Annotated in this window: 45 protein-coding genes and 1 pseudogene (1 of these 46 cut by a window edge); 13 read left to right on the top strand and 33 right to left on the bottom strand. The window is 55.9% G+C overall.

Annotated features, from left to right (window positions below; all coding sequences use genetic code 11):
* Positions 1-594 (top strand): hypothetical protein (locus GRX01_RS17725; protein ID WP_159670893.1); only part of this gene is annotated, 594 nt, incomplete at its 5' end.
* A gap of 84 nt (positions 595-678) precedes the next feature.
* Here GRX01_RS17725 and GRX01_RS17720 read toward each other — a convergent pair.
* The 3 genes from GRX01_RS17720 to GRX01_RS17710 form a co-directional block, all read right to left on the bottom strand.
* A complete protein-coding gene (locus GRX01_RS17720; RefSeq protein ID WP_159670890.1) occupies positions 679-951 on the bottom strand; it encodes a hypothetical protein in 273 nt (90 codons plus the stop codon).
* A 157-nt stretch (positions 952-1,108) separates the two neighbouring features.
* A complete protein-coding gene (locus GRX01_RS17715) occupies positions 1,109-1,540 on the bottom strand; it encodes a TRAM domain-containing protein (RefSeq protein ID WP_159670887.1) in 432 nt (143 codons plus the stop codon).
* Positions 1,541-1,598: 58 nt separating this feature from the next.
* Positions 1,599-2,165 (bottom strand): hypothetical protein, encoded by a 567-nt coding sequence (locus GRX01_RS17710; RefSeq protein WP_233741108.1) that lies wholly within the window; start codon positions 2,163-2,165, stop codon positions 1,599-1,601.
* A 131-nt stretch (positions 2,166-2,296) separates the two neighbouring features.
* On the opposite strand from GRX01_RS17710, the gene GRX01_RS17705 reads away from it, so the two are divergent.
* Complete coding sequence (locus GRX01_RS17705) at positions 2,297-2,968, top strand: site-specific integrase (protein WP_159670881.1); 672 nt, start codon at positions 2,297-2,299, stop codon at positions 2,966-2,968.
* 49 nt (positions 2,969-3,017) lie between these two features.
* On the opposite strand, the gene GRX01_RS18970 is transcribed toward GRX01_RS17705, so the two are convergent.
* Complete coding sequence (locus GRX01_RS18970) at positions 3,018-6,671, bottom strand: Eco57I restriction-modification methylase domain-containing protein (RefSeq protein WP_201289643.1); 3,654 nt, start codon at positions 6,669-6,671, stop codon at positions 3,018-3,020.
* A gap of 162 nt (positions 6,672-6,833) precedes the next feature.
* Here GRX01_RS18970 and GRX01_RS17695 point away from each other — a divergent pair, with 162 nt between their 5' ends.
* Positions 6,834-9,140: an Eco57I restriction-modification methylase domain-containing protein gene (locus GRX01_RS17695; RefSeq protein WP_159670878.1), complete on the top strand. Its 2,307-nt coding sequence runs from the start codon at positions 6,834-6,836 to the stop codon at positions 9,138-9,140.
* 8 nt (positions 9,141-9,148) lie between these two features.
* Here the strand turns inward: GRX01_RS17695 and GRX01_RS17690 are convergent, their stop codons facing one another.
* The 3 genes from GRX01_RS17690 to GRX01_RS17685 form a co-directional block, all read right to left on the bottom strand.
* Positions 9,149-12,955 carry a helicase-related protein gene (locus GRX01_RS17690; protein ID WP_159670875.1) on the bottom strand — a complete coding sequence of 1,269 codons (3,807 nt, stop codon included), beginning with the start codon at positions 12,953-12,955 and terminating at the stop codon, positions 9,149-9,151.
* A gap of 85 nt (positions 12,956-13,040) precedes the next feature.
* Entirely contained in the window at positions 13,041-13,262 is a 222-nt protein-coding gene (locus GRX01_RS19655; RefSeq protein WP_121598788.1) for a hypothetical protein, read from the bottom strand.
* A gap of 16 nt (positions 13,263-13,278) precedes the next feature.
* A complete protein-coding gene (locus GRX01_RS17685; RefSeq protein WP_159670873.1) occupies positions 13,279-15,615 on the bottom strand; it encodes an AAA domain-containing protein in 2,337 nt (778 codons plus the stop codon).
* A 211-nt stretch (positions 15,616-15,826) separates the two neighbouring features.
* On the opposite strand from GRX01_RS17685, the gene GRX01_RS17680 reads away from it, so the two are divergent.
* Positions 15,827-16,855, top strand: a complete 1,029-nt coding sequence (locus tag GRX01_RS17680) for a Cdc6/Cdc18 family protein (protein ID WP_159670870.1) — start codon at positions 15,827-15,829, stop codon at positions 16,853-16,855.
* Positions 16,856-16,870: 15 nt separating this feature from the next.
* On the opposite strand, the gene GRX01_RS17675 is transcribed toward GRX01_RS17680, so the two are convergent.
* Entirely contained in the window at positions 16,871-17,560 is a 690-nt protein-coding gene (locus tag GRX01_RS17675) for an SOS response-associated peptidase (protein WP_159670908.1), read from the bottom strand.
* A 299-nt stretch (positions 17,561-17,859) separates the two neighbouring features.
* Here GRX01_RS17675 and GRX01_RS17670 point away from each other — a divergent pair, with 299 nt between their 5' ends.
* From GRX01_RS17670 to GRX01_RS17645, 6 genes are all read left to right on the top strand, one after another.
* A complete protein-coding gene (locus GRX01_RS17670) occupies positions 17,860-19,773 on the top strand; it encodes a DUF262 domain-containing protein (RefSeq protein WP_159670867.1) in 1,914 nt (637 codons plus the stop codon).
* Between the two features lie 281 nt (positions 19,774-20,054).
* Positions 20,055-20,999, top strand: coding sequence for a hypothetical protein (locus GRX01_RS17665; RefSeq protein WP_394351401.1), 945 nt, complete (start codon positions 20,055-20,057; stop codon positions 20,997-20,999).
* Positions 21,000-21,001: 2 nt separating this feature from the next.
* A complete protein-coding gene (locus tag GRX01_RS17660) occupies positions 21,002-21,322 on the top strand; it encodes a hypothetical protein (RefSeq protein ID WP_159670905.1) in 321 nt (106 codons plus the stop codon).
* Between the two features lie 27 nt (positions 21,323-21,349).
* Positions 21,350-21,763 carry a hypothetical protein gene (locus GRX01_RS17655; RefSeq protein ID WP_159670861.1) on the top strand — a complete coding sequence of 138 codons (414 nt, stop codon included), beginning with the start codon at positions 21,350-21,352 and terminating at the stop codon, positions 21,761-21,763.
* A complete protein-coding gene (locus GRX01_RS17650) occupies positions 21,763-22,704 on the top strand; it encodes a hypothetical protein (protein ID WP_159670858.1) in 942 nt (313 codons plus the stop codon). The genes GRX01_RS17655 and GRX01_RS17650 overlap by 1 nt, the downstream gene beginning before the upstream one ends.
* A gap of 77 nt (positions 22,705-22,781) precedes the next feature.
* Positions 22,782-24,524 (top strand): ATP-binding protein, encoded by a 1,743-nt coding sequence (locus GRX01_RS17645; RefSeq protein ID WP_159670855.1) that lies wholly within the window; start codon positions 22,782-22,784, stop codon positions 24,522-24,524.
* Here GRX01_RS17645 and GRX01_RS17640 read toward each other — a convergent pair whose 3' ends face one another.
* From GRX01_RS17640 to GRX01_RS17625, 4 genes are read right to left on the bottom strand one after another with little or no spacing between them, the layout of a single operon-like run.
* A complete protein-coding gene (locus GRX01_RS17640; protein WP_159670835.1) occupies positions 24,525-25,511 on the bottom strand; it encodes an AAA-associated domain-containing protein in 987 nt (328 codons plus the stop codon). It lies immediately after the preceding gene.
* Positions 25,511-25,912 carry a hypothetical protein gene (locus tag GRX01_RS17635; protein ID WP_159670832.1) on the bottom strand — a complete coding sequence of 134 codons (402 nt, stop codon included), beginning with the start codon at positions 25,910-25,912 and terminating at the stop codon, positions 25,511-25,513. The genes GRX01_RS17640 and GRX01_RS17635 overlap by 1 nt, the downstream gene beginning before the upstream one ends.
* Positions 25,899-26,303 (bottom strand): hypothetical protein, encoded by a 405-nt coding sequence (locus GRX01_RS17630; RefSeq protein WP_159670829.1) that lies wholly within the window; start codon positions 26,301-26,303, stop codon positions 25,899-25,901. The genes GRX01_RS17635 and GRX01_RS17630 overlap by 14 nt, the downstream gene beginning before the upstream one ends.
* Positions 26,296-26,697 (bottom strand): helix-turn-helix domain-containing protein, encoded by a 402-nt coding sequence (locus GRX01_RS17625; RefSeq protein WP_159670826.1) that lies wholly within the window; start codon positions 26,695-26,697, stop codon positions 26,296-26,298. Before GRX01_RS17625 ends, GRX01_RS17630 begins: the two co-directional genes overlap by 8 nt.
* Positions 26,698-27,165: 468 nt before the next feature.
* On the opposite strand from GRX01_RS17625, the gene GRX01_RS17620 reads away from it, so the two are divergent.
* On the top strand, positions 27,166-29,325 hold the full coding sequence (locus GRX01_RS17620) for a type B DNA-directed DNA polymerase (protein ID WP_321168193.1): 2,160 nt from the start codon (positions 27,166-27,168) through the stop codon (positions 29,323-29,325).
* Between the two features lie 1,188 nt (positions 29,326-30,513).
* A complete protein-coding gene (locus GRX01_RS17615) occupies positions 30,514-31,791 on the top strand; it encodes a Cdc6/Cdc18 family protein (protein ID WP_121571058.1) in 1,278 nt (425 codons plus the stop codon).
* Positions 31,792-31,878: 87 nt separating this feature from the next.
* On the opposite strand, the gene GRX01_RS17610 is transcribed toward GRX01_RS17615, so the two are convergent.
* Together GRX01_RS17610 and GRX01_RS17605 are read right to left on the bottom strand one after the other, a co-directional pair.
* The gene (locus tag GRX01_RS17610; protein WP_159670823.1) at positions 31,879-32,202 is read right to left on the bottom strand and encodes a hypothetical protein; all 324 of its coding nucleotides are present in this window, start codon (positions 32,200-32,202) and stop codon (positions 31,879-31,881) included.
* A 123-nt stretch (positions 32,203-32,325) separates the two neighbouring features.
* Positions 32,326-32,739 carry a MarR family transcriptional regulator gene (locus tag GRX01_RS17605; protein WP_159670820.1) on the bottom strand — a complete coding sequence of 138 codons (414 nt, stop codon included), beginning with the start codon at positions 32,737-32,739 and terminating at the stop codon, positions 32,326-32,328.
* A 128-nt stretch (positions 32,740-32,867) separates the two neighbouring features.
* Here GRX01_RS17605 and GRX01_RS17600 point away from each other — a divergent pair, with 128 nt between their 5' ends.
* Positions 32,868-33,416, top strand: coding sequence for a hypothetical protein (locus GRX01_RS17600; RefSeq protein WP_121578266.1), 549 nt, complete (start codon positions 32,868-32,870; stop codon positions 33,414-33,416).
* Positions 33,417-33,479: 63 nt separating this feature from the next.
* Here the strand turns inward: GRX01_RS17600 and GRX01_RS17595 are convergent, their stop codons facing one another.
* The 19 genes and pseudogenes from GRX01_RS17595 to GRX01_RS17510 all read right to left on the bottom strand — a co-directional run.
* Positions 33,480-34,307, bottom strand: a complete 828-nt coding sequence (locus GRX01_RS17595) for a hypothetical protein (protein ID WP_159670817.1) — start codon at positions 34,305-34,307, stop codon at positions 33,480-33,482.
* 87 nt (positions 34,308-34,394) lie between these two features.
* Complete coding sequence (locus GRX01_RS17590; protein WP_159670814.1) at positions 34,395-35,327, bottom strand: ImmA/IrrE family metallo-endopeptidase; 933 nt, start codon at positions 35,325-35,327, stop codon at positions 34,395-34,397.
* 302 nt (positions 35,328-35,629) lie between these two features.
* Positions 35,630-35,977, bottom strand: a complete 348-nt coding sequence (locus GRX01_RS17585; RefSeq protein ID WP_321168192.1) for a hypothetical protein — start codon at positions 35,975-35,977, stop codon at positions 35,630-35,632.
* An 87-nt stretch (positions 35,978-36,064) separates the two neighbouring features.
* Complete coding sequence (locus tag GRX01_RS17580; protein WP_159670811.1) at positions 36,065-36,829, bottom strand: pirin family protein; 765 nt, start codon at positions 36,827-36,829, stop codon at positions 36,065-36,067.
* An 80-nt stretch (positions 36,830-36,909) separates the two neighbouring features.
* Positions 36,910-37,911: a DUF6610 family protein gene (locus tag GRX01_RS17575; RefSeq protein WP_159670808.1), complete on the bottom strand. Its 1,002-nt coding sequence runs from the start codon at positions 37,909-37,911 to the stop codon at positions 36,910-36,912.
* Positions 37,912-38,019: 108 nt separating this feature from the next.
* Positions 38,020-38,247 (bottom strand): hypothetical protein, encoded by a 228-nt coding sequence (locus tag GRX01_RS17570; RefSeq protein WP_159670805.1) that lies wholly within the window; start codon positions 38,245-38,247, stop codon positions 38,020-38,022.
* 65 nt (positions 38,248-38,312) lie between these two features.
* Positions 38,313-39,474, bottom strand: a pseudogene (locus GRX01_RS19650) (hypothetical protein).
* Positions 39,475-39,643: 169 nt separating this feature from the next.
* Positions 39,644-40,180 carry a hypothetical protein gene (locus tag GRX01_RS19645; protein ID WP_159670802.1) on the bottom strand — a complete coding sequence of 179 codons (537 nt, stop codon included), beginning with the start codon at positions 40,178-40,180 and terminating at the stop codon, positions 39,644-39,646.
* Positions 40,177-40,332 carry a hypothetical protein gene (locus tag GRX01_RS18965; protein ID WP_201289642.1) on the bottom strand — a complete coding sequence of 52 codons (156 nt, stop codon included), beginning with the start codon at positions 40,330-40,332 and terminating at the stop codon, positions 40,177-40,179. Before GRX01_RS18965 ends, GRX01_RS19645 begins: the two co-directional genes overlap by 4 nt.
* Positions 40,332-41,018, bottom strand: a complete 687-nt coding sequence (locus GRX01_RS17555; protein ID WP_159670799.1) for a DUF6166 domain-containing protein — start codon at positions 41,016-41,018, stop codon at positions 40,332-40,334. The genes GRX01_RS18965 and GRX01_RS17555 overlap by 1 nt, the downstream gene beginning before the upstream one ends.
* A 156-nt stretch (positions 41,019-41,174) precedes the next feature.
* Entirely contained in the window at positions 41,175-41,474 is a 300-nt protein-coding gene (locus tag GRX01_RS17550; protein WP_159670796.1) for a hypothetical protein, read from the bottom strand.
* Positions 41,475-41,527: 53 nt separating this feature from the next.
* A complete protein-coding gene (locus GRX01_RS17545) occupies positions 41,528-41,749 on the bottom strand; it encodes a hypothetical protein (RefSeq protein ID WP_321168191.1) in 222 nt (73 codons plus the stop codon).
* Positions 41,750-41,798: 49 nt separating this feature from the next.
* Complete coding sequence (locus tag GRX01_RS17540) at positions 41,799-42,077, bottom strand: DUF7389 domain-containing protein (RefSeq protein WP_159670793.1); 279 nt, start codon at positions 42,075-42,077, stop codon at positions 41,799-41,801.
* 22 nt (positions 42,078-42,099) lie between these two features.
* Entirely contained in the window at positions 42,100-42,501 is a 402-nt protein-coding gene (locus tag GRX01_RS17535) for a DUF6166 domain-containing protein (protein WP_159670790.1), read from the bottom strand.
* Between the two features lie 79 nt (positions 42,502-42,580).
* Positions 42,581-42,976 (bottom strand): DUF7567 family protein, encoded by a 396-nt coding sequence (locus GRX01_RS17530; protein ID WP_159670787.1) that lies wholly within the window; start codon positions 42,974-42,976, stop codon positions 42,581-42,583.
* Positions 42,977-43,053: 77 nt separating this feature from the next.
* Positions 43,054-43,419: a DUF7568 family protein gene (locus tag GRX01_RS17525; RefSeq protein WP_159670784.1), complete on the bottom strand. Its 366-nt coding sequence runs from the start codon at positions 43,417-43,419 to the stop codon at positions 43,054-43,056.
* A 3-nt stretch (positions 43,420-43,422) separates the two neighbouring features.
* On the bottom strand, positions 43,423-43,914 hold the full coding sequence (locus tag GRX01_RS17520; RefSeq protein WP_159670899.1) for a hypothetical protein: 492 nt from the start codon (positions 43,912-43,914) through the stop codon (positions 43,423-43,425).
* Between the two features lie 106 nt (positions 43,915-44,020).
* Positions 44,021-44,443 carry a hypothetical protein gene (locus GRX01_RS17515; RefSeq protein WP_159670781.1) on the bottom strand — a complete coding sequence of 141 codons (423 nt, stop codon included), beginning with the start codon at positions 44,441-44,443 and terminating at the stop codon, positions 44,021-44,023.
* Between the two features lie 75 nt (positions 44,444-44,518).
* Positions 44,519-44,735 carry the 3' portion of a DUF6735 family protein gene (locus GRX01_RS17510; protein ID WP_321168190.1) on the bottom strand. The gene runs 56 nt beyond the window's last position, so the window shows 217 of its 273 coding nt (coding positions 57-273); its start codon lies off the right edge, out of view; its stop codon occupies positions 44,519-44,521.

Here is a 44,735-nt window from a genome sequence, read left to right as displayed (position 1 = left end):
TTCAATGCTCGCTTCTCCACGGACCTCGATATCGTCGTCGCGCCGGACTCCAAGGCTGACTTCGTCGAGTTCCTCGAACAGCAGGGATTCGAGGAAACGGACAGTCACGCCAAGAAATGGTTCTACGACACCGAAGTAATCGAGTACGAGAAGCGGCTCACGCCGCAGCAGCCGATCGGCTTCGATCTCCTGGTAAACGGACTCGGGTGTCGCCAGACGGAGGCACAGTGGTCGTTCGACTACCTGTACGACCACAGCCACCAACAGGAGGTGAGCGGAGGTACAGTGACGACCACAGGCAGAGTCATCGATGGAGCAGTCCTCGTCGCGGCAAAGCTCCATAGCGGCCGTGAAACAGACCTCCGGGACGTCCTGGCAGTAGCAGAAGAAATCGATCTCGACGCTGTCACGCCTCACCTTCGGCGAGGAGACGACGATGCGCTACGGGAGCAGCTTGAGCGTGGACTGGAGATCATAGAGAGTGATGAACTCAAGCACGGGTATCGGAGTGACTTCGGGGCCTCAGCTGTCTCAGAAGAAACGGTCACCGCTCTCCAAGAGTATCTGTCTGCACAGATTGACCACCTAAGCTGAAGCGGTCGGGACTCCCTTGATCGGAAATGAAGATAGGGCCCTTCAGCGGTGCTTGGAGTCAGTCAAAAAATTGGAGAGGCGGTGTCAGTCGACCGTCGCTAACACACGGACATCCATAGCTGAGTGTCGTTCCCATTCAGTACGAGCACCGTGCTCGCGGAGGAACGCATCAATACGGTCGGCAAGGGCCTCCGCGTCCTCTCTATCAACGTGGACGATCAGCGTCGGATGTTCCTCGTCGCTGTTCTCGATCACGAGCGAGACATCCTTGAATTCGTCCGGCTGTCTATACGCCTCGAACTCATCGGCGACCTGGTCGGCCAGGTCGTCGAGTACCTCAATCGGTTCCTTTGTCATAGATTGAATATCGGCCCTCGAAGGTTGTGCCATCGCGAACGCGTGAAGAAAACGTGACGTGACTTTCAGAACCACCTCCTTCAGACAAACTCGAACGGAGCCTTCTCACATCGATGGTTTACCGAGAAGAAGACCGATCCACAGAAGGGACAATGGGTTAGAGTGCTCGCGGATCGCTATCGACGATGCTCGCAAACGCGACGTTCTCCTGAACTTGTTCGATTTCGACTGTTGGCTCGTCGCCGGGCTGAGCGCCGGGAACGATCACGACGTACCCCCGTTCGACTTTCGCAATACCGTCCCCTTGATCACCGACGGTTTCGATTGTCACGTCGCGCACTTCTCCCTCATCAACAGGAGGACCAGATGAATCATGGCTCGTGTTCCCCTGAGAGGCGAGTTGCCGTGGGCCCTGTGGAGATGTTGATTCAGCTTCGGAGGATGAATCAAGAAGAGCGATGCGGTACGTTTTATCAACTGTCAGCGCCCCATGCCTGATCTCACTCGAAGGAATCTCGATGACGAATGTACCATCCTCCTTAATTTTCGCAGTGAACAGCGAACACAGGGAGTCTGAGATTTCTACCATAGCTGGGTTTGATACTGGATACAATTAATCGGTCTCTTTTGAGAAGGAGCAAACTGGATCAGCTGTCCTCAGCTGGTTCTTCCCAAGGAATGTCTCGCTTGTGGACTACAGCGAGCTTCGAGTCGTCATCATCTTCTATTGCACTGAGACCACGCTGGACGAGAGTGTGAACCTGTCCAGCAGACTCCGGGAACGAAAATTGGTCATCCTCCGCGTCAGCACGGAGTTCCAGATAATGGAGGTACAACCTGAACGTCGTATCTGCTCCGATAGGCCACCAAATCGTCCCTATCTGCTCATCTACCTGATTGTCCCAATGCTCTATGAGTTCACGGATATCGTCGACGAGCTCCTCCCCAGAGGTGCGAAGGCGGAGGGAGTATTCCCGATCCCGCTCCATATCTTCGATTATATCCTGAAGGAAAGGCTCGGCCTCCAAGGCGGTAGGTGAGGTCTGATCCGCTTCTAGAAGGTGTTCTAACGCCCGAATTTCTTCACGCCGAGCGGTTACAGCGTATGCGACATTGTACTTGTCCTCGGGAAATATTTCGTGCTGACTCGGTTGCTGTGCCTGAGGGACAGTATCCCCGGTGGATGAGCTAAATAAGGTCTCAAAGAGTCCCATACGCTTCGTCCGGACGGCACCCATAAGTACTTCCTGTCATATCAGACGGCAATTCTGGCGGCTGTGAGCCGATTCATCATGACACTCGAAGAAGATGCGGGTTATCTTTGTATCGACAGACAGCGATAGATATGGTAGCAACACGAGAGAGGGCACTTAGCGAACGCGAGTTCGAACTACTGTTAGAAGGAGCTGGGCGAATAGGAGATACGCAACGGAGGCTCGAAACACGAGCGGCCATTCTTCTTGGAGGGCGTCTTGGACTTAGACCTGGAGAAACAACGCACTTGTCGACATCGTGGGTTGATCGAGAGCGGCAGATGATCCAGATTCCCACACAGCAAAACTGTACGAAGGGACGGGATGGTGGCATCTGTGGATACTGTCGACAGGCGGTGAAACAACGGCTGGATCACAATCCCAATACGGATTTCCAGAGCTTTGCTGAGCGTTATTGGCTCCCGAAAACAGAAGCCGCATCTCGAACAGTTCCGTACCACTTTTCGTATCGAGTTCGAGTCGCGGTTGAATTGTTACTCGACGAACATGGTGGCTGGCCGTATTCGTTCTCGACCTTACAGCGGCGTCTGGAAACGGCCCTGAAACTGTCTCCAGAACTGTCCAATGACGCAACCTCGTTACACGGACTACGTGCCACAGCAGCATCGTACCATGCAGGAAGAGGCTTGGATCTTCCCGCTCTCCGAGCAATGTTCGGTTGGGAGGACATCACGACTGCACGTCAATATCTGAATGTCGATGGAGCAATGACCCGGCGAGCGCTGGACAGTATTCATCAGTGAAGCTGAACCCATTGATGTTCGGAAACGAGGCGTGGCGCTAATTCAATAGTTATTCCATCGGCCCTACGTCTCCAAGATGAGTGTATTTCTCAGCAACCTTCTCGAAGTACGCTTCTGTCATGATTCGAGGATTCGACACCCGATGGAAGTCATCAAGGACGAACTGCATTTCCTCCTCATCCAGCCCATATGCGTGAAACACGGCCGCGTCGACTTCGGCTTGTAGTTCACGCCGAGTCTCCATATCCGTCGCCAGCTCAATCTCACCGAGTCGCTCACGCATTTCAGCAAACTCTTCACCGTAGCAGCTGAGCTTCGCCGCTCGATCAGCGATGTAGTGGAACCAGTCGTCGCCCTCGGTGAGTCGGGGGGCCTGTGACTCCTCAAACTTGTACTTCGAGGCGTGGGAATCAACCTTTGTTCGCATCAAGAAATCGAAGGGGATACTGTTGATCAGCCCAAGCGCGACGAAAAGCTCCTTATCGGTGAAAACACGGTCGTAAGCACTGTGCATCGGAAACTCCGAAAGATCGCCCTTGGTAGGATTCGCCTCGAATGGCCGGACCGTGTACAGCGTATGGACGACGACTCCACCTGGTGGGATTACAGCCGCAATGAGCGTCCGTTCGTCAGTTGCACGAGCGACCTCACGGAGCACAAGTCGGTACTCAGAACTATGGAGACGGACGTCTTCCAAAGAAAGTTCGGGGCGGTCGAATTCCTCCGTTAGCAGTCGGTTGACGAAACGCTTCTGGGAACTTGACGGGAGATGGCTGAACTCAGGGTCATCAGCGAACTTGCTGTAGATTGCCTTCTTGAGGCTGATCGCGTCGTCCCGGGCACGGAAGTTCTTCTCTCGAACGCGACGCTTCGCGCTCAGTTCCTCGTTGTCCTCATCAACACTCCACAAAGAGATGGGTTCGAGGTCGTCGACGTAGGTCGACTCATAACAGAATTGGTGGATGTTCTTTCCCTGATAGACCGGATAATCCCCTTTGGATTCGTCTTCGATGAATCTATCCCGGTCTCGTCCCCGATCCAATTCCTTGTACAGGACCGTACGCCAAGCACCTTCAATTTCAGTCGCCAATGGAGGTGTCTGGAGGATTTTATCCAGCACTGAGACCTCCTGTTGTTCCTCGATGTTGGGGAAAATTCGAGCTCCGGGGGAATACTCTTTGAGGATGCGCGCTGGAATTTCTAGAGCTACATCGTCAATTGACCGAAGAGCGTCAACGGAAGTCTGATGAAAGATTCCGTGGACAGTGTCAGTGCTTCCCTCTGTTCGAAGCGTAACGATACCGAAGTTGTATCTAGTATCTATGTCGGAGAAGATGCCTCGGTTTTCAAATCCGATGATACTCTGAATTTCAGACTCTTCCAAGGCATGTACTCGCAAATCCTTCCCCGCGGCGGCATTGAAGAACGGACCAGGAAGCAGCTGTGAAACATAACCACCGTCTCTGACGATATCATAAACTCGCTCGAAGAACAGTAAGGACAGGTCGTTCGTCCGTGCAACCTGTTGCCCTTCTACGCTTGGCGTCTGGTACTCGTATTCTCCACTCTGGTTGATATAGGTCGCTTGCCGTTCCTTGTCACGCTGGAACTTCTCCCATTCGGCACCGATCTCAGGGTTCTCTAAGAGTTCCTCTACCTTCTTGTCCTTCTCACTTGGCGGGCGGCTACGAAACTCAGTATCGTACTTTGGGAAGAAGTCCGTCCGGTACGGCTTCAGCTCATCCCACGGTGGATTTCCAATGATGACATCAAAGCCGCCTTCGCGATAGACTGTCGCGAACTCGAGCACCCAATGAAACGGTGAGAACTCCTCTAATTCCTCAAGAGAAACATCCTCGTCGACAAGTTCGTTGAACTGATCGCGGATTTTCTCATTAAGCTCCTCGCTGTGAGTGTCGATTTTTCGCTCAGCCATTTTACGAGCGTTCTGCGCTTCACGCGCTGAATCCGCAGCTCGATGGCGGTCCTGTTCCCGGATGACATCCTCATAGAGATCTTTGACTGCAGTTCCGACACCCCAATTCGAGAGTGACGCGTCGCCAGCATCCTCCCGTGCGACTTCTTGGAGCTCAGTGAACCCGATCAGCGAGTTTCCCTGACGGATGTTGAAATCAATATTCGGGAGTGGTTCGACCTCGTTCGGTTCGTCCTCGATATCAGCGACCATCGACAGCCACAAGCGTAGTTTGCAGATCTCGACTGCCCCGTCCTCGATATCGACCCCATAGAGATTGTGAAGGATAATAGAACGCTTTGCGAAAAGTGAGACCCCTCCATGTCCCTCTTCTATTCTCTCCAATTCTTCACGGCTACGACTCTCCAACTCCCAGCCTTGCCCCTCAGCTTCGAGCCGCTGGAAATACTCAATACATTGCATGTATAGGTCCATCAGCACCTCCTGTGCGGCGAGCAGGAAGGCGCCACTTCCTACGGCGGGATCGAGAATGTGTGCTTCCTTCAGAATGTCGTGGTAGAGAGTCTCCACATGGCTGGTCTGGACATTTTCCGTTGGAACTTGCTGAGTTATGTTTCCGCCATCGGCAACAGCTTCTGCGCTACTATCTGCCTCGGGCACGGGGAATCCGAACACATTGTCAATCTCGTCGTAGTCTGCGTCCACAGCCTCGTTGAGTTGATCGAGCAGATACGGATGGATCGTCCGCCGGGCCATGAACCCCGTTATCTCTTCCGGTGTGTAGTACGCCCCCATTTCCTTCTGATTGACCGTTTGCTCGAAGATGTGGCCCAAGATCGCCGGGGAGAGGTTCTTGGGATCGACAATGTCGAGTCGTTCGTCTACGTTCCAATTCCAGTCGGAGAGGAAGTCGAGGATATCGTCGAAGAGCCCGTTCGTTTCCTCGGCAGAGCCACCTAATTTCGCGTCCTCAAACTCCTCTTCGACAGGATTCCTTGCGAACAAGCCACCGTTCAGGTACGGAAGACTACCGAAGTCAGGGTTCTGTTTGTCTTCTGCGAGGTATTCGAAGAAGAGCGGCTCGTAGAACTCTTCGTAGTGGTCACCACCCTCGTCAACGACTTCATTCGGCTGTTCGTGAAGGTAATTCGGGTTCCGATCAAGGAGGCGCTTTTCTTGGATGAAGTATAGGAAGATCATCCGGTCAAGAATGACCTGCACATATCGTTGCTTCGCATCACCACGATCATCAGGGATACCTGTGACCTCTTGAATGAGATCTGTCCGGAGATCCTCGAACTGTTCATAGAACTCCTTGACGACCTGCTGCGTGTCGTAGAGCGTATCATAAATCGCAGCAGAGGAACCATACTCAATCGAGTTCAGTTTCTGGAGAATAGTATTCTTCTCTCCGCTGTCCCGCGTGAACTGCTCCTTCGAGAACGAAATCTTTTGATGCTTAATTCGGCCGTGCTGCTGGCCTTCCCAGCTCCGAACTCGTGTGATGAAGGTGAAATTCTCGAAGTCGTTGGTAGCAACGAGGTTGGTGTGCCGTGAGCGATTTTCCGGTTTGAAATCCGTGGCGGTCTCGCCGGGACCAGCATTGACGATGACGATGAATTCGTCATCATCAAGCTGAACTACGAGTTCGTTATCGCCCCCTAGTTTCGGGCGGGGTTTGAGCCCGCGTTTTTCGAAGGAGGTCGCTATATCCTGTAGAGAGTCCCAGCCCGCGATATCGGATGCGGTGATCTGCTGGAGAGTCATACCACCTGAAAGTTGCTTTACTCATATCAAAATGGTGGATATGTGGGTGACTTTCGACTGAACTGGTCAATATACTTGTTGAGCAGAGTGTGAGAAGTACCTCCTATTTCACCAGCATTCGCAGATTTACTCGAAAACGGCCAACAGCGAAACGCTCAGTTGATGCAATGTATTGAGTATTTCCAGCGGCTCGAAGCTGAGGGGCAAGGCTGGGAGCTAGAATCCAGAACGCGAGAAGAGATAGAGGAAATCGAGTCTGGAAAAGGCTCCTCATCACTGTACGCAAAGCGAACGGCCATCCTCAACAATTTGTACGGAGTCGATATCGACGAAGGTGCTGTTGAGATTTGCAAGCTCAGGCTCTGGTTGTCGATGGTCGCTGATATCGAGGATGAACCGAGCGAGGTGGAGCCGCTCCCCAACATCGATTTCAACGTACGACAGGGCAACAGCCTAATCGGTCAACTCGATACGGACATCGAGAGTAACGAAGACGGAGACAGCGATCTCGATTCTTGGGAGGTGAAAACTCGTTTTGAGGACGTGAAAGAGGCCATCGAGAAGCACAAGAAAGCGGAGACCAGTGTTGAAGCCCAAGAATGGCGGAGAGAGGCAGAAGACAGAATAGAGGAACACCGGGACAAATTTGACAAGATCCTTCGGCGAGAATTCCAAGACGCTGGTTTTGACGACATAACGATCGAGGAAATTCGGGAGTGGTCCCCCTTTCACTGGCCGTTGGAGTTCGCCGACGTTTTCGAGAAAGGCGGATTCGATGTGTTCATTGGGAACCCTCCATGGGACATGCTCTACGCGAATCGCGACGACTTCTTCATCCGCTACGATGAGCAGTTCCGTACCTATCCGTCGGAGGAAAAAGACGGGGTGATGGAAGACCTCCTCACAAACCCAGAAGTTGCGTGGGAATGGGAGGACTACAAGGAATCGATGGAAACTCAGGCAGACTTCTTCACGCAGGGAGATGTCTATAAGCTCCAATCTCCGGTGGTGGGTGGTCGAACGATGCCGACAAAGAACGAACTCTCGGCTCTTTTTCTTGAGCGGGTCTTCAGACTCTCCAGAGATGGCGTGAAGGTGAGTCTACTCCTCCCAGGGACTATCTTCGGTGGGGTGATGGGGAAAGACCTCCGAACGCATCTACTGGACCATACAGACATAGAGAACCTCATCGGGTTCGAAAATAAGGGAATCTTTGAGCAGATACACCGGCAGTACCGATTTGCAATTCTGACATTTGAGTATGGAGGGAAGACCAGTCGACTCCGAGGTATTTTCAATCAACGGAGTATGGACGTGGTCTATAATATCGAGGACGTGGCCGCAGAAATCCCACGACAAGTGCTTCTCAATTATTCTCCCGAGGGTAGAATTTTCCCCTCGATCACATCACAAGTCGAAGCCGATGTCCTCAGCAAGGTAGTCACTCAACCGCCTCTAGATGAGAATATCGAAGGTGCTTGGTCAGTGGATATGTTGACGAAGGAGTTCGTCGAGTCCACCGATAAAGATCGATTGCAAGATTCCCCTGATAATGCTGATTATCCTGTATATGGGGGAGCGAATATCCACCAATTCGAACACGATAATACCCACACAGAGAGTTTGGACAACCCTCGGTATTGGAGTCAGGGGATGTATGATCCACCGAATAGTGCCCAGTACCGTGTTCGAGAGAAGAAATTCAATCGGGGGAACCTCAAGCGAGCAATCTACGACGCCTTTGGAGGTTCAGAGACGAGCAAGTCTCAAGTTCAATTCGTAGATAAATTACTCGAAGAACACCGTGGTCACGGACTTGAGGAAGAAGATGTCTTGCTTGATTGTACTGAATACCGAATCGGCATTCGAGACGTTTCTCGATCCCGAGACGAGCGGACGATAATAGCGACGGTACTTCCGAAGGATGTCATCTGTCTCCACACCATTAACACGTTCAAGCCGTTCGCCATTGAGCCGGAAGAGGAACACCTCACAGAGTCCCCACTTCGGTCACCCTACGTCCGGCGATTTACGGATCAAGAACTCTTCGTGGCAACGGGGCTCCTGAACAGCATTGCGTTCGATTTCCTGATGCGGACCAAAGTCGAGACGCACATCGTCAAGCGCGAGCTACTGGAATCTCAGCTACCACGCCTCACCGACGGAGATGATTGGTTCCATTATATCGCTGAACGAGCTGCCCGATTGAACTGTTACGGGGAAGAATTCAAAGAAATGCGTGAGCGACTCGGCGGAATCGCGGCAGCAGTAGAAGATCAAGAACGTAGAGAATTACAGGCTGAAATCGACGCGGCTGCATTCCACGCGTATGGCCTGGAACGTCGTGATGTGAAGTTTGTCCTCGACGACTTCCATCGCGTTGAGAATCCGAAGCTGATGGGCGAGATGTACTTCGATCTGGTCTTGGAGAAATATGATTTACTGGATCAGAAGGGGCCCCTACCGTAGCTCCCGAATCACTGTCCGACAACCCCCCAGCATACGAGCTTCGCTTGTACATCACTCTCTCCCATCAGTTTCGTCTGGTATTCAGTTGAGGCTTCGACGTTCTCTTCCAAGAACTCCTCAAGCTGACTGAGGAACTCCCCGGTCGGCCACTCTGGGAAGGAGTCGTACTGCTCATTCTGTCGAAAGATTTCCCGTAGAATTCGGTCTTCATCCGTGTTCGCGAGCTTTACCTCCTGCAGCCGCTCTTCGATGTCGGTAGCCCATTCTCCCATTGTTTCGAACTCTTCGACAGGAGCTGGCTCATCGCCGTGGTTCGGCTGAACGTAGTGACTGATGAAATCGAGGATCGTCTCCTGTTCCTTCGAGAAGGCCTCTCCCTGTTTGAAAGCACCCTCAACTTGGCCTTCTCGAATCACCTCCAGACGCTCGTCAAGTACTGCTTGAATCTCACCGCGATTCGATAATACCGTCTCTGGATTTCCGGTAATCGGTTCGCCGTCAACTGAAGGGTCAATGTTGAGCGTGCTCACGGGCCGCTCTTTGACCTCGTCGGCGAAGGGCTTGTAGTAGAAAGCACGACGGACGCGACCAAGCGGGGACTCGTGGTCATCATCGTCGAACCAGAGGTGGGCAAGGGCGAATACGCCCGGACGAGGACCGGCATCGTGGTCAGTTACATTCGTGTAGAGGAATTCCCGTTCTTCCGGCGGGTCACCGAAGAAGTCCTCAGCGTACTCGAAGTCTTCCGCAGTCAGGTCGTAATCCTCGTTCAGTTCTCGCTTCAGAAGGTACCGCTCGAACGCAGCGTGTTCATTACTCCCCGCATTGCGGAGGAGCGGATTCTTGCTCGTGTCGTCGAGTTCATTCACGTCGTCAATTTCACGAGACTTCTGGAGAGAGTCCTCGATCTCGTCCACCTGTAATTCCCCGATAGTCTTCTCCGTATCTACACCTGTCTTTTCAAGAACCTGGTCTTCGTTCGGATCGAGGATGTTGTTCTCCTTTCCGACGATGAGCGCGATATCGTTGATCTTTGCCTGTAGGCGTTGCAGGAGCTTGATCGCCGCCTCGATGTCGCCGTCCGGGTAGAAGTTGTGGACGTGTTTCTCGGCGGTACTCCCGATCCGGTCGACTCGCCCGACACGCTGGACAATCCGCATCGGGTTCCACGGCAGGTCGTAATTGACCACCACATGAACGTCCTGAAGATTAACCCCTTCACTCAGCGTATCAGTGGCCACTACGTACTGTAGCTCTGAGTCCCCCGACTCGGCGAGCGTTTGCTGGTAGCCTGACGCTTCGGGTGCAAAGCGTTGAATGATGTCCTGCTTATTCTCGTCACCGCCCTTGACGACGGCACTGTTCGCCTCTGTGAGTGGTGAATCCTCGTTGTCACAGAGGGTTCGATAGACATAGTCTGCAGTTGCCCGATACTGCGTGAAGATGAGCACCTTCTGATCGTGATTAGTGAGGACATCTGCAAGTCGGTCGATCTTCGGATCGCGGAACTCGCGGAGTGAAAAGACGGCCTCGTAAAAGTCGCGTGTGGCGGGGTCGACTTCGCTCAGATCACTATTCGGGTAGAGAATCGGATTCATCTCTTCTTCAGGAATATCTGGGAGGACACCAGCGTCGTGGTCAGCGAGCCATTGCCGCGTGGAAACCGCATAATCACTCACATCACCCGCATCACGGGCGACATCACCGATGAACTGCGAGAGGAAATACGATAGAAGGGTGAGGTCCTCCCTAATGTACGTCTTCACCTCGCCGATGGTGGCGTCTGCCAGTTCATCTCCCTCGGTATCAGCTCCTTCTTCCGATTGAATAGCGGTGGTATCGAAGCCGAATTCTTCGAGTGTTTGTTCGAGATCTTCAGCAGCGTCGGCTCCTTCGACAAAGTCACCGAGTTCAGAGTCATCCCCCTCCCGAACAGTTCGGAGCATATCGATGTCTTCGTCTTCGGGGAGTTCACCAAGAAGACCGAGAAGCTGGCGTTCGCTCTGATGCAGCGTCTCGATCGACTGGACGAACGCGTACGTTGAGGACTCGAGCCGTTTGAGGAGGTTCAGCTTGTAGAGAGCTTTCAGCGTGCTCCCCGCTTTCGGGTTTTTGACTGTGATGTGGGGAAGGTGGAGGGCGTCCATCACGTCGGGAAGCATCCGATATATTGGCTGGTAGGCCGCCGGCAGGGAGTACTGTTGCTTGTTGAGTTTCGGCGGCTTGAAGCTCATCTCGAAGTCTTCGCTGTCCTGAATCTGATCTTTGACGTGCTTACGCGTCCGGAGAACCATCACTTCGTTCAAGATATTCGAAATCTCAGAGGAGTGTCGCTGTAGCTGCTCGGTGATTTCTTGCTGTTCGTCGTCGTCGACCTCCTCTTTCCCGGATACAATGCGTTTTCGCGTCTCCGAGAGTTCGATATATTCGTCGAACGCATCAAAGTCGAGTGACGCCTTGTTCCGAAGTTCCTCCGGGCTGGTGAACAGGCTGATGAGGTTCTTTAGGTCGGTAGCGCTGTTATTGATCGGGGTCGCGGTCAGCATAATCATCGTCTTTCCGCGGAGCTGCCTGAGATTCGCGTGTCGTCGCGTCCCCTTGTAGTCATCATCGTGGTTCGGATTCGGTCGCCACTTCCCGTAGTTCCGGAACCGATGAGCCTCGTCGATAAGCAGGACGTCGAACCTGTCTTTGAGGTCCTGCACCACGTCGTAGGAGAGACTCTGGAACTTGCTGATACTCATCACGTCAAGGTGTGTGCCGTCTACCTCTAACCCGAAGTACGGATTGCCGTCTTCGTCAGTGTCGTTCTGGAGTAGGTCTTCCCACTGATCAGTCAGGTTGGCCGGGACAATGAGGAGACAGTGGTCGCCACGTTGGCGGTAGTCGTGGAGGAGCTCACCGCCAATAAATGATTTTCCCAGGCCGACCGAGTCGGAGACTATGCACCCGTTGAACTGGGAGAGCTTCTCCTTTGCACTCTCGTACCCGAGCTTCTGGAAGTAGTACAGTGGACTGTCGCGGATGTTGACGTTCCCACTCAGTTCATCGTAAGCGAGCAGCTTGTAGAGCTCGAACGGTTCGAGATACGTGCCCAGCTTCTCGGATGACGTCTCCTTGTCGGACTCGTCCTCCTGCTGTTCCTTCCAGTCCTGGTACTCCTTGCTGTTCTCGATAATTCGGATGATCTCCTTACTGAACTCCTCGGCGTTGGCCCACTGGTTATCGTACCACTCCTCGAACGCTTCGGCCTTGTGTCGATCCTGACTCGTGAGGTTCAGCTCGATATTGTTCTGGTGGCCGCTTCTAGTGAAGTTCGAAGAACCGACGACAGTAGCGCAAGGCCGCGTGTCTTCATCCTCCTCTTGCCCCCAATCTTCGTCGTCTTCGAGTGGTGCTCGAAATGACGCACCCTTTGCGTGGAAGTAACCATTTTCAGGATTTCGCACACGGACGCTCACCTCGCCTTCGGCGATAAAGTCTCGTAGCCGGTCTAGTCGCCCGATCTGGGCGTTATTCAGCTCCGAGATGCTTTCTCTCACCTCTCTTTTGAGTTCCTCTTTGAGATTCTGCCCCTCACCGATTTCGTCAGCAGTTCCCCTATTCGTCTGACGACCCATCAAAATCCGAAGCGGAGCGTGACCGAGCTCATCGGTGTCAGCCAGGTTTTCAAGATCTTCCCGGTAGAGGTCGAATCCTGAGAGATAAAAGTAGCCAGTTGCGATACGGCCTTCCTCGATCTGGGGAATAATCCGTTTGTAAGCGTCTTCTAGTGTTCTGTTGGCGTTATCGACAAGCGGAGGAAGTGAGATCATCGTAATGTCGAGATGTATTCAGTACGCAAACTTAGTGTTTAGTGACCACGGAATAGGGCTACCAAGTCAATTACGTCCGAACCAGTCATATTGGCCGTAGATCTCGCCAGCGAACGTCGACAGTTTCGCCATTATCTAGTTCCACTTTGAAAAGATAGCTCTCCCGTTCATCACCAGTTACTGTCCCTGCCTCATCAGGAATGATCTCAGTAACCATTCCTTGACGACTATGAAGCCGCTCATGGTCCGGATCCGTCTCATCTGGAATATCTATGCGAACACGATCTCCGGTGTCAAATCGTTTCATAGCTAAAGTGGTTGAGCTAGCCTCGGTTAGAAACCATACAGTCTCGATCTTGAAGATAATCTCGGAGACGGGCAAAGGTGTCAGCACAACTTTCTGAGGAATCACGGAAAGTGGCGGGAGTCGAAAGCGTCTCCCAATCTCCAATTAACACGAGACGTTTCTTTGCCCGAGTTATAGCTACATTTAGTCGCTTCCGTGCCGTCTGAGGCGGGGACTCAAGAAAGCCAGAATCGTTCTCGGGATTCGACCGGGTGAAAGAGACGATTATGACTTCTCGTTGCCCCCCTTGGAATTTATCAATAGTCTCCACGTCGACGCTATTGTATTCGAGCTCCTCGATACTGCTAACGAGTTCAGAGCGAATTGTTTCTCGTTGATCACTATATCCAGTAATAACACCAATATCGCTCGCATCAACATCGTGATTCAGCGCCCGCTGAGCCTGTGCCACAACATACTGTGCTTCGGTTGGATTGTGGTAAGAATTTGAACCGGAATTTTGAGCTTCGCCACTGTTGTCATCAATTGCGAGGAGGGGTGTAAGGCCATCAATCGTTGCTGTCCGGTTGTCTTCACCGTGTTCTAGATTCCCATCATAGAATTCTTGGCTCGCGAATTCGGCAATCGACTCATGCATTCGGTACTGACGGTAAAGGGTCTGGGCAAGATCCTCTCCATAGACATCGAGGAGTCGCTCAAATAGAGATGTGTGTAGGCCCCGGTCGCGCATTTCCGGATCCGATACGAATGGAGGTAGCTGTCTATGGTCGCCAGCGAGGATAGTCCGGTACCCGTATGGACGAAGACGACCACGATCGGTTTCTTCCACACGGTTCCCCCATCCGAATGGGACAGCCGTTGCAGGTCCGGATGCCTGCGTCGCTTCATCAATTACCACGAGATCGAGGTTAACATCGTCTCGATCTTCAAGAACTGCCGCCGTATTAGTCGTTGACGCGATAATATCGGTACCCTCGATATTCGAATCTAGTCGGTTGGTAGAGGTATAGTACCGGGAGGCGACAAATGAATCGACGTCTTGCCGGGAACTGCCTATACGAACCATCGAAATGTCAGAGAGTTCATCTTCGGCACTAAACCGCTGAACAATTCGATGAAGAGAGGCTTCGTCAGGGGTCTCAGAGGTACTTTCACCGGCTACGATGTTGTCAACAGCTTGGTTCGAGTGTGCACAGACGAGAACTCTATCTCCGGTTTCGACCGCGTGCTCGATAATCGTGACCAGCGTCCGGGTTTTCCCAGTACCGGGAGGTCCGTGAATACAGAATACGTCGTCTGTACAAAGCGCATCGACGGCTGCTCGCTCTTGATAGGTATTCAATTCCAGATCGGGAGTGAAATCCAGATTAAGAGGGGAACTGAAATCGATATTCGAGTCCCCACGAAGGAGTGATTCGGATGTCTCGCTCAATTGTTTGAACGCTTCGTACTCTCGACGCTCTGCCACTCCTTTTTGCACAACACGGAGCGTGACTTCCCCAATTTCGCTAAGATCTACGTCCTCCCGGTCATAGGTTCCAAACCCATCATCAATTACGATAGATCTTTCGGCGATTCGAGTGATAATCCCATCTAAAGCTGCGGTATCATCATAATCATCCTCCCATAGAAGAGCGACTGTATTACCTTCATAGATGTCATATACATCCTGCACAGGTTCGTACATACGTCCGAGCGAGTCTGACGGCGGGAGATCAACGTTACAAGTTATCGTAGAAGGCCCTCTGTGGATATCAGTGGATCTTACCACTCCCCCTCCAGAACGGTCAACATCTACACCGTGCCCAACTATGGTATCTAAGTCTCCTTGATGTTGGGATAAAAGCTCAGTTCGGACAAATTCGAGCGTTTCATCAACGAAAGTAGAGTACTCGTCAGCACTCACCGGGGACTCAGCACTGATAGGATTCGGTCGATACGGAGGACGATCGTCTAGAACTTCAGATAAGAGATCATCCGGGTTTGAAAATCGTCGATCCCAGAAACGGAGCCGATACAGTAAGCCCGAACGTGAGGCGTTGTCATATTCAATGAAGTCTGGAGCTCCATTATCTGTATTATAATATTGAAGCGAGTGACCGTATTCGTCTTCAGTGTATAATATGTATTCGCCAGTTAGTGATGCTGACCCGGGTTCATGAACTGGTAGCAGCACAGCATCCCTTCTAACCAGACCACGTCGCCGAAATACAGCAATTAAGTGGTCTAAAGCTACCGCAGGAGCATCTGGATCCCACCTTTCCTCTTCCTGCACTTCTGCGTCCGATAAACGTACCTGCCCACTAGGATCCGATTCAAATTGAGACTTTTTATGCTCCAGATACGTCTCCATTAGAAATCGGGTACAAACTCCTGATTAAAAAAAGCCCCCCTGACGATGACGAAAGACTGCCGGGAATGAGTTCAGTCATTTTTCCGGAAAAGAGGTAGCTAACACAATAACCACACGACAGAGGGGGATCAAGACATTATCACCGTTCGTTTCCGGAAACGACCCGGTCAAGTTTTTAATATTAGCTGAAGAAGTCATCTAACAGATATAGATGATTCGCGATGCTCGCGTTCTCCGCGCCGGGTTCGTCCCTCGGGAAGTTGAGCATCGCGACGCCGAAGTCAACCACCTCTCTAGCGTCCTCGAGCCCATCACGAACGGCGAACCCGCTGATACAGCCATCGTCACCGGACCCAGCGGCGCTGGCAAGACCTGCATCTCGAAGTTCGTCACCGAACGACTCCGGGAAGAGGTCCTCGACGTCCAGACCACCTACGTCAATTGCTGGCGTAACTACACCCGATTCCGGACGCTCTACCAGATTCTTGACGACCTCGGCGCCACCATCGACATCCACCGGCAGTCGACACCGCACGACGAACTCGTCGACCGCCTTCAGCAACATGACGGCCCGCGAACCGTCGTCATCCTCGACGAGGTCGACCAACTGGAGGACCCTAGCGTCATCTACGACCTCCACAGCCTCCCACAGTTCGCGATCATCTGCATCGCGAACAAGGAAGAGGAGCTGTTCGGCCGCGTCGACGATCGCCTCGTGAGTCGGCTGCGCTCCAGCGAGCACGTCCGGATGGACAAGTACCACGACGAGCAGCTATACGATATTCTGAGTGCGCGGGCGAAGTGGGGGCTCGACGAGGACGTCATCACCGACGACCAACTCTACCGAATCGCCGATGCAGCCGCCGGCGACGCCCGTCTCGCAATCGGTATCCTTCGAACAGCGGCCAGCAAGGCCGACCGCGAGAACCACGAGCGGATCACCGACGACATTCTCCTAGACGCCGCCGAGGATGCCCGGGCCCAAATCAAGCAGAAGAGCCTCGATTCACTCACCCCCCATCAGCGGGTCGTCTACGATATCGTCCGCGACCACGGCCCGATCGGACCAAGCGAAATCCACGAGCAGTATGCCGAGGAGGTCGACGACCCCCGGACGAAACGCACCGTCCGAACGTACCTCTCGAAGATGGCACAATACAATCTCCTCGAGGCGGAGGGGACCAGTCGGGATCGAGAGTACTCGCTCGTCGATTCAGCAGCGGCGTCGCCGATGCAGTGACCATGACCCCGTCAACTATCCCGAACTGAACTCGCCGAGGCCCGATTGCTCGTGATCCAGCGGCTCGATAACCCGGGGAACATCGTTGTCGGGGTTGTTGACCCGCGTCGAGATCTCGTAGGCGTCCAGATCGTCGTTCGGATACGGCTGGCACAGGGCCTTGCGGGTGTCCGGGTCTGCGGCGAGCCAATCGGACTCAGCGTCCTTTGGGAGGACGACCGGCATCCGGTCGTATATGGAATTCATCAGGTTGTTCGGCTCCGTCGTGAGAATCGTGACGCACGAGATCGTCTCGTCGGCCCCCTCCCAGACGTCCCAGAGGCCGGCCATCGCGAACGCGGGGTCGTCTTCACGGTAAATCCGGTAGGGCTGTTTCGACCCGCCGTTCGGCGATTTCCACTCGTAGAAGCCCGACGAGGGGACGAGGCAGGGGCGGGATTCCCACGCCTGCTTGAAGACGCGTTTCTCGTCGGCCGTCTCGGAACGAGCGTTGATAATGCCTTCTTCGGGCTCGTCCGCCCAGAACGGAATCAGCCCCCAATGGAAGGCGTTGATCTCGTCTGGTGCCTCGTTCGTGATGATGTGTAGGTCGTCGCCGGGTGCAATGTTGTATCGCGGTGTGTACCCGCCGTCCGTGACGACCTCAGCATCGAAACGAGCCTCGAGGTCAGCCTGGTCGATGAAGAGCGAGTTTCGGCCACACATACCCAGGAGTTTGGAGGGAGGCATCTTCAACGAGTCGCACAGGACCTTCGCGGCACCGACGTACTTAACCAACATATGCCCCCGAGGCGGACAGAGTGTTGGTTAACCGGGCAGTACTTGACAAGCCTGATTCTAGAAACCCCTCGGAAACAGGCACACAATTGGAAAGTTCGGCGACTAATGCACCCACACCGTATCCAGCAGTTCAGCCAGGCCCTCGAGATAGTCCTGTACAGTATACACCCCGAATTCGATGGGCGACGACAGAGTATTTATACTCTTCTTCCGTTCTGGTGACTATGTCCAGACAGGTCTCGGATTATTTGTCTGAAATAAATGACCATATCTTTCTTCCCGGCCTCCAGCGTGAGTTTGTCTGGAATCCCAGGCAGATTGAGGAACTGTTCGATTCATTGATTCGAGACTATCCAATCGGAGCCATAACGGAATGGAGAGTTCGAGCGGCCAATATCAGCGACTACAACTCGTATAATTTCCTGCGGATGTACGTTGCCGATGATTATCGACCACCGGATCCAGTTTTGGCGGAATACGACCTCTACAATCAGGAGGTTGAAGACAAAGAACCGGAGATTCTGATCATAGACGGCCAGCAGCGATTGAACTCACTCTATATCGGTGTCGAAGGAGGCATTACAGTTTACAATGGCGGGCGGGGGAAGCCCAGTGATGAGCTCCAGTACTGGGAAGGCCAGCGGCTGTGTGTTGACCTATTCGGCCACCCAGAGTACGATCGCGATGATACAGCAGGCGACTACGAGTTTGAATTCAAATCGACAGGGAAGTTTGGCGGGACGGACGAGACCGGCTATTCCATAACCGGCGACACGCGACACCTGTGGATGCCGGTCGGAGAGTTATGGAACGGCGACGATGGAGGAAGCTCTGGGAATTCCACGGTACTTGAAGGAAGAGCACTTAGCGAAGCCGTCGATGAATACGTGGACACCGCCGAACTGAGGGCGGACAACGAAACCCGCTACCAACTGCGCAGTATTTCGATGGCCGTCGCCCGAGACATTACGAGCAACGTTCTACAGGACGATCTCGAAACTGACAGTACGAATAAGGATAGATCCGAAATCCCCGAGATATTCACGAGGCTGAACATGGAGGGCTCTGATCCGAAGCCCTACCAGCTCCTCCTCTCAAAGCTCATGAGTTATTGGCCATACGCCGAAGAGGAGGACGAGCGAATCAATCCTCGAGAGGTCATCCAAGATTGGATTGACGAGTTTAAACAGAAGTTCCCTGAGTATGAGCAAGAAATCGACCGGAAGCTGTTCCTCCGATATACAGCATACTTAGTCGGAACAGACCTCCTCCGTAGCAATCTTAGCAGTATCGATGAAGAAAGAATGGACGAGATGCGCGAGCGGTGGCTGTATAATGAGCCCGTCGTCGCCGGACGGCGATTCGAGTGGTTTCGGACATCGCTCGAGAAGGCTTTCCAGACAGTAATCGAGAGCGGGATTCGGAGCTCGGTTATGAACACGATGCCCATCTTCGCGCTGATTGGCGTGTTCTATTACCAGAATCCGGACGCTGAGGTCTCCGACGCGAACCGCGAGAGTGTTTTCCAGTTCGTCGCAAGAGCCCTCTTGCTGAACAAGTACTACCAGGTTCTGACCTACGGGAAGTGCCGCAACTGGATGCGATACCTTCGTGAATGGGAACCAGACCCCAGCGAACCAATTGTTTTCCCTGGAGACGAGCTATTTGAATCGGAGAACATCAGCCCATCTGCTGAAGACATCCGTCGGGTCGTGGCCAACGCTCGTTACGAGAGCAGCCCAGGAGAACCCGTATTTACCGACACAGATGTCACGGCAGTACTCGGACTCATTGAGGAATCGTATACGCAATCGGCGTCCACCAGTATTGGCGACTACTCGGTTGACCATATATACCCGAAAAGCAGGGAAGAAACGGTATCCGAATCCGTTGGAGAGACTGTTGATCTCGATCGCATCGGGAATCTACAGCTGTTGCCACACGAGATGAATGAAGAGATCAAAAGCGACCAGTGGCCCCACAACTGGTTGGACGACCTCGGGGACGCCGAGGCTGAGCGTATCCAACGTGTGAATCAGTACCCCGATATCGAACCCATCCCGGAGAACGCACAGGCATTTATTCAGGCTCGCGAAAAGCGGATTACTGACTATCTAATTGACAATTACGTGAAGTGAAGAAAAGAAGCGGTACGTCACAGTTTACTGTGGAATTTTGAAAGAATCGAGCTGAGTCACGAGGTACTGTTCCCCTCACATATTAACCAACAAGCCGGGTGTAGGCGCTCTCGATTGTTGGTTAACAGGGAAGGCGACTCATATCGGAAATGTTCTCGGAAGTGTCTATCCAAATACTAAGACACGCAAACAGCGACGACCCTCGTTGTATTCAGGTCGGTTCCCTGAAACGCGGAAGTGACACGCCGCGGCTTATCCGGAATGTAGGCAACTAGTCGAGTATGGAAAAACACTCAACGTCGAACCGATTGGTTGTGGACCAGCCGACACGGGGCGCTGACCGCAATCGATCCCTTGCTGACCAAGCCGATCCAGCTACGGACGAAATGCTGCTGCCACAGCTCGACGACGGCATCACGCTGCTCGACATTGAGGGAGGCCGCGGCGTCCCAATCCTGCAGTCGCTGGTGCTCGACCATCTCCTCCTGCACGACGGGGCCGCCTTCTGGGTCGACGCAAACGGGCACGCGACAACGACGACACTCGCTCAGATCGCGCCCAGTCAACGGTTGCTCAACCGAATTCACGTTGCCCGCGGATTTACCGCCTACCAGCACTACGGCGTCGTCTGTGATCTCCCGGCAGCGGTGAACAAGTCGATCCAGATATCCACCACCGATGCCCGGGCAGCCGGTCGAGGGGAACCAAGTCGTGACGAGGACACGTCGCCCCACACCCCCTCCCTCATCGTCGCGCCGGCCGTCGACGCCCAGTACCGCGCCGACGATACCCTCGGCGAAACCCACGCGAAAACCCTCCAAGCCCGCACCCTTGCCCGGTTGGCGACCTACGCCGACGGATACGACATCCCGGTGCTCGTCACCCGGGCGCAGCGCGATGGCTTCACGGCGCCGGTCGCGACGGCCGCCGACCACCACCTAGAATGCGAGCAGACCCAGATGGGGCCGCGGGTCGTCGGCGAGGACTTCGAGACACTCGTCTATCCCGTCGATGACGGTGCGTACTACCAGACGACGTTCGCGTACTGGCGGCAGCTGCTCGCGGCACGCGCTACGCGGGTCGGCGTGGAACCGACGACGCCAGCGCTGTCGACGCCGACCCCGGAGGGTGTCGGGACGGGCCTCACAGCTGACGGTGAGACGGTGGCGGCCACCGCGGACCCCTTACTCGATGCATGGACAGCGACCGGGACAGGAGGCCGATAGCGATGGGGCGGACGAACCCAACGTACCGGGATGCGCTACGGGCCATCGAAGAGCGCTGGACGGAGTTCCGCCGGGCACTGCGACGTCGCGACCAGCCGCGCTTCGACCGGCTGTTCGAGTACGCCCGCGAGCACGCCGACGCGAGCGGACTGTTGAACCACCAGAATCCGCTGCTGCCGGCGCTGCTCAGTATCCATCTCGAACAGGAGGCCCGACTCGACGACTACGAGGAACGCCTCGAGGAACTTGAGACCACAATCAAAAGCGAGGGAGGAAGTACCGAGAGACAGCCTGGTCACGACCCCAATGACCGGGAGGTTTGATTACGGGAGTATACAAATAGGACAGATATGGCAAACAAAGAGCAAGAAGAAAATCCCTTAGCGGATCTGTATGTCGATGCCAGTGAGGAGGATCGGGAACGAATACGGGACGCAATCTCCGGCTTAATTGGAATTGACACCGAAACCGCAAAGCCAGTCCTGCGCGAGAAGTTCAGTGCCTTAACATCGAAGAAACAGTTTACAGCGCTTCTACTGTATCGTCGGGCCTTACTAAGCCTCGATGAGCTTGAAGAAGATGAGACAGTTGGTCAAGACTCAACCTATTTTGCGGACCTGATTGGTGTTGACGACAGTACCATCCGGCACGCAGCGACCGATCTGGATTTTGTCGTTAATGACGACGAACAAGGAGGATATCTCGTTCCGCCTCATAAAACGCACCAGGCTACGAAATGGCTTAATTCAGGCGAGGAAGATTGATGAGTTACGCGACACCCCGGAAGGACGCCTCCGTAGAAAATCTACTCTCTCTGTGTGAAATCCTTCGAGAGGGCCCCCTCCCTCGCGAGGAAATATATGAGGAAGCAGACATTGGACGAAGTTTAGTCAGCGATACAATAGAATACGGAACGCGACTGGGATTCCTATCAGACTCGGAAGGGGAGATTAAAGCCACTGAACGGGGGATTGGTGCAAGCTATTACAACGAGGGAGACAGCGATCTTGAAGAACACATCATAGAGGGGCTAAGCGAGTATGATCTCTATAGGAGTGTACTCGAAACTCTGGCTCCAGAAGCACAAGACAGCGGGGTAATTACAAAGAAAGACGTCCTCCGGACCTTCCGGACCGAGATGGGACTGAGTGGGAGTGAAAGCACGTTAGGAGATGCTGCAATAACGTTCCTGCAAACACTCGATGCTGGTGGGTGTGGAGAGTATATCGTCGGTCGTCGCGGGAAAGAATCTCGGGTAGAAGTTACGGAAGACTTCGAAAATATTGTAGAGAGGATAACAAACGTAGATACTGGAACAGGACAGGGCGACCGAAACGCTTCTCCTGAATCTAGTGCTAATCCCAAAGCTGGACCAGACACTTCCGAGGGAGATACCTCATCTCAACGAAGTCCGGCACAGGACGAGAAAGGACAACACACGCCACTGAATCAAACCCAATCAGACTCGTTCACTGTCAGCCTGGAATTGAGCGGTGATGAGGAACCCGAGAATGTTGAGCAACTCATTCTCGCAATACGTCGCGGGTTCAAGAAGGACATTAGTAACGAGTTAACGAACACGGGGGGTGAAGAGCCTGATTCTGTAGACAAACAAGAGTCCGAGGAGGATTCAGACTCTACCGACCAATCACTAGATTCTTTCATGAGTCAGGATACGGCGAATGGGGAAAGTGGAGGTAGGTAGCGAGGATAGGTCCAAAATATGACAGAAATCGTATAGTTTTTACGTTAACAGCCCGTGGCTTCTCCTAAGAGTGGCCTATGTCTAATCAGGCCGATTCCGGGAGTGAAGCTTCAGAAGCGAGCTCCCAAGATGCAATCCAGATCAACGAATCGGGAGACACTCTTCCCGTCGTCGAAGTTCTTACTGGACGAGGAGTGATTTTAGGGAAGTCAGGCAGTGGGAAGAGTAACACGGCAAGTGTCGTGGTAGAGGAACTGCTCGAAGACGGCTATCCAGTACTGATCGTCGATGTCGATGGGGAGTACTTCGGGCTCAAAGAGGAATACGAACTTCTACATCTGGGAGCGGACGAAGAGTGTGACCTGCAGGTTGGGGCTGAACATGCAGAAAAGATCGCGGAGCTCACCCTTGAAGAAAATATTCCCGTCATTCTCGATGTGTCCGGATATCTCCATGAAGAAGATCAAAAAGAACTGATCAAAGAAGTCGGACGGCATCTCTTCGCGAAAGAAAAGAAGCTGAAAAAGCCATTCTTATTCCTTATTGAAGAGATTCATGAGTATATCCCAGAGTCGGGGCTCGATGATGCTGGGCAGATGCTCATCAAGATCGCGAAACGAGGGCGTAAACACGGTCTCGGCCTCTGTGGCATCTCCCAACGCCCCGCAGATGTCAAGAAAGATTTCATCACCCAGTGCGACTGGCACGTTTGGCATCGCCTGACCTGGGAAAATGACACGAAGGTCGTACGAAGAGTCTTGGGATCGGAATATGCGGAGATGGTCAAAGATCTCGATGATGGTGAAGCAATCCTCCATACGGACTGGAATGACCAAATCAGGCGAGTTCAATTTCGACGAAAGTACACGTTTGACGCAGGGGCGACACCGGGGCTGGAGGAAATCGAGCGGCCGGATTTGAAGTCTGTTAGCAACGATATCCTCTCTGAGCTGGAAACGATATCTGAAAGAAAACAGGCCGAACAGAGTGAAATAGAGCGCCTCCGATCTGAGCTGGAAGCACGTGAGGAGCGCATTAGTGAACTTCAAGAAGAATTAGAGAGGTCTCGTGATGTTAGTGACCTCGCAGAGAGGTTTACTGAAGCTCTCGTTGAGGCTGATGGGCAAGGAGCAACGTCGGAGACGATCGAGGACACTGTTGAAGAGATCCGGGAGGAGAAAAACGAGCAGATACGTTCGCTACAGGAAGAGAATCAGGAACTCCGTCAGGAGAACCAAGAGCTGCGTAACCGAGTTCAGGAGCTGGAGCAGACAGCCGATCACGTCGAGAGTGTCGAGGCTCTCAACGAGAATATCGAAGAAGTATCAGAGGCGTATCTTCGATTGGGAGAGGCACTCGGTCTGGACCCGCAAGAGAACGAGATAGAACAGCTCCGGGAGCGCGTAGAGACGCTTCAAAAAGAACTATCAGCACAATCGAACACTCCAACCGAGCAGCCCAGCGAAACGGCCGAGGGGAGTGTTCATACCTATCAGGAATTCCTGAGTGACGAAGCCATTCAAGACAAGATTACGTCTGCGAAGGATGAAGCGACATCACCTCGGTACGTTGAAGGAGTCATCACAGCGATAATGGCGCATAATGAGCCGGTTACCTACGAACAAATCGCCGATGAGCTCAATATTAGTTCGACAGGCCATGTGGCCTCTGCAGTTAATGCTCTTCACAGTCGGGATGTCGTAACGAAATCAAAGAATGGTCGAGTCACGGAAGTCGACCTGAATATTGACGATCTGGGAGAGATTCGCGCCGCTGCTGCACGGCGAGCTGCCTCAGAAGAACTCATGAGCAGTATCTAACTACGGCGTTACAGCTTGTTCATCGGGCTCTGCTGATAGAACTAATTCTCCGTGGGTCTCGTCATCCGCAATCTCAGTGTAGGTGAGCCAAGGGATGAGTCGGTTGGCACGAGTCTGAACGGTGACTTCACTCCAACCTTTAAGATGGTCTTCTGAAACCCGATTCATCACAGTTTCAGCACTGAATTCCTCATCAGGGGCTTCCTCACAGAACGCTCGAACCAACGGGATCTTGAGCAATTCTTCAGCGAGAATCTTTTTTCGGTTGCCAATGCTGGATTGTTGCAGCTCTCTTCCTCGGTCAGTTACAACCGGACCAGTACGTGTATAGTCAGCAATCCCAAGGGCATAACAGGTCGATAGGGTCTTTTCGACCGTTTTTGTAGACATCTCCGTACTCGCCTCCAAATCCTCACGGGAGTCTGCCTTCGAGATGCGAGGAAGTAACTCAAAGACTTTCTCCGGAGCAACGCGGGGACAGTTTGCTCCCCGCGGGTTTTCTAAGGGCTCCGTTTCGACCGAAACTTGTTCTGGGCTCGAAGCGAGAACGCCGTCAGATCTAGTACCGAGATCAAGATAGCTAATCCAATGAGCATAGACAGAGCCATATGCTCGAAAAGTATCTTCAGCTGCAGCACCAGATTTAGTCTCGAAGCTGATAAGACGACCAGCTTCTTCAAATGTCACAGAGTCGTCCTGGATCTGATTGAGAAGCTTTGAGACACCCGGAAGTTTCTCAAAGGCCTCGCGTAGAGGGGTTAGATCCTGCAGTTGGACGACCCGTCTTGCGTCCTCGGTCACTGAAAGCTGACCATCTTCTCGGTTGATCAAGCCGAGGATGACACCATCATGGATTTTATTCATCGCTGTCTTGCGCGAATTGCCGAGCCCTTCAGCGACTTCTTCAGTAGTAGATGCCCCACTAGTGATTTCTCCGAGAACATCTTCCGTGTGCTTCGGACGTCTAAAGAGTCGTTTTGTGGTCATCACTCACCACCCCCCATCGCATCCTCAATTTCATCAAGAGCCTCGGGCAGGTTCTCAACGAGGAGTTCGTGATGACTTTGCCCCTCTTTCGAAAGATACCCCGCTTCGCGGAGTTTCTGAAGGTAGTTCCGAACAGTACGGTCGCTCTTATCGATGCGACTGTAGAAGAATGACGACTCCAGTTCTGGGTCATCCACTAGGTCGGCCTCAGACGCGAACCGCTGCCCGATGAAGTACACCAGAATTTGGAGTTCAGCATCGAGCGACCGAGTTCGACTGTCCAGATTGATAGTTCCGTCACTATGTAGGTCGAATAGCTTCTTAACACGGTCGAACTCCGATTCTAAGATCGTCGCATCGTCGACGACCATCTCCTCGTTGATTCGTTCATTCAGATCCATTGTTCGAACCCTCCTCGACGGTTTTCAGGGCGGTTGCGGTCAATTTCCACAGCTGTGCACGGCCGTCAGTACCTGCCCGAAGGACCCAATCACGATCTTCCATCCGACCCAGTACGTCGCTCATATTACCGGCAGGTTGGACTCGACACTCACGATAAGCATCCTCGATATCACCAACCGTGAACTCGTCAATCCCACGTTGGGTTTCGAGGTAGTACGCAATATAGAGGGACCGCTCAGTGTGACTCGAGGGATCGTTTTCCTCAACAAACTCCCTGAGATTCGCTCCAGCGGTTGGCTGTTCTGTCCCGTCGAGTCGATTTTCGATCTCCGTGACTCGCTGCTTCAGCTCCTCAACTTGTTCCTCAAGATTTTCAGCGCTGTCACTCATCGGTATCACCTTCGTTAATATAGTCACGGACTTGGTCGATACTATACGAGGGAATGCGATAGGCACCGTCGTCGCTCTCAACTAAACCCTCGTTATCTAATTCCCTTACTGTGGGGTACACCGTGTTCTGATTGACCCCACTTTGTGTGCTAATCTCACCTGGAGTCATCCACTTGGTGTCGACCATATCCAGTTCCGCACGAGCCTTCTGTGCCAGCAGTACTATCAGCGTCTTTTTCTTTGCCGTCAGATCCCGGAAGAGGTATTGTGGGATAAGGTCCCCACTCTGCTTGCCAATTCGAATGTACTCTTCCAGGAGATCATGAAGGATCTCTTCGTGCATCTCTTGCTCATCAACGAGCAAATTTTCGAGGGTTTTCTGGTTCTCGGACATCGACACTTTACCCTTCATATCTCCATCTATATAGTACTTTGGCAATCTTGGAATCTTTTTCGTGGTGACCTCTCTTCGGAAACACCCACGTTATATAAGTAGTTCCGATATTGTTCCCGGCTCTCGATATTGCCAAGTTGCCAAGCGAACTTTTCCGAGACTATATAATAAAAGAATCGGCTGTTCAGAGAATAGCTTGGTGGTTCCATCGGGGAGAGAAGATCTTGGCAAGTACGATTACAGGGTTGTTACTCGATTGCTGGTGTGGTTGAGTATCCCCACTAGGTTAACCAACAACTGGGACGGTGGATTCGGAGTTTGTTGGTTAATCGAATTACGAATCCCGGAAAGATGCGAGAATGTACAAAGCGTCCAAATATGTACTTTAGAAGGTGCTTCGCGTCTGTTCCGGAAATTCGGAAGCGACACGCCGCGGCTTATTGTTAAGGCCAATATCTTGGCGACATAGTGCCATTTACCATCGATTTCCTGAATGACGGCCGCGTTCTAGAGTGGGAGGCAACCGCCGACGGCGCCGTCGCGACCGAGCGCGATGAATACACGCCACGCTTCTACGTCGCCGCTCGCGACCCAGCGTCCGACCTCGACCTCACGACACTCCAGTCGGTGTACGATCAGCACCCGGACGTCGTCGCGACCGAAATGGATGCGCGACGACCGGGCTTTCGACGGGACGAGGAGACCGTCCTCGCCGTCGACGTCGCCCACATCGACCGCGTCACCCCACTCGCCCGGCAAGCGCGCCAGCTGTTGGACTATCCAGTCGGGGATCTCGCCTGCTTCAACATCGACTTCTCGCGGGAGTTCCGGTACTGTCTAAAGACCGGCGTCGATCCGACACCGGCGAGTGAACTGTCGACGCTCCGGCTTAGCGTCCCGGTGACCGAAACGAGCAACGACGTCTATGGGGAGCTGTCCGTCGCCGGCGACACCGTCACCGGCTCGCCGACGGACATCCTGACCGCCGTCAAAGGGGCGCTCAACGCACACGATCCGGACGTCCTGGTCTGCTCAACCAGCGAGATTGTCCCGACCCTGTACGAGATGGCGACGGACCCCGGCGTCGACGACTTCTCGCTGAGTCGGTGGCCGGACGTCGAATACCAGCAGCTCGCGAGTCGGTCATCGTACTCGAGCTACGGTCGCGTCGGTCACTCGCAGGCGCGGTACAACGTCCCCGGGCGGGCGATCATCGACGAGTCGAACACGTTCTTCTACGGGGAGACGAACCTCGACGGCGTCCTCGATCTCGTGTCGCGCTCGAAGAAGCCCGTCCAGGAGCTCGCGTGGGCGTCGATTGGGAACGTGCTCACGGCGATCCAGATCTGCGAGGCCCACGACCGCGGCGTCCTCGTCCCGTGGAACTCCTGGCGCCACGAGTTTTTCAAACCGATGGGGACGCTCCACGACGCCGACCGCGGCGGCTTCATCTTCGCTCCCGAGGTTGGCCTCCACGAGAACGTCCATGAACTCGACTTCTCCTCATTGTACCCGAACATCATCTGCACGCGAAACGTCTCACCGGATGTCATCCGGTGTGACTGCCACAGCGACCGCGAGGACGTGCCTGGGCTCGGATACTCGATCTGCGACGACCGGGGCTACCTCGTCGACGTCCTACAGCCGATCATCGAGGCTCGCGACGAGATCAAGGCGGCCATCCGTCGCGAGAAGGAACGGGACGACCCCGACGAGGACCGACTGGCGGAACTCGAGGGACGGTCGGGTGCGCTGAAGTGGATCCTCGTCGCCTGCTTCGGCTACCAGGGGTTCAGCAACGCGAAATTCGGCCGCATCGAGTGCCACGAAGCGATCAACGCGTTTGCTCGCGAGATTCTGCTGACGGCGAAACAGCGATTGGAAGCCGGCGGCTGGCGGGTCGTTCACGGTATCGTCGACTCCATCTGGGTGACGCCGGACCCCGACGTCGACGACGATGACCGCGAGGACCTCGAGACGCTCGCGACGGAGATCACGGAACGCGTCGAGATTCGGCTCGAATACGAAGCCCACTACGACTGGGTCGCATTCGTGCCGCAGCGCGAGAGCGACGCTGGTGCGTTGACGAAATACTTCGGGAAGGTCGCCGGCGACGACGAGTTCAAGATACGCGGTATCGAAGCCCGGCAGCGTTCGACCCCACCGTTCATCGAGGACGTCCAGCGGGACTGTCTCGAACGGCTCGACGCGACTCGATCTCCGGAGGCCGTACTCGACTGTCTCCAGGACGCGATTAGTCGCCTCCACGCTGGGACGGTGCCGGTCAAGCAGCTCGTCGAACGGAATCGTGTCTCCAAGCCGCTAGAGAGATACACGCAGAACACACAGAACGTGGCGGCGCTGAAGCGGGCTCGGGACCAGGACCTCGCCATCCACCCGGGACAGGACATCGAGTACGTAGTTGTCGACGACGAGAAAAGCTCGCGAGCGCGGGTCGCGTTAGCACACGAAGAGATAGAGTCGTACGATGCGTCGTACTACGAGACGCAACTCGTCAGAGCTGTCGAGAGTGTGCTGGCACCGCTTGGTTGGGATCGGACGGAGATTCGACACGAGATCGCGGAAACTCGGGAAACAGACCTGGCCGCCTTCACCGAGATTGAGTGAGATTAACCAACACTATCGAGATATCGGGAGAGTTGTTGGTTAATCTGAGTGGAGACACGGAAAGGAGTGGAGAGAATACCTCGCCCACACACCCCTCGTCCAGAGTGAAAACCAATCAAGAGAGTGCGGTAAGGTCCACGGGAAACGGGGGTTCTCGTGGGAGAAGATTAGCAAGAATCACGGAAAGACTGCCTGAGACGGGAGAACACGGAAGAAATGGAACAACATACACGAGCAGCGGTTCGAAACCACCCCGACGAATGCCGCCTTCGTCCTCTTCCTTGAGCTGAATGCACTTGGAGAACGGTAAGAGGTAGGTAGTAATAAAACCTCTAGGTAATACTATGAAGATTGGCATGTTTAGAGGAACTTCGACTGTGTGACGACTGCTGTTCGAGGGATACTCGTCTCACGTCTTGTGATTTCGGCACTTCCCACCGACTCGTCGTGTGGTTACTGCCGGGTCAACCGAGGGACTCTCGCACTGTTTCACTCTGGACGAGGGGTGTGGGGGTTCGATTCCATCGTCCGTGATTTATGAGACGTTGAGGGAACTGTCGTCATTCTGACTATTCGTTAACCAGCTAAGCGGCATCAAAGCCGAAATCGGGATTGATATCTCCTGATCTTCCTCGTCAACCGTAATCAAGACACCCGATTCCGACAGTTCCGATTGTACCCTGCTTTACTTCGGCTGGAGATCTGACCTGCGTCTTCGCTCTTGATTGGGGGTGCCGACGAACGCTCGTCAGCATCACTCGAGGTTCACACTCCACTCCAGCTCGTCACACCAGCGCTTTCACTCTGGACGAGGGGTGTCTGCCGTGCGTCAGACGTCCAGGGCCGATGTGTCCTCTCATAGAAATGATTGATTCCCCGGTTCGGGAGATACACTCTGGACGGGGGGTGTCGTCTCAACCAAGTACGCTACTCCCGGATGGAGGGCTATTCACTCTTGACCAGGGGTGTGTCAAACCCGCTCCAGTCTGGCGTTTTCACTCTGGATTGGGGGTGCCGGTCTGCGTCGGTAACTCTCGCTCCAAATCCGATTTCACTCGGGACCGACTCGACCCTTTGTGAGGATGATACGCCAGCGACAAAACATCAGAAGACGACCATAGCCCGATTTACACTCTGGTCGAGGTAGCCAAATCATTAAGTAGGTCCCATCCGCGATGTCTGATATTGATGGCTGAGGAACCGTCCCAACTCTCTGACTTCGACGGCCGCTACGAGGATCCCGCTGACGATCCCCTCTTTGACTTTGATGAAGACGATCCCGACCGCGCCAACATTTTCGCTCGCAAGGAGCTGCTGAAGGTTGGCCACGTCCCTGAAAGCGGCCGTATCGTCGGCCGGGATGGCGAGATCAAGGCCGTTGCTGCTGAACTCCGACCGATCGTTCGTGGCGATCCGCCCAACAACGTGATTATTTACGGCAAAACGGGAACCGGGAAGTCGCTCGTTGCCCGTCACGTCACCGAACGAGCCCGCCGAGCCGCGGAGTCGAACGGTGTGTCCGTCGGCACGGTTTACGTCGACTGCGCGCAGCACAACACACAGACACGCGTCGCGAGGACGGTGACTCGTTCACTCAACGAGACGGACGAGACTGACTTCGATATTCCACGCGCAGGGATTGGCAGCGGTGAATACTACGACTATCTCTGGGAGATTTTGGATACTGCCTACGAGTCAGTCATCATCATTCTCGACGAGGTGGACCGACTCGATGACGATGATATTCTTATGCAGCTCTCGCGGGCTCGCGAATCGGGGAAAGCGGATTGCCACCTAGGCGTCATCGCAGTCAGCAACAAAATCGAGTATCGCGACCAGCTGAACGAACGCGTCAAGTCCAGTCTTCGCGAAGAGGAGTTCGTCTTCCAACCCTACGACGCGAATCAACTGCGCGAGATTATGAAGCACCGACGGGACGCGTTCCACGATGGCGTTCTCTCCGATGATGTGATTCCGCTGACGGCGGCTCTAGCCGCTCAGGAACACGGTGACGCCAGAAAAGCAATCGAAATTCTTCGTCACGCCGGCGAACTAGCCGAGCGAGAAAACGTCGATACAGTCGTCGAGGAACACGTTCGCGATGCCCAGGAGTGGGCTGAAATCGATCGGTTCGAGGAGCTTCTCCGTGGATCGACGACACAGGTCAAATTCATCCTCTATTCGCTCGCGCTGCTCACCGAAGAGAATCCGAACGAGGACGGGTTTTCGACCAACCGGATTTACGAACGGTATCAGGCGACGACAGAGAAGGCTGACGCGAAGACTCTCAGCGAGCACCGTGTCTACGAGCTGTTGAAAGAGCAGGCATTCCTCGGCGTCGTTGAATCAACCCGGACCGGAGGTGGCCGGGGTGAAGGCAGTTACCTCGAACATCGGTTGGTTCAGGACACGGGTATCGTGTTGAAATCTGTCCTTCGGGACAGCCGGTTGGAGGACTTGGCCTAGCTCCCGTTTCGGTCGCTGACCACACCCCTGGTCACGAGTGTATCTCTCGACACGTCGGGCACGTGGGGTGGGTGTGATCTGCTTCGACTACTCGTCTGGGTTAACCGGACTCTTGTACTTCGACTTCACTTTGTCACCTTCCCGCCACTGCCAGTAGTAGTAGCGGTTGTCGTTGATCTCCTTGATCGTGATCGTGGCCTTCGACGGGACGTCGTCTGGAAGGTCGTCCGGCCGCTCGTCGATCTCGTCATCCTCCGACTCCTCTTCGAGACGGGCTTCGCGAGCTTTGTGCTCCGCCAGCTCTTCGGCGTAGCGCGCGACGTGCTGGAGCTGGTCCGGCGAGTAGCCGTTGAGTGTGTTGACGATATCTGTCGGGAGTTCCGCCGGCGGCGTCGGTGGCTCGTAGGACATCAGCGGTCGCCTCGTGTTAACCAACAAAGCGCGTATCGGCATAGATTTGTTGGTTAATCAAATATCGTCTCATCACGGTCTGAAGAGTACGAATAGCAAACTATTCAGGAATAGACCGTGCCGTTAGACGCCGTCCGGACGAGGGGCGTTCTCGTACTTGACCATCTTCTCGGGCTTGTCGGAAATCGTCTCGTAGATCTGCTGGAGCGTCTCCTCAGCAGCGAGTAGGTTGTGCTCCTGCAGGAACTCCCGACCTTCCTCCGTGAGGCCGTAGAACTTCCAGGGGTAGCCCTGCCGGCGCTGGTCGTCGTCCAGGGCGACCTCCTTGACGATGCCGGCGTCGATGAGTTTCTGGATGTGCTTGTAGACGGTGGCATCGCTCACGCTGGGGTTGAGCTCCTCGAGCTCGTACATTGAGGGCAGCTGGTCGGGGTGCTGGAGGATGTTGTTGATCAGCGCGAACCGCGTCTGTTGGGTGACGAAGTGGACGAGTTCGCGGGATTCCATCCCATCAGCTGTCCCCAGGTCGGTGCTCATACGACACGATACACGGCCTGGCGACAAGTAGTTTACCCTTGAGTAAATCACTCTGGACTAAACCACATCTGACTAAGCTGGTGATTTACTCCGTAAATCATATCGCACGACGATGAGAGGGGCCATATATGTCCGACGAGGAGCCGCCCGTCCCTGAAGAAGTCCTCACCAGTGCGAAGGACCAACTCGACGACGAAGAGATCTCGCTGGCAGACAACGAGGAGATCCTCCACGCCCTGAGCGAACTGACCCCCGTCTACGAGAATGAACGCTCGTACTTCGTGCTGGGCAACTACGACCGGGAGCCGATTCGGCGGCTGAACCTCGTTGTTGACCGGCTCAACCGGCGACAGGACGCCTACGCCTTCCGGATGGTCGACATCCGCGGGGAGTGGGACAACAGCATCCAGAAGTTCTGCCTGATCGCCGATATCGTGACCTACCTCGTTGGCGTCGCCGAGAAGGAACCGAGTGACTTTCTCGTCGAACAGGGCCTCCTCGTCGGCACGACGGAGTTCTTTGCGAAAAGCCACGTCCTCAAGCGGGTGTATGAGGACGAAGAACACCCCTTCGGCTGGATGCAAGACGGCGTCTTCGAGCTGTTCGAGCAAGAGGGACGGCTGTACCGCTGGCAGACCGAGGAGGAGCTCGTCGACGTCACAGAAGAGCTCCCGTGACGGCAGTGGAACCGTAACTGTCTGCGTTAACCAACGTGCGGGATGAACAGGGTGGTCTGTTGGTTAACCAGAATCAGCCGCATCGGCCGGGAGTCTACCATCCGGTCGCGGGACTCGGCCACGCTTGATTTCGTGATCGACGCGACGGAGGTGCTTACATCCGCCGGCGGGGGAGCGCTGCTGCCAGTCTGGACAGGTACAGGATTCGCCGACGACGTCGACTTCGTAGCGGTTCCCGGACGCCGACTGTACCTCGTACCGACCGCCCTTCTCCAGCAACGAAACCGACATCTCCTCGGTGACCGCGCGACGGGTGCGAGGTTCGAGATCGTCGACCTGCCCACCGTTCGCTGAAGCGACCATCCGATCGCGAACGTCTCCTGTACAGCCACCATCCGGGGCGACGGCGTCAGGCCCGTGGACTCGCTCCTGAAGGAGGTCCTCGACCGGGTGGCCCTGTGGCCACAGGAAGTGGACTTCACGCCGCTCGTGATGGTCGTACGACCCGCAGTCGACAGCGTTCCCGGTCCAGACCCGCCACGCCCCAAGCGCACTCATCACGTCGACGATGAGGCGCGGAACTGACTCGTGCTCGGTGGGGTAGAAGATCCGAAAGCGCGTACACTCCTCCTGCGGGGGGACTGTCATCCACCACTCGACGTCGGTGTGCCAGCTCTCGAACATCGCCGTATCCTGCCCGTATCCGACGGTCACATCGTCGATTCGCGGGAGTGTACTGTCCGGATTGGATGGCCCCTCTTCGAGCAGTTTCAGCACCGCGTACCGCAGATACTCGTGGGCTGCGTTCTCAGTCGAGTGGGCGACCTGTTCGTGGTGGGTTGCGATCTGTTCTGCTTCCTCGAGAACGGCGGAGAGGTATCTCTCGGTCATCGGTCGTGGTCTCCGGTGAGTGCCTCCGCCCCTCTGCGGGCACTGAAAACTTAACCAACAAAGTAGGCGGACAACCCTCTATGTTGGTTAAGCCACGCTGTCGAGAGCGTCGATGATCTCTTCAGCCGTGGTGCTGATCCGGGCGAGGCGCTCTCGAACGATCTCGGGATCCTCCGACTCCCACGCGGCCAGGTAGAACGCTGACCCGCTCGTGTCGAGCCCGTAGTACCGGCCGACGACGTAGGCGACCGCCTCGGCCTCGACCTCGCGTTTCGACCGTTCGGTGTCGTCCTCGACGTCGAAGTGGAGCAGGGCGTGGGCGTACTCGTGGATCACCGTCCGGGCGAGATCGGCATCGTTCTCCCGGTCGCAAACCTCGACGAGCGGCTGGACGTCGACGAGGCTCAGCTGCTCACAGATGCCCTTCGCCTCGCCGTGGGTCCACTCCGCTTCCGGAACGATTCGAACCGTGACGCCGAGTTCGTCGGCGGCACCGGTCAGCCGAGCAACGAGGTCGCCGGCGTCCCCGGTCGCTTCCGTGTCGAGGTCGGGAAGTGGTTCCCCTTCGGTCTGGGAGATGTCGAACACCGGTGCCGGCTTGAATCCGACGAGGCCCTCGGACCAGTCTTCGGGCGGTGTTTCGTCGTACTCACAGTCGGAGTCCTCGTGGTAGCTCGGCGAGTTCTCGCACTCCGGACACTGCTTGGTGATGATCGGCGCCCAGATCCAGATGGCCGACTCCCCTTCCTGGACGTGCCGATCGAACTCCTCCTGCCACGTTCGGTAGCCGGCGACCTTTGTCGCGTCGGGGTACTGCCGCTTGATCAGCAGCGTGTTCCGGTAGGAGTAGTCGTGGAACCGGCTCTGAACGTCCAGCCACTCTTGGAACTCGGCGCTGGCCTGTGCGTCGTCGACGCCGGCGACGAGGTCGTCGATCCACTGTTCGATGGTACTGTTCATCTCGTCGGATCGCGTGTCGGTCTGGTCGAAGGAGACCGACGAGTCTCTGGTCGTGGACATGGTGGTCACTAAATCGGTTGAACGCGATTTCGCCAGTTCAGAACGCGCCGCACCCCTCACAGGCGACCAAAAAATCGACCCAACGACTGCGATTTAAGATGGGACGGCTCTCAGGGGATGCTGTTAACACCGAAGCGTCCCTCAGCAAAGCCAGGATGGGACTCTTGAATGCGCTCCGCAGGGCCGTCGAGGGTGACACATCAACCCTGTGGGAATGCCGAAACTGTGGCGAGACACTCTCGGAAGATGTTGATGAGTGTCCGGTCTGCGGTGCTGAGGATGTCGCTTGTTACGAGTTCTGATTAGCGAAGTGCTGCCTTTTCATCCGCGAAGCCGACCGCGACGAGATACTCGAGGAACGCGTCGAACTGATCCACGTCGCTGGGCGTGTCGGTCGCGAGGTGACGGGCCCACTCGACTGCCCACTGAAACGCAGGATCAGCTCCACCCTTGCCATGGATGTACCACCAGCGCGCCGCTTTCAGCACGACGAGCGGGTTCGTCGGGGGCTCCGTACTCGCCAGCGCACGGGTCAGCGACTGGATCTCCTCCGGAACGTCGCTTGCGTCGACGTCCCCGGACTGCGTATTCGCGATATCGACAGGTATCTCATCGATCGAGACATCGCTCGGTGACTGTTGCTGACTCACGAAAATCACCTGACTGCGAGGGCGTTCGCTGAAGCCCTCACCCTCTCAGGGGGCAGAAAAACAATCCACAGTCGGTCCGCCGGTGTTTCAGCGGCCGATGGTGCCCTGGCGCGTGACCGGTGCGTCCGGGTTGATGCTGAACGCGACGATGGTGGCGTCCTCGGTTGCCGTGACCGCCACATCGTCGTCGCCGGTCACGAGTGCGCTCTCGGTGTACCCGACCGACTCGTCACCGACCTCGACGGCCCCGTCGAAGACGTACAGGTAGGTATGCCAGCCCGGCCGCGACGGGAGCGTGGTCGTGGCCCCGGCGGCGAGGCGGCAGTCGTAGAAGTCGACGTCGTTCCGCACGGACAGCGGGGCGTCGGTGCCTTCGGGGCCGAACAGGTGACGCCACTCGCCGGCGACCGGATCGGGAATCGGCTCGTGCTGGATGCCCGGTTCTAGGTTGAGGCTGTGCGGGCGGACGAATATCTGGAGCATTCGCAGCGGCGGGTCGTCGGCGAGCGTCTCCTCGGAGTGCCAGAAGCCGCTGCCGGCGTTCATCACCATCAGATGGTCGGAATCGGTAACCAACTGGTTGCCCTGGCGGTCGTCGTGGCGCATCACGCCCTCGGGCACCCACGAGATGATCTCCTCGTTTTTGTGCTGGTACATCCGAATCAGGGTGCCGGGGTCCATGAACGACTCCACGACCGTCGCGAGCGGCCCGTAGCCGTGATCGTCATGGTCGGGGACGGCCCGTCCAGGGAAATTGAAGTGGATCCGAAACTTGCCCTGGTTCTGTGAGACATCCGTTCGCGGCGCTGTGTAGATGCGAGAGTGGGTCTGTGCGGAAGGCGACTCGTCCATTAGCCTGTGTAGTCGCTCACCCGCTAAATGGGTTCTGCGCTCCGACTCCCGGCTTCACGCTAAGTAGTGGATCGTGTCTCTCACGCCGGCGGCAAGTAGACACTCTGCTCGCCGGCGATTTCCTCGAGGTTGTTCCGGTGACGGTGGCTGAAGTAACACTTGTAGCTGCAGTAGCCATAGATTGCGCCGGTATCGTATTCGGCGACATAGGGACCGCGGCGGGTTCGCCAGACGTTCGTTTCGCACTCGGTACAGGCCGCCTGATCGAGGTCGGCTGGCCGCGGCCCTTCGTACTCGACGCCCAACCCGTCGTCTTGGGGTGACGATTCAGGCCAGACCCCGTGGGCTTCCCAAAACTCCCGGATGCGGGCGAGGCTGTGGCGCACGGTCTTTCGGACGGTGACGTGGTCGGCGTCGCGACCGCTGTCGTCCCAGCCGTCGGCCGTCCAGAACTCACCGAACTGCGCGCCCCGATGCAGTCCGTTCCAGTCGACACCGACGATGTCGGCTGGTGGATCATCCGTGAGTGTCGGCCGGGTCAGCTGTCGAATGGCGTCGAGCTGTTTGGGCGGACTCCCACCAAGGATATGGACGCGTCGCCCTCTCCAATCAGCCGGGTCAGAGAACTCGTGGGCGAGGCGGTCGGCATACCCGCGTGAATAGCCGAGGACGATATCATCAGGAATCGCGTCGATCACTGCCTGGGATTTCGGGACGATGATGAGCTCGGCATCGGGAAAGCTGCCCTGAATCTCGCGAGCGGCAGCAACGTGGTCGTCGACGGCGGCGTGGTCGTAGACGTCCCCGATAACTCCGACCTGAGGCTCGTACTCGAAGAAGCGATCGACGAACCGTTCCAGATCGGGGTTCCGGAAATCGTTGTCCAACATCCCAACCGAGAGGGTGAGGTCCTGATACTGGTCTGCTTGATACCCACAGTTCTCCCGGAAACCAGGGAGATACCCGAGTCTGAAAGCGTCGAGCGCGAATGGGAGTCGATGAAGGAAGGCCACGAACTCTACCTGACGGGCAGCGGCGATTTGGCTGGCCGTGGGACTGCTGTGGCTCTTGAGAATGGACATGAATGCGAGCCCGCGGGCTCGGCACCCCGCACCCTTATAGGGGTGACTGACAGATCTCTAATTAACCAACACACCTGGGAACCGGCGAGGTACTGTTGGTTAACCGGGTTACTCCTCCTCCTCTGTCTCCCGGAGTTCCGCTGCCTTGCGCTCGAGTCGCTTCAGGATCGGCGTTCGGTTCTGGTGAGCGTTCTCGTACGCGACGCACTCCCGGAGCGTCTCCATATCAGTAATCGTCGCGATCCCGGCCTCGATCAGGCGATGATTCGGCGCTTCGAGGCGTTTCTCGGGCGGGAACCTGTCATCGCCTTCGTCGGTATCCGTAGACTGAGCCATCTCTGTTGGCCTCCACCCTTTGAAGGCGAGAGAAACAGACCGCCGACTACAGCTCCGTCGCGACGTCAGCTCATCGCGTCCTGGAACCGCTCACGGAGGGCGTCTTCCCGCTCCTCGAACTGGTCGACCTTCTCCTGTAGATCGTCGCTGACACGCTCGATGCTCGCGAGTGCCCGCTCGCCGGCGAGCGACGCCTGCGACCCGTCGTCGCCGTCGGCCTCCAGCTGCTCCTCGTAGGCTCGCTCGACGCGCTCGATGGTACCCTCCGGGTTGAACAGGATGTCGTTGGCCGTGTGAACGTAGCCGTCCAGCGACGTACCCTCCTTCCCCTGGAAGAAGTGGGTGAGCGCGTATGTCGCGCCGGAGTGTAGTGTCCACATATCGATCGCGAACGGCGACGCTGCGTTCGCCTCGGCATCCTCGGCAGCACGCTCTGCGAGATAGTCCGGGAATCCCAGCAGGCTGTAAAACTCGGTGACGGTGAACGGGAGCTCGGAGAACTCGAGATCGATCTCCTGCGCATCTCGGATGAACTCGAAGAGGTCGTCGGCGACGAGTTCGACCTGGGCGAGAATCTCCTCCCACCAGGTCCGGAAGTCCCGAACGTCCCCCCACGTGCTTGATGACCTCCTTGTCGGTGAGCGAGCGCATCGAATTCGAGCAGTACCCGTCCTGAGCGAAGCCCTCGACGTAGACGGCGTGCTCACCGAAGAAGTCGTAGCCGGAGGTCACGCCCATCGTGATCGGGTCCGACCGCCTCGGCAGCCGGACTTCGAGGCCGTCGAACATCACGTCCATATGGACCTCGCCGCCGCCCCGGTAGCGCCGGATCTCGCCGAACATCACGTCGCCGAGCGGTGTCCCGTCGATAGTCTCCTCGCGAAGGACCTCTTCCAAGGGCCTGTACACATCCACCGGGTTGATGATCGCGTAACTGTCTGTGGGGACGTGAAATAGTGGGTCTGCGTCGGGCTCGTCGTCTGTCGCGTGGTCGCGCGCTCTTGTCGGCTCGGCCAGGGCGTTGAAGCGCTCCGTTTCGACCCACTCGTCGGAGTAGGGATTCCGGTATGCGACTGTCGTCTCGACGGCCTGCGGGAGGTCACGAATCGTCTCGGCGAAAGACTTCGGTTTGTCGACCGTTTTCTTCCGGCGGTACCAGTCGGGTAGTTCCGTATCGGTTCGTCCGTCGACGCCAGCGAACACGGTTCTGGATTCTGGATCTTTCATTGCAGTCACCTCGAAATCGAATTCGTCACTCGCGACGGCGCTCTCATCACGCGCCCTGCGCCCCTCTCACGGGCGCAAAAACAACTTCTTAACCAACATTCTATCCAGAAATCCAGCGTTGTTGGTTAATAATCTGGACGGTCCCGACACCTGGCTTCGGCTCTTGAATTCATTCGTCGGCGTGGCGTCGACGGCGCACCTGTTCAGGATTCGGCACCCACGGATGTGCGTCCCAGCAGTGCAGGGCGTGCTCTCGTGCCGTGTCGAACAGCGCCTCACACGACCCACACTCGTAGGCGGTCTCGGGCCAGCATTCCGTGACGAACATCGCCGTCACCGTCGACCTGACTGGATCTGGTGCGGCCGACCGCTGAACGTAATCATAGCCGATCACTGTTCGTCGACGAAGCGCCGACTGTGCCAGCCGTTCGGGCCGGTCTGCTGGGAGATACACCCAGCGGACGAAAGCTGCTTCTGAGTCCTTCGCCGACGGTTGGAGAATGAACCATCGGTTGTGCTCGTCGCGGAACAGATACCGCTCAGTGCCCCGGTTCTGGAGATAGAGCGGATCACCACGACCAGGAATCAGCCGAAGTTCCACTGACGGCGAGATCGGGGTGGGGAGTCGCTCTTCCAGCGTGAGCGAGCGGGACTCCCCGGCCGAATTCTCGGTCTCGAAGTCGTCGAGCGTCGCTTCGTCAGTCATGATTCGCTGGGATTCGTCTCGTCTGTGTCTTTCCTAGCTGTTCGCTCGTGCCGGTCGTTGTATCGCTCGAGTTCTCGGCCGATGCACTCCAGCGCTGTGATGGCGCGTTCGATGGGCTGGTACGTGTCCCGCGATAGTCGGATGTTTTCCATCAGATGTCCTCCTCTGGTTCGACGAGGTCGTTACTCTCAGCGACGAGATCCTGAACGGCTGAGGCAGGGTCGTTTTCGACCGGAAGTGTTCGATGGTCGAGTGGGGCGGGATACGCCCGGTCGCCCTGAGCGCAAAGTATGATCAACCACTCCTCGCTCCCTTCGGCGAGGACGACGTAGTGGTCGATATCCCGACGTTGGAAGACTGTCTGATCTGTCCGGCTCACCGCACTCCAGTTTGCCGGCAGTGACGATGACGGCGTCCCACCATCTGGCGTGAGTGCTCGGTACTCTTCGAATTCGGCGAGTGCCGCTTCGATATCCTTCCCGGTGAGGTGCCAGCAGTCGGCCGGGCCATCACACACCAATTGACTGACCACGTCGTTGCGGAACTGGATGTAGTGTTGCTGGGCGACGGTTTCGTTGTCGGTGTAATCGAGGAGGAGCGCACAGGCGAGCTGTGCCGGTCCGCTCCCAACGTAGCCCCAGTCGAGTCCCGCCGGGCCATGCCGCACGAGACCGAGACTTCGATTGGGGGAGAGGCGTTCGTGTGCGGTGAGGTTCAGGACAACTGGCGTTCCGTCGACACGCATCCCGACGTACTCGACGCGGTCTGTACTCGCCTGACATCGCTCATCCGTATCCTGTACGACTGCTCGTGGGTCGGTAGTCGAATTCGTCTCCATCGGTTGAATGCGGGCGTTCGGATTCCCCGCACCCCTGCTAGGGGTCGAAAAACCACCACCGGCTATTAGGCCCTCAGCGTCGCTTCAAAGTTAGAACTCAGACTATTATAGTTCAAACTATAACATTTCGACGGATAACTAATCAATAGGGGCAGTTTATTCTTCGAAGAGACAGCGAGCAGCCGCATCCTCACCGTTGAGGGTTTGCTGATCCTCGTCCGTATCAGCGAAGAGCGTCGACTGATCTCCTTCGGTTGATTGTTCAACTGCGGGTCGATCGTCGACACCGAACTCACTCGCCTCGGGCCGATCAAGACGCGAATCCCGGTCGCGATGATTCACGTCAGCGCCGAAGTCCTCGAGTGAGGTTTCGACACTCGTTTCGACCACTTCGAGTTGGCCATCGTCACCGAACGCGGTCTGTCGTTGAATCTCGATCTCTGGTCGATCGCTCATCTCATTCGAGCCTCCACCCACTGAGGCTCCGACAGAAAACCCCCAGTGCTTCGTCACTCGTCTTGTGCGCGGATTTCGCTGGCCCGATCTTTGAGCTGGCGAAGAATCGGGATCCGTTGCTGATTCGCGTTCTCGTAGGCGACGCAGGCTCGCAGCGTCTCCATATCGTTGATCGTCACGATACCAGCGTTGATGAGCCGCGTATTCGGGGGTTCGAGCCGTTGTTCTGGCGAAAGCTCGCTTGCGTCTGTTGTTTGACCATCTGAATTGCTCACTGATGATCGCCTCCACTACTGCTGAGGCGACAAAAAACAGCCCTCGCCGTTACCCGTTTTCTTCCTCGGGTTGGATCTGGCGGGCGTCCTCAGCGAGATCATGGATGTACTCCCGAAGAATCTCCATGTCCTCGCGAGCGTCTTCGAGAGTCTTGCCTTTCGCTTTGGCCACGATTTTGTCCTGATCGCGGGTGCCCGTCCCGCGAGTAAGCTTCACTGTGAGGGAGACGCCGACGTCACTGCGTTCGACGTACTCCGTTCGTGTCGCCTGTTCAGTGGCTTCGGTCGATTCATCATCCGCACGAGATGGTTGGGTGTGTTCTGACATGGATTCTTTCGGTGATTGGTATTTAGATGGACGGTGCGGCCGGCTCGCCGGGTGTTTCGTGAAGGACTGCATCGATCTCGGCCCCGGTGAGTCGCCAGCTTCCAGCAAACCCAGCGCAGTCCAGTTGGCTCACGACCTCGGTTTTGAACTCCTGGTAGTGGTTGAGGGCGAACGCCTCGTCTCCCGTGTAGTCGAGGAGGAGTGCGAGCGCGAGTTGTGCCGGACCACTACCACCATATCCCCATTCGAATCCCGAGGGACTGTGGTTCACCAGTGCGAGACTCCGCTCTGGCGTGAGCAGTTCTTGGCCGGGACGTTTCTCAACGATAGCCTGCCCGCTCTGCCGATACCCGACGTAGGCGATGTCGCAGTCGCTCGCTGGGTGTGTCTGTTCAATCGAGTGTGTGTCGCTAGATCTACTCATCGGTCTGTTCGGGAGCGACTCGTTCGAGCACCCCCGCACCCCTCAGGGGGTGAAAAACAGCCACAGGAACTACTTTCCCCTACGCGAGATGGGAGACCTCGGCTGGCTCGTCGACATCGTCGAACTCGCCTCGTTCGACTGGCTGCCAGTCTTCTCCCGGTGCTGGACTCCACCAGTCGACCTCGTAGGCACCCGGTGCGCCGAGGATCTTCACCCGTGCCGACCCATCGGGTAGGTCGCGACGGAGCTTTTCGTCGACGTGGAGGTTCCACGTCGAGTAGGTGTCGAAGCAGGCGAGGACGGCCTCCTCGTAGCCGCGTGTCTCTCGGGATTCTTGGAGTTCGACCTGCGTGTTGCAGTTCTTGCAGAACACACCTTCGAACGGAATGTGACTGAATACCTCGTGCCCGCAGACGGGACACCAGAGGAACTCGAACAGTGCTTCGCTGTGGCGGTCGATGACTTCCAGACTCATCTATGGATCTGGCCCGATTGAGACGGGCCACCCATTCCGGCCCAAAATAAACGTCACCGTAGATCCACACCAATCAATCAGCGCTCGGCGCCGTACACGATTCTTGAGGATGCTTCGTACCCACAGCTCCGACACTCGAACCAACGCTGAACCTTCGCGCAGTCAGCCGTTTTTCCGCCGATTGCCACATCGCTGTTCGGACATTCGGGACAACTCAGTTCGGGCGCTGGTCGTTCCCGGAGCGCGTCACGGAACGATTTCGCGTCCTTCGTCTCATACCCCCGCGACCACACTGGATAGCCGTCGACGAGGATTGCGCCACGCCACTTGTAGCGGTACGAGTCCGGTGCTCGGTGTAGGACAGCCCGAGCTCCGGTCTCGGTATTCCGGTATGCGAGTGTGGGCGTGCGACTTTCGCGCTTCCAGTTTGTGATTCGACCCATCTGTTAGAAGTGGACGTCGGCGGGCACGATCCAAAGCTCCTCGCTCTCCTCCAGCACTCGATCCAGCTGCTCACGGTGACGGATACCGTTCGCATATTCGTTGTACTGGAAGATCGTTGGCCCATCGTAGGCGCCGACCTGGTGGAAGGCGTGCCGAGCGAGTTCTTCGTCGCGCATGATCTCCTCGTCAGAGAGTTCATCGAGTGCCTCCCTCACCCGTTCGAGATTGCGCTCGAACTCCTCTTTCGTCGCTTCCCAGCCACGCTCGAGGAGATCCTGGCCGTCATCGGAGTCGACAGGAACCGCCGTCGGGAGCTCACCCCATCGTGCCTTCCCCGCAACGGACGTGTCCTCCTCATCAAAACAGACGTAGTAGTCGAAGACGGCGCCGGCGTGTGGGTCCGCGCCGACCAGGCGGTCGAACACCGTCTTTCCGGTGGCCAGTGCGTCGTCGTGGGTCGATTCTTTTACCAGGGCGTAAATTACCATGTGCATCTCGAACACCTCGAAGCGCCGACGCACCGGGAATGATTGCTCGCTCGCTCCTGCTGCGCCGGCACCCATCGCCGGCGCTCGAAAAACCCTGACAAGCGGTCGATTCTTAGGACTCGTTCGCTCGGTCGACTGTGATGGTCAGATTCCCGGACTCGTAGTCAGCTTCGAAGTCGACGGTGAACGCATCCGAGTCGTATGCGGCGTGGTAGGCGCGGTGACGCTTGAGCGAGCCAGTCGCCTTGAAGTGGAAGAACGCAGCCGCCGTGTAGGGCTTGCTCTGGGTCTCGATCTGTGTTTCGACTGACGCCGGAAGTGCGATTTGTGGCGTGTCGGCGTCAATACTCGCAGCGAACTCCTTCGCTTCCTCGACGGTCGCTTGCGAATGTGCCGGTGTCTCGCCGGTCAACACGTTCACCGGAGTTTCCGTGTCGTCGGTGAACAGGACGTCTTTGAAGATGTGTGTCCCGAGGATCGCGTCGGGGTCTAACTCGCAATCGTCGAATGGATCATCTGCTGCTTCTTGGGTCATCGAATCACGAGCCCATAGAGGGGCTCGGTTCTCTTCGCCCCTGAAAAACAGCAACTGGTTCGACGCAGTCCTGGTCTATGAACGGTTCAGACCCGCCTTCTCGAAGGGTGATTCCCCGGTCGGAATGAGCAGTTCCTGTCGGTCTCCGACCCACTCGCTGAGCTTCCGTTTCAGGTACTGTCTCGCCCTCGACGGCGTGAAAACGCCTTTGTCGAGCATATCGCCGACGATGTCTTTGAGGGCCGCGAACTGTCCCTGCAGGTGGCCGTCGCCGACCGGCTCGCCGTCGTAC

Source organism: Halobaculum saliterrae (genome assembly GCF_009831625.1).
Taxonomy (GTDB): Archaea; Halobacteriota; Halobacteria; order Halobacteriales; family Haloferacaceae; genus Halobaculum; species Halobaculum saliterrae.
This window is presented reverse-complemented; position numbering and strand designations above follow the sequence as displayed.

What these genes read in the sequence shown, in the direction of transcription:
- GRX01_RS17650 (WP_159670858.1), top strand. Translation starts at nt 21,763, where the DNA reads ATGAGTTACGCGACACCCCGGAAGGACGCCTCCGTAGAAAATCTACTC.
- GRX01_RS17670 (WP_159670867.1), top strand. Translation starts at nt 17,860, where the DNA reads ATGTCCAGACAGGTCTCGGATTATTTGTCTGAAATAAATGACCATATC.
- GRX01_RS17690 (WP_159670875.1), bottom strand. Translation starts at nt 12,955, where the DNA reads ATGATCTCACTTCCTCCGCTTGTCGATAACGCCAACAGAACACTAGAA.
- GRX01_RS17630 (WP_159670829.1), bottom strand. Translation starts at nt 26,303, where the DNA reads ATGAGTGACAGCGCTGAAAATCTTGAGGAACAAGTTGAGGAGCTGAAG.
- GRX01_RS17710 (WP_233741108.1), bottom strand. Translation starts at nt 2,165, where the DNA reads ATGGGACTCTTTGAGACCTTATTTAGCTCATCCACCGGGGATACTGTC.
- GRX01_RS17555 (WP_159670799.1), bottom strand. Translation starts at nt 41,018, where the DNA reads ATGGAGACGAATTCGACTACCGACCCACGAGCAGTCGTACAGGATACG.
- GRX01_RS19645 (WP_159670802.1), bottom strand. Translation starts at nt 40,180, where the DNA reads ATGACTGACGAAGCGACGCTCGACGACTTCGAGACCGAGAATTCGGCC.
- GRX01_RS17575 (WP_159670808.1), bottom strand. Translation starts at nt 37,911, where the DNA reads ATGTCCATTCTCAAGAGCCACAGCAGTCCCACGGCCAGCCAAATCGCC.
- GRX01_RS17600 (WP_121578266.1), top strand. Translation starts at nt 32,868, where the DNA reads ATGTCCGACGAGGAGCCGCCCGTCCCTGAAGAAGTCCTCACCAGTGCG.
- GRX01_RS17720 (WP_159670890.1), bottom strand. Translation starts at nt 951, where the DNA reads ATGACAAAGGAACCGATTGAGGTACTCGACGACCTGGCCGACCAGGTC.
- GRX01_RS17635 (WP_159670832.1), bottom strand. Translation starts at nt 25,912, where the DNA reads ATGGATCTGAATGAACGAATCAACGAGGAGATGGTCGTCGACGATGCG.
- GRX01_RS17610 (WP_159670823.1), bottom strand. Translation starts at nt 32,202, where the DNA reads ATGTCCTACGAGCCACCGACGCCGCCGGCGGAACTCCCGACAGATATC.
- GRX01_RS17680 (WP_159670870.1), top strand. Translation starts at nt 15,827, where the DNA reads ATGATTCGCGATGCTCGCGTTCTCCGCGCCGGGTTCGTCCCTCGGGAA.
- GRX01_RS17665 (WP_394351401.1), top strand. Translation starts at nt 20,055, where the DNA reads ATGGAAAAACACTCAACGTCGAACCGATTGGTTGTGGACCAGCCGACA.
- GRX01_RS17675 (WP_159670908.1), bottom strand. Translation starts at nt 17,560, where the DNA reads ATGTGTGGCCGAAACTCGCTCTTCATCGACCAGGCTGACCTCGAGGCT.
- GRX01_RS17645 (WP_159670855.1), top strand. Translation starts at nt 22,782, where the DNA reads ATGTCTAATCAGGCCGATTCCGGGAGTGAAGCTTCAGAAGCGAGCTCC.
- GRX01_RS19655 (WP_121598788.1), bottom strand. Translation starts at nt 13,262, where the DNA reads ATGAAACGATTTGACACCGGAGATCGTGTTCGCATAGATATTCCAGAT.
- GRX01_RS17570 (WP_159670805.1), bottom strand. Translation starts at nt 38,247, where the DNA reads ATGGCTCAGTCTACGGATACCGACGAAGGCGATGACAGGTTCCCGCCC.
- GRX01_RS17530 (WP_159670787.1), bottom strand. Translation starts at nt 42,976, where the DNA reads ATGAGTCTGGAAGTCATCGACCGCCACAGCGAAGCACTGTTCGAGTTC.
- GRX01_RS17685 (WP_159670873.1), bottom strand. Translation starts at nt 15,615, where the DNA reads ATGGAGACGTATCTGGAGCATAAAAAGTCTCAATTTGAATCGGATCCT.
- GRX01_RS18970 (WP_201289643.1), bottom strand. Translation starts at nt 6,671, where the DNA reads ATGACTCTCCAGCAGATCACCGCATCCGATATCGCGGGCTGGGACTCT.
- GRX01_RS17590 (WP_159670814.1), bottom strand. Translation starts at nt 35,327, where the DNA reads ATGTCCACGACCAGAGACTCGTCGGTCTCCTTCGACCAGACCGACACG.
- GRX01_RS17705 (WP_159670881.1), top strand. Translation starts at nt 2,297, where the DNA reads ATGGTAGCAACACGAGAGAGGGCACTTAGCGAACGCGAGTTCGAACTA.
- GRX01_RS17640 (WP_159670835.1), bottom strand. Translation starts at nt 25,511, where the DNA reads ATGACCACAAAACGACTCTTTAGACGTCCGAAGCACACGGAAGATGTT.
- GRX01_RS17625 (WP_159670826.1), bottom strand. Translation starts at nt 26,697, where the DNA reads ATGTCCGAGAACCAGAAAACCCTCGAAAATTTGCTCGTTGATGAGCAA.
- GRX01_RS17615 (WP_121571058.1), top strand. Translation starts at nt 30,514, where the DNA reads ATGGCTGAGGAACCGTCCCAACTCTCTGACTTCGACGGCCGCTACGAG.
- GRX01_RS17550 (WP_159670796.1), bottom strand. Translation starts at nt 41,474, where the DNA reads ATGAGCGATCGACCAGAGATCGAGATTCAACGACAGACCGCGTTCGGT.
- GRX01_RS17535 (WP_159670790.1), bottom strand. Translation starts at nt 42,501, where the DNA reads ATGAGTAGATCTAGCGACACACACTCGATTGAACAGACACACCCAGCG.
- GRX01_RS17540 (WP_159670793.1), bottom strand. Translation starts at nt 42,077, where the DNA reads ATGTCAGAACACACCCAACCATCTCGTGCGGATGATGAATCGACCGAA.
- GRX01_RS17695 (WP_159670878.1), top strand. Translation starts at nt 6,834, where the DNA reads ATGCAATGTATTGAGTATTTCCAGCGGCTCGAAGCTGAGGGGCAAGGC.
- GRX01_RS17515 (WP_159670781.1), bottom strand. Translation starts at nt 44,443, where the DNA reads ATGACCCAAGAAGCAGCAGATGATCCATTCGACGATTGCGAGTTAGAC.
- GRX01_RS17655 (WP_159670861.1), top strand. Translation starts at nt 21,350, where the DNA reads ATGGCAAACAAAGAGCAAGAAGAAAATCCCTTAGCGGATCTGTATGTC.
- GRX01_RS17715 (WP_159670887.1), bottom strand. Translation starts at nt 1,540, where the DNA reads ATGGTAGAAATCTCAGACTCCCTGTGTTCGCTGTTCACTGCGAAAATT.
- GRX01_RS17595 (WP_159670817.1), bottom strand. Translation starts at nt 34,307, where the DNA reads ATGACCGAGAGATACCTCTCCGCCGTTCTCGAGGAAGCAGAACAGATC.
- GRX01_RS17660 (WP_159670905.1), top strand. Translation starts at nt 21,002, where the DNA reads ATGGGGCGGACGAACCCAACGTACCGGGATGCGCTACGGGCCATCGAA.
- GRX01_RS17525 (WP_159670784.1), bottom strand. Translation starts at nt 43,419, where the DNA reads ATGGGTCGAATCACAAACTGGAAGCGCGAAAGTCGCACGCCCACACTC.
- GRX01_RS17580 (WP_159670811.1), bottom strand. Translation starts at nt 36,829, where the DNA reads ATGGACGAGTCGCCTTCCGCACAGACCCACTCTCGCATCTACACAGCG.
- GRX01_RS17605 (WP_159670820.1), bottom strand. Translation starts at nt 32,739, where the DNA reads ATGAGCACCGACCTGGGGACAGCTGATGGGATGGAATCCCGCGAACTC.
- GRX01_RS18965 (WP_201289642.1), bottom strand. Translation starts at nt 40,332, where the DNA reads ATGGAAAACATCCGACTATCGCGGGACACGTACCAGCCCATCGAACGC.
- GRX01_RS17520 (WP_159670899.1), bottom strand. Translation starts at nt 43,914, where the DNA reads ATGCACATGGTAATTTACGCCCTGGTAAAAGAATCGACCCACGACGAC.